This window comes from Aquibacillus albus (genome assembly GCF_016908325.1).
Lineage (GTDB): Bacteria > Bacillota > Bacilli > Bacillales > Amphibacillaceae > Aquibacillus_A > Aquibacillus_A albus.
In genome coordinates this window covers 1-48,103 of sequence record NZ_JAFBDR010000031.1, presented here as the reverse complement: position 1 = coordinate 48,103, position 48,103 = coordinate 1, and the positions used below count along the sequence as shown (strand labels likewise).

Genomic DNA, 48,103 nt, shown 5'->3' with positions numbered 1-48,103 from the left:
AAAAGGCTTAGGATCATCAGCTCCAGTTCAATATAAAAGTAAATTGGCAGCATGACCCCAAACCTTATGTGTCTACTTGACAGGGGTAAGCTTACAGACCCCTTTGATTTCTTGGAAAAAATTAGTCAATATTAAACCATAAGGGATCGTTGTTGTCAACCTCGCCATTGTAGTTTATAAAGATCTCTTCTCCTACTTTTATATCTTTGTACGCCGAAAAAGTAAACGTGTGATTGCTAAAATTAATATCATATTCAGCATTTGGTTGATAGGAATGGTTAAATAATGCACCGTAACCCAAAACAACACAACTATGATTTTGGCCATATTCAAACACATAATCATCGAGGATTGTTTTTTCTATGAAATCGTGATCCCTATTCGGATAAGGGATAACTGGTGCTTCGTGAATCAGTTCTCCTTTTTTTATATCACGCGTAGCAAACACTCCTCTATTAAATGCTCCATCACTTATTTTCGATGTTTTAATTTCTATCATCATTATCACCTACTATTTCTCTGAAATTTGTGTCCTTTTACCTTAAGCACTTATAGTTTATAGAAATTCCTATTATTTATAAATACATGTACAATATAGTGTCCGCACTGTGTGGACAAATGTCTTTTTGAGGGGTCAGACCCCCCACAGGTTTTGATTGGTCTTAAAATATGCGTTGATAATCATTTGGATTGTGTCATTGGACATATTTAGGTGCGTGACTTGTGTGTTGTGAATGAGTTTTTGTGTATTGTGATCTTCAAATTCAATATTTGTAGCAAGGTAGACTTTAAACACATCAACCATTCGGTTAAGTTTTTCTTCTTCAGCACTTAATTTATAGTTCTCGAAGTTTTCTACAATAGAAAGGCGATCAAAACTTAACGCTTGTTTAAACATATTGATTAGCTCCCAGTTACTAGGAGGCTTAGGATTGGTAATATGATAAATTTTATTCTTCTCTGCATTTAGCAGTGCTAAACTTAATACTTCCGCTACATAATCGACTGGCACAAAATTCGAAGTACCTGCACGATTAGCAATAATACGATAAGTAGTATTTAAAGTCGTTTCTTTGCGCAAAATCTTTCGTTTAAAAACATCTAATGCCCTCATAAATCCATACAGTGTGAATTGGGAGTCCGCTTCTCCTGTATTAGAATCTCCAACAATGATGGAAGGTCTGAAAATAGACACTTCCATTTCATTTTTGTAAGAAAATACAAGGTGTTCAGATTTTACTTTGCTTTCTTCATAAGGATTGTTATAGGAAACAGCAGGTGAATAGAGTTGTTCCACACCTTTTGATCTTTGCCCCACCGTATAAGCTGTGCTGACATAATAAAATTTTTGTACGTCCATTACTCTTGCTAACTCTAGCGCATTTTTTGTTCCGTCGTAATTTATTGCAAATAACTCGTCCCTTAAGTGTTGGTCAAATTTTACTAAAGCTGCAGAATGGTAAAAGCAATCTACGTTCCCCTCAAGGTCTTTTATTTGCTCCGCCTGCAAGCCGCAGTTTGGACGTGTAATATCACCAATCAGCAAGTGAATTCTATTTTGTTCGGTGCTAGTAAAAGTGCTTTTTAATTCACTTGCTTTTTGTCTATTTCTCGCAAGAACAAATAAATGGTGGTTGGTATCCTTTAAAAGATTTTTCATTAGTTTTCCACCTAGAAACCCTGTGGATCCTGTTAAAAATATGTTCAATTTGCTCACCCCAAGCAATGTAGTGTAGTCATGATTGTAGAAGGAGTTTAAGAAATTTTCCTTACCGCCTTCTCTTGAAGTTTTAAAAATTCCAAGCTTATTTTATTAAATTGTTGAAACCCATCTAGGTTGCAAACGTGTCCACAATTTTCGATGATTCTCATATGAGCATCTTCATCCTGTTTAATATCTTTTTTTAGAGAATCTATAAATAGATGATCTTGATTGCCTGATACATAAAGCTTCGGGATACCTTTTGCTCTTGTTTGTACTTGTAAATAGCTTTCTTTTAGATCATTTATTGCATCAAACCAACCAATGAAATCTTCTCTTCGCATTTTCTTTGCTTCTTTAATAAAAATGCTCCTGGATTTCTTGTGGTTTGATTTTGGCATAATCATATATGCAAACAGATTGTAAATCCAAACATGTGGTGTAATAGATTTAATGAGCTTCCCAAGCGTGTACAATACGTTAGAGAAAAGGTTAAATCTAGTCATTGCTCCTGCTAGTGTTGCACTTTTAACTATTTTTGGTCTTTCTTTTAAGATGTAATGGATAATGACAGAGCCTAAAGAAATGCCAACAAAATGAGCATGCTTTATTTTTAAGTAATCCAATGTTTTGATAACTTCACCGGCAACAATGGAAAAAGAAAAACCAGTGTAATTACTAACACTCGGGGAATTACCGTGTCCAGGTAAGTGAAGCGTAATCACATTAAAATGTTGTTGATACTGTTTCATTTGTTTATAAAATATCGCCGAGCTCCCGCCTAAACCGTGGAGAAGGACTACATATCCTTTGGCGGCATCTTTACTGTGAATCTTGTATTCTAACACCTATTTCCCCCCCTAGTATATAAGCATCCTAAGAAGAGAAATTCCATTCTTTTCATGCAAATGCTTTGATTGCTAGATACGTATAAATGTTTATCTATTAATCATAACGTATTATGCAATGCATCAAACAGTGGAAAAAGTGACCATTTTGTGAATCTTATTGTGAAAGAGATAGCAGGAGATGATTGGTTAGTGAAAAAGGGAATTAATATTGAAAAAAATATTTTGTATAAATCCAAAAAGGAAACAACAGTAGAAATCTAGAAGTTTATATCTATTACATAAAATAGGAGGAATAAATGTTATGGAATATCGCACAATCGGAAAAACAGGTATTAACGTATCGAGCCTTTGTTTTGGAACGATGTCGTTCGGGGGAATAGCTGATGAAGCAACCTCAAAGGCAATGTTTGATCGTTGTAGAGAGGTTGGTATTAACTTCTTTGATTGCGCTAATGTTTATAATGGCGGACGGGCAGAAGAAATTCTAGGAAAATGTATGGCAGATAATCGAGATGAAATTGTATTAACGACGAAAGTTTTTGGTGCAATGGGTGATGACATTAATAACAGAGGATTATCTAGACGCCATATTATGATGGAAGTAGAGAACAGCCTGCGCAGATTGAATACCGATCGAATTGAATTTTATTTTGTTCATTCATTTGATCCAAATACCCCAATCGAGGAGACATTACGTGCTATGGATGATCTTCAACGTCAAGGGAAAATTTTATATCCAGCAGTTAGTAATTGGGCAGCCTGGCAAATTGCAAAAGCATTAGGAATATCAGCGAAAGAAAGCCTGGCTCGTTTTGAGTGTATTCAACCAATGTATAATCTTGTGAAGCGCCAGGCAGAGGTAGAGATCTTACCATTTGCATCCTCGGAAGATATCGGTGTTATCTCTTATAGTCCACTTGGTGGTGGTTTGCTCACTGGAAAATATAGAGGTGGCCAAAAGCCGCAGCAAGGTCGATTATTGGAACAGGATAACTATCGTAAACGTTATGGCCAAGATCAGTACTATGAAACTGCTGATCGCTTTACACAATATGCGGCTGATCATGGTGTACATCCAGCATCTCTTGCTGTTGCATGGGTGATGGAAAATCCAAGTGTCACTGCTCCGATTATCGGTGCACGTAACCTGGAGCAGCTAGAGCCTTCATTAGAAGCGCTGAATATTGAAATGACTCCAGAATGGCGCAATCAAATTTCCGAGTTATCTGTTGCGCCACCTCCAGCTACCGACCGTTCGGAAGAGGTGTAAGTTGATAGCGTGATGAAATAGAAGGAAAGAAAAAGGGGAATAGTCCTTTTTCTTTCCTTCTTTTGTTTAAAAAAAATCAATATAGCACATACAGATTGCGAAACTAAGCTCTACAATTATTTATGTAAGAAGACATTCCCCAATTTCAAAGTGTCCACCCAGCGAGGACAAATGTCCACAGAGGGGGTCAGACCCCTCTTCGAATTCACTTTATTGGATTTTTATGGCGTGTACTGTCTATGATAATGGGGTAGGGTTAATTAAATTGACGAAAGGAAGATGAAAGAAGTGACAACAATCGCTGGGCAACTTAGTGTAGAATATAATCTAACCAAGTCAGAAAAAAAGAAGATCATCTTCCTGATGTGTTCTGTTTTACTATTTTCTGTCATGAATGGGACGATGTTCATGATTGCAGTACCTGATATTGCAAAATCATTTTACCTGTTGCCGTCACAGGTAAGTTGGGTCGTAACAGGCTACATTATTCTTTATGCCATCGGTGCATTGATGTATGGGAAGCTAGCTGATATCTACCCTTTAAAAACACTATTGACGATTGGACTTAGCTTATTTGCAGCAGGTTCTATTTTGGGATTTTTATCACCAAACTTTTTGCTGGTGGTTTTTTCACGTATGATTCAAGCGACAGGGGCATCTTCTATTGTTGCATTGGCTTTTATTGTGCCATCCAGGTATTTTCCGAAAGAAAGAGGTAGGGTATTAGGAATTGTATCAAGTACGATGGCTTTTGCCTCTGGGGTTGGGCCAGTAATCGGTGGTTTTGTCGCTGGTGCACTGAATTGGCAATATTTATTTTTAATTTCCGCCTTCGTGTTAGTGACCATACCTTTTTTTCGAATCTGGATGCCTGAAGAGGAGAAAAAAGCAGGAAAAGTAGATGTTCTTGGTGCTGTGTTTATTGCGCTAGCGGTAGCTTGTCTAATTCTGTTTATTACCATCTTTAATTGGGGGTTCATCGTCATAAGCCTTGTGTTTTTTGGGTTGTTTGGATGGAGAATATTTAATAGTGACTATCCGTTTATAAATCCTGACTTGTTTCGCAATGCCCCATACCGAACAACGATTATTAGCGGTTTTTTGGCAATCATGGTGATGTTTGGCATGATGTTTATGATGCCTCTTTTGTTAGATGAGGTTAATGGGTTAAATACGCTATTTATCGGGCTTACGTTATTTCCAGGTGCGATGGCTGCTGCTTTAACTGGTAGATGGGCAGGGATTCTTACCGATAAGCGGGGTAGTCAGCAAGTTGTCTATCTTGCTTTTGCGCTTATGATGACTGGTTTCTTTTTGTTATCCACCTTTATTGGAAGTGCTGCATGGGTAATAAGCATTGTGATTATAGTAAGCTTTATTGCTTTTCCCTTTATCCAAACGGCCACTGCTAATTTGATCTCAACGGTTCTCCCTAAACATGAAATTGGGGTTGGAATGGGTATCTATAACTTATGTAATTTTATGGCTGGTGCCTTCGGTGGCGCCATAATAGGAAAAATATTAGATTATGAAAGTGATGTGAAACTGAATCCATTTGCGATTGGCCAAGATCAAGAGATTATTTATAGCAATGTATTCATCGGTTTTATCGCATTGACGTTTTTAAATGGTTGCTTTTTTTACTTTGCTTTTAAAAAAAGGAATGAAAATATCGATGAAAGATGAATGATAGGGACAAGGGGTGCCTTGTCCTTGTTTAGCCTTCAGTCAACATTATGTTTGCCTTTACTTATGAAAAGGGGGAGATTTTCCGAACCTTTTTTAGACCTTCATAGACCTTCAAACTGTTCGTTTTTGTGAATTTCCAGCTTTCTTCAAAATTACTCATTATTTCATTTTTTCTATATTTGTATAGCATCGTCGTTATTAGAAACATTTCGCTGATTAAGAATAGCCAAAACCCAAGCTTAATCCCGTTAAAAATCACTGCTTCATTCATTTGTAAAGCATGTAACACCCAACCAAAGGCTGCTAGAGAATAAACTAATAAATTAATCATACTAGCAACAATCATATTAACGGTAAGCTTGACATCTGTATTCTTCATCATATATGTTACATATTTATAGCTTGCAAAAAAAGCAGCTCCAAAAAACAAAATATAAGTTATGTATGATAACACCATATGCTTCGTTCCTCCTTGTTAATAATATAGTGTAGTTCAATCTTGCCCACTATTTTCCAATTCCAAAACACTTATTAACATTTTATGTTGGTTACTAGTAAAAAATTCCTTATAAGGGAAAGAGAACTATTCACACGAGCTGAAAATGGTTAGTTAATAAGGTTAGAAGTATTGCAAGAAATGAGGCATGAAGCTCCCGGGACATGGGGACAAATCCCACACCCAGGAGCTTACCCTTACCATATGAACGGGTTTGTATAGGTAATTTGATTGTATACGTTATTTAAATAGATAAGATATTGTCCACACGAAATCGAGCTTTCATTATGGTGTATGGCGATAAGTGGTATTTTATATGCAGGATAATTTCGGGACAGCATCGAAATTTTTGCCAAATGGCTAAAGGAAGGCCTTGTAACTAAATTCGTCAGATAAGCTGATTGATCACTTTCTGGCTTTCTCCTTTTGTTCAGTGCCTGAATGATTTGATCAGCGGTTCTTATTCCTAATCCATGTCCAAAATATGTTCCATCTCCGAGAACAACAGCATTTTCTCCTCTCCACCACGACCTTTCCGGATCAACGTCCGGATTGTTAAAATAGACAACATCTCCAGGAATAAAGTGATTCGTATTTAAGGTTTGTATTTTAAGGTCAGGGTCAAAATGCCAGCTGTATAAGTAAAGGTTTGCAAATAATTGGTTAAATAACTGTTCACCAATGCTATTTAAAACGGCATGGTAATAAATAATTACTTTTGCCGTGGCACATTCAAACCCATATAGTGAGCTATTCTTGTAAATATCTTGAATTGCTTCAGACGGTAACATACCAGGTTTCAGTTGGAATCCGCCATTTTTTGTTAATTCCCAGTATTCAGGATTACAATAAGATTTTGCAAATGGTGCAAACTGTGCGTGACCTTGATTCATTGCTCTTGCACTTACTAGGATGTTTTTACGCAACTTGAGTTCAAACAATAGTTCATCGATGGATTGATACGAATATACGATTGGATCGGCTTGTATCTGTTGTATGATTAATTTTTCTGTGCTATTAGACGGCCACTGGTCACTCAGTTGAAATGGCATTCCCGTAATTTGTATCATACTATCCCTCATTCTAATTTAGGTATTATGACTCAGTGTATTCGAGTGTAAGTTTTAATGTGTCTCAGAAGTGAATAAACTGAACAAGGAAAACATCCGTTATCGTACTCGTTTGTGAAATGCGATAACGGATATTTTTAGGGTGAAGAATAGAAAAACGAAGTGCTGAAAAATTTTCCCATTAACTTTCCCCGTTACACTGACAGGATGGTTTACCTGGAACTTCTCCACTTGTTGGGTATAGCCTTTTTTGGTTGCATTGGTTTTCAAGTGTTGTAGTTAAAAGTTGCTGTATAATTTTTGATTTTGGTGTTGCATTAGAGGGATTAGCTAGGTTAATTTCTTCTAATGGGTCTGTTGTTAAATTGTATAATTCATACTGATTTGGTACAGGGGTTGTTTTTGTTGTGGTTATACAAAGCGAGCATTGGTCATTATGTTTGTTATCAATTGGTTCGCCTTCTGTTTGTACCGTATCACTACTCCCAGGGTCGCTCCAAAACTGAGGGTTATCAAAGTAACGTGCAAATTTCCAAATTTCCTTCTCATTATTATTTCCTGTCTTTACTGTGGTAATTACTGCTTCGATGTGATTGGGCTGGGTTACCGATTCGTAAGGTTCGCCCGTTGCACTGGTTTGGTTTAATCCTCTTGTAATGTCGTCATCGGTCATAAAATAAAGGGGTTCATCAGCTCTGAAAAATTGATTGCTCCCTGTGATGAGTGGGCTCAAATTCCTTCCTACTAATGGATGAACTTCCGTATGGTCTTTTGAAAGCTTCTTTTGGATTATTTCTTCATTGATACCAGCTAATCCTAGTAGAGTTGGTAGGATATCAACATGACTTGTCAACATGTCGGTAGTTTCATATTGAGTGAAGAGCTTCGGACTATGGATGATCAATGGTACGTGAATAGATTCTTCATACATGTTATACCATTTTTGATAGAGACCACCATGTGCTCCGAGAAGTTCGCCATGGTCAGATGTAAATAATACGATTGTATTTTCATAGAAGCTTGAATGTTTAAGAGCATGAAAGACTTTGTTCATTTCGTCATCCACCTGTTTTTGCAAACTGTAATATAGTTGTCGATAATAATTGTTGTCAATGATTGGTTGGAGTGCTTTCGGATAAGTAATACGATAGCTTTCCTGAGCTAGTGGTTTAGTCGAGAGGGATTCTCGAACAGTCGGAGCTGGTGAAATAGGAGGAAGAGTAGAATCGACTTTAAAATTAAATGCTGGAGACAGAGCGGTTAGCACACCGTATAATGCAATATCATGTGGATTGACAAAAGAACACATAATAAACCAGGGGGATTCGTCTTGGTTTGATTGTTCATCTAAGGACTCAATTAGCTTTACGGTATCTTCTGCATACACCTCATCTCGGCCACTTGTACCAATTGCGGCTGATGACCCTGAATTCCGAGGGTTTGTTCCATGGGGTTCTGGTCCAATCCAGTCAGAGAAGCCAAAGGAGTTCAAGAGGTTTGCTTTTTGATAGATTGCTTCTTTTTCTTTACTAGGAACACCTGTAGCCGAATTATAACTAGGATAAGCATTGTGTGTACCCGGAACTAGAATATCTTCATCTGAAGCGTGCCACTTCCCTTTCCAAAAGGTTCGATATCCTGCTGTTCGAAAATAATCTCCCATCGTGGGAACTGAATTAGGATCAAGCCAAAAAACATCTGGATCAAAGGCTTCTTTGGCTACCCCAGTCGTTTGAGTAACTCCATGAAGGGAAGGATACTGCCCTGTATATAAAGTTGCTCGACTTGGAGAACAAGCCGTACTTCCTGCATAATGGTTTAAAAACTCCATGCCATTTTTACGTAATAGATTTTGTGTAATTAAATTTTCTTTTCGCCACTGCTTTAATTCTTTGGATTCATAGACGGACGGAAAACGTTCTTGATCAACCATTAAAATAAGAATATTTGGTTGTTCCTTATTATGTTGGTTAGTTCTTATATGTTTATTACTCACTATAGACATCCTTTCAAATAATCTAGCTGAATTAATACTATTATTATTCGTGAATTTTTGAAGTGTGTCATTTTTACTGAGTGAGTCGATTCTAATATAACAAGTATTACCTATAGTCTATGTTGATTCAAGAAAACAAAAACCCCCTTGACGTTCAAGGAGGTGTTAATGTTTGAATATTTGAATAAATCGTTTAAGTAAGATTTTATATTTTATTTTCACTGTTTCTTCATTCATTTAGCCTAGGTTAGATTCTTGTAAAGCCACTTCGTCCTATCTTCCAACAAACATTTTTACAGCAAGTGCTAAAAATGTAAATGAAAATAGACGGATATTTTTTGTTTTTCTAATGATTGTTCCCTCCTAATTGTTTTAATATTCTGATATAAGAATATCAGCTTATTCATAACATTTACACCTTTATGTAAGAAAACCTAACGTTGTTTTTCTATGCTTAATTATGAGTCGAAAATATACTAATATATTATCCTTTAACAGAGCCTGTGAATTAAATCTTTACTATTTTTGGGACAAGGAACCTGTCCCTCTGTCCCTTTATACACATTAGTGAATAATCATTCATTTTCTTAAATGAAAGCGATTGCTTGTTTGTGAGGTTGTTTTTCAAGATAGTTGGGATGAGTCGAACAAGTATGAAATTGTGAAAACGTTATGATTGTTGCCATGTTTGAAATCTTCTATTTGTCATCCATCCAAAAATATTTATTCCACTTTTGTAGAAAAAGAGTCAATTTTTTATTCATCTTCGCATACATTTAAGAGTCAATAATTTTTCGGGAAAGGAAAGTGGTTCATGTCGCCTTTTGTAATTAGTGATTACGAATATGATATTTATCGATTTCTTCAAGAAAACCATCTACTTAACTATCATAAGCTTAGTACTCATATTTATCCTGTAGCGAGTTGGTAAATCAAATTTGTATACCTAAACAGACAGACTACATGGAAGTTTTTAAAAGTGATGATGAAAGGTTTGGAGGATCGGATGTTGTAAATGCTTCTACTTTTGCGACAGAACGAACACCTTTCCATAACCAACACTATTCATTGGAAATGAATGTTCCGCTACTTGAAGTGGCGGTCTTAGAAGAAAAAATAGTCGAAAGAGGGGAAGAGGATGAGTCGTAAAGAGGTAGTAGCTATGCTTTTAGCTGGTGGGGAAGGAAAACGCTTGTCGAACCTAACAAAAAGCGTTGCTAAGCCTGCTGTTCCATTCGGGGGGAAATATCGAATTATAGATTTTACATTAAGTAATTGCGCGAATTCCGGAATAGATACGGTTGGAGTTTTGACGCAATATGAACCACTTCTTTTAAACAGTTATCTTGGGGTAGGGGCTCCGTGGGATTTAGACCGAAAGTGTGGCGGACTAAAAATATTACCTCCATATGTTCAGAAACAGCAAGGAGGACGCTGGTATAAAGGAACAGCCAATGCTATTTATGAAAATATATGCTTTATTGAACAGTATGAGCCTGACTATGTACTCGTTATTTCAGGAGATCACATATATAACATGGATTATAGCAAGATGCTGGAAGAACATGAGAAAAACAAAGCAGATGGAACGATATCAGTCATCCAGGTACCTTGTCAAGAAGCGAGCCGATTTGGAATTATGAATACAGATGATCATAACCGTATTATAGATTTTCAAGAAAAGCCAGAGCAACCAAAAAACAACCTTGCGTCAATGGGCGTATATGTTTTTAACTGGTCACTATTGAAGAGGTATTTAAAAGAAGATGAGAAAACAGCAACATCTAGTAATGATTTTGGTAAAGATATTATTCCAATGATGTTAAGAGAGAATTGTTCTCTATATGCCTATCAATTTGAAGGGTATTGGAAAGATGTTGGTACTGTCGAGAGTCTTTGGGAGGCAAACTTAGATTTATTAGACGATGATTCCGCTTTAAATCTGAAAAATTCAAATTGGCGACTCAAATCTGTTAACCCTAATATGCCACCTCAATATGTTGGAAAAGAGGCGAAGGTTAGTCGTTCCATGGTGAATGATGGTTGTATCATCAATGGAAGCATTGACCATTCCGTTTTATTTTACGGAGTAGAAGTTGATGTTGGAGCTTCTATAAAGGATTCCGTTATTATGCCACATGCAAAAATCGGTCGAAATGTTAAAATTGAGCGCTCCATAATCGGAGAAGGAGCGATCATTCCAGATGGTGTAACAATTGGTCAACATGATGGACCTATTGAATTAATTGATCAAACCTCCACATATAAAAACGATATCCCACTGTTTGTGAATGAAAGGAGATAGAGTAATTGAAAAATAATGTACTAGGTATTATTAATGTAACGCAAGAAAATCATGAATTACATGCATTAACCGCTCGCCGCTGTCATGCATCTCTCCCGTATGGAGGAAGATACCGGATTATCGATTTTATATTGTCTAGCATGGTTCATTCCAAAATAAGAAATATTGCTATTTTCACGCCTCCTAATTATCGTTCTCTCTTTGATCACCTTGGCTCGGGCAAGGATTGGGATCTAGAGTATAAACAGGAAGGGTTATTTATTTTTCCGAAAAATTCAACTTTTGACAATCGTGATGATTTTTCTGTCTTAAATCAACATATCGATTATTTAGAGAAAAGCAGACAAGAGTATGTCTTAATATCTTTTGGTAGTTTAGTAATGAACATTGATTTTCAACCGGTAATTAAACAACATATACAGTCTGGTGCCGATGTTACGGTTGTCTATAAAGAAAAGGAAGTCCATGATGTTTCCTTTACTGATATAACAATGGACGATTTTCAAAACATTACCAGCTTTAATGAAACAGACAGTCCTTATGGCTCTCTTGATATTTTTGTGATGAAAAAAGATAAATTTATTGAGTCCATTAAAACCAATGCGAATAAATATCGAAGTTTATTAGATGTGTTAAAAAATTGCGATTTAACATGTAATATTAAAGGTTATGAATATGATGGATACGTACAGAAGATTAATAGTATTCAAGATTACTACCGATATAATATGGAATTATTAGATCCTTATTTTCTAAATGAATGGCTACTTAAGCCAAATGAGATTTATACGAAATTGAAAGATGAGCCACCAGCCAAGTATTCCGCTTCCTCTGAAGTAAAAAATGCTATTATCGCTAATGGTTGTGTGGTCGAAGGGAACGTAGAAAATAGTATTCTTTTTCGCGGGGTCCACGTAAAAAAAGGTGCAACGGTAAAAAATAGTATCGTTATGCAAAAGTCCCAAATTGGTGAAAATGCAGAGTTAGATGGTGCCATCATTGATAAAGAGGTAGTGATTTTTCCTTATGAGCACATAGAAGGAACGCCAAATAATCCTAAAGTAGTAACGAAGCAAAAAATAGTTGGAGAGCAGATAATATGAACATTGTTTTTGTTGCGTCTGAAAGTACTCCATTTGTGAAGACAGGTGGTTTAGCAGATGTTATTGGCTCCTTACCACAAGCATTAAGGAAAGAGGGAAACGTGATTGACGTTTTCCTTCCAAAATATAAAGCGATACCCGAGGAATACAAACAGCGGATGGAGTCGGTGTACCGTGGTGAAATTTCATTAGGCTGGCGGAAGCAGTATTGTGGAGTCGATACCCTTCATCTGGATGGGATTAATTATTATTTTATCGATAATGAGTATTACTTTGGCCGGGATAACATTTATGGATATTCGGATGATCTTGATGAAGCAGAACGATTCACCTTTTTTTCAAAAGCTGTCCTAGAAATGATACCGAAAGTAATCGAAAAAGTCGACATAATACATGTACATGACTGGCAAACGGCAATGGTTCCTGTGTATATGGAGGCGCAGTATAAAAAGGAAGCTTTTTATGAAAATGTAAAAACAATGTTTACAATCCATAACTTAAAATACCAAGGGATTTTTTCCAGTCATTTGTTAGGGGATGTTGTTGAGCTCGGTCCTGAATATTTCCATCCAGAAGCCTTAGAATTTCATGGCTGCATCAATTTTATGAAAGGGGCCCTCGTGTACGCAGATATTATTACAACAGTTAGTGATGCGTATGCGAAAGAAATTCAATATCCGTTTTTTGGAGAAGGGTTGGATGGCTTGCTACGGAAAAGACATAACGATTTATATGGAGTGATTAATGGAATCGATACGGTAAGCTATGACCCTGCATCCGATGTCTCTCTTATCGAGCAATATCGTGATTGGAGCGGGAAATACGTAAATAAAAAAGTATTACAACAATTGGTAGGGTTACCAGAACGTCAGGTTCCAATGGTTGCAATGATCACAAGGTTAGTTGAACAGAAAGGATTAGACCTTGTCGTACGCGTACTTGATGAGTTACTTCAGGATGATATACAAGTTGTTATTTTAGGAACGGGTGAACCTAAATATGAACAACTTCTTTCTGAAATAGCTTCCAGATATTCTGAAAAGTTTTCTTTACAGTTGAAGTTTGATGAAGCAATGTCGAGACAAATATATGCCGGTGCTGATTTATTTTTAATGCCTTCGTTGTTTGAACCATGCGGCCTAAGTCAACTCATTTCGTTTAGGTATCAAACTGTTCCTATTGTTCGTGAAACAGGTGGTTTAAAGGATACCGTTCAACCGTTTAATGAGTATACAGGAGAAGGTAACGGCTTTAGCTTTATGAATTACAATGCACATGACATGCTGCATACGATTCGGAGAGCGATATCTTTTTACCAAGATCCACAGCAATGGGAGAAAATTGTTCGAAATGGAACTGTTCATGATTTTAGTTGGAAGCAGTCAGCCAAAAAATATCGTACACTTTATCATCAATTGTGTCTACGTGAAGAGGCGGTGACAACTTAGATGTTTGAAAATAAAGACACGTTTAAGGCAACCTTTTTAGATCGGTTAGTTTCCATGCACGGGAAAGAAGTTCAGGAGACGACCCCTTCTGATCAATATCAGACGCTTGGTTGTATGGTGAGGGAGTTTATCAGTTCATCTTGGGTTAACACGACAGATTTTTATGAAGAAAATGAAAGCAAACAGGTTTACTATTTATCCATGGAATTTTTACTTGGGAAACAATTGAAAAATAATTTATTAAGCCTTGGTGTTTATTCTATTTGTAAGGAAGGGCTTATGGAATTAGGGATTGATATGGAACAATTGGAAGGGAAAGAGCCTGATGCAGGGCTGGGAAACGGAGGGCTCGGCAGGCTCGCTGCTGATTTTATGGATTCGTTAGCTTCGTTAAATATGCCTGGGCATGGGTGTGGTATTCGCTACAAGTACGGGTTGTTTGAGCAAAAAATAATGGATGGGTACCAAATTGAAGTTCCTGATTACTGGCTAAAAGAAGGTAATGTTTGGGAAATTAGAAAATCCGACCAAGCCTTCGAAGTCCGTTTTGGGGGCGAAGTTCATATGCGTGAAGCTAATGGTGACTTGTTTTTCGAGCACATAAACTATGAGCCGGTTATAGCTGTCCCTTATGATATGCCAATGGTTGGATATCATAATGAGACCGTTAATACACTCCGATTATGGAGTGCAGAATCAATCATGAAAGATTTTGAATTGTCGGAGCTATCAAACCATAATTACCATAAGATTGTAGAATACAAACGGAGGACAGAAGAGATTTCAGAGTTTTTATATCCAGACGATTCTACCGAAGAAGGTAGAGTGCTACGGCTTAAACAGCAATATTTTCTAGTATCTGCAAGCTTACAAAGTATTGTTAGTCGGTATAAAAAAGTTCATCAAGATCTTAAGGAATTTTCAAATAAAATTGCCATTCATACGAATGATACACATCCTGTTCTTGCCATACCTGAGTTAATGCGAATATTGATGGATGAGGAAGGGTTTTCTTGGAAAGATGCTTGGGAGATTACATCGAATACGATTTCTTATACAAATCACACGATTCTTTCAGAGGCATTAGAGACTTGGCCAATTGAACTTTTTCGAACACTATTGCCGCGGATTTATATGATTGTTGAAGAGATAAACGAACGGTTTTGTCGAGATCTATGGAAAAAGTTTCCTAGTAACTGGGATAAAATTAGCGATTTAGCCATCATCGCGGACAATCAAATACGAATGGCACATCTTGCTGTCGTTGGAAGTCACTATGTCAATGGCGTATCCAAGTTGCATAGTAACATATTAAAAAATCAATTGATGAAAGACTTTGCATCGATTATGCCCAACAAATTTACCAATAAAACCAATGGTATATCTCATCGACGTTGGCTTCTTGTCGCGAATTCATGTTTAGCAGGGACAATAACAGAGGCAATTGGTTCTTCATGGATCAATAATCCGACTGCATTACAAAATCTGACTAACTTTAGTAATGATCGAGGATTTCAAGAAGATATCGCAAAGGTGAAAGCTTATAACAAACAAAATTTAGCAAATTGGATTTATAAGGATAGTGGCGTTGTTGTTGACCCATCTTCTATTTTTGATGTTCATATTAAACGAATGCATGCGTATAAAAGACAATTATTGAATGTTTTTCATATTATAGATCTATATCGACGGATAAAAGCAGATCCGAATCTTGTGATAACACCTAGGACATTCATTTTTGGAGGGAAGGCTGCTCCAAGTTATCATCTGGCAAAAGACATCGTCAAGTTAATTAATACCGTAGCTGATATCGTCAATCAAGATAAAACGATTCGAGATCAAATAAAAGTTGTTTTTATAAAGAATTATGGTGTTTCTGATGCTGAACGTATCATCCCTGCTACAGATGTTAGTGAGCAAATCTCAACTGCAAGCAAAGAAGCATCAGGTACAGGAAACATGAAATTTATGATGAATGGTGCCCTTACGATTGGAACTCATGATGGTGCAAATATAGAAATTGCAGAAGCGGCTGGTTTCGAAAATTTATTTCTGTTCGGATTAAAACCGGAAGAAGTATTGCGCTATTACGCGGAAGGGAATTATATCGTAAGAGAAGTATACAATCAAGATCCACGGTTGATATACATACTAGATCAATTTATTAATGGACCTCTTTCTAAAGAAAAAGCCGATTTCAAATCCATTTATTACAGCTTATTAAATCATGATGAATACTTTGTCCTTAAAGACTTCTCTTCTTATGTAGAAACTCAGAACAAAGTAGCGCATGCCTATGTTAACCAAGAGGAATGGCTAAAAAAATCAATCATAAACATAGCAAATTCAGGATATTTTTCCAGTGATCGAACCATTAAAGAATATGGAGAAGAAATTTGGAAAATCAAACCTATGCGGTGACTGTCACCGCCCGAATAATATTGTTTCACAGTAATGTTACACAGTGTTTGTTAATTTGTTATGGTCAACAATTATATGCTAGTGCTTATGGAAGTGACTTCATAAGTACTAGCATTTTTTTCGTTGTAGAAAAAGGTCGTGAAAAGAAGGAGTACAGAACATAATGTCGAATTAATCATAAAGTATGCTATTCTTATTACTGTATTTTTTCGTTACTTGGTTGGAGGGATAGGTTTTGCAGAAGTTTTCCTACTGGATAGGTCCTTTTATCGCAACAATGGTTCCGCTTTCTTTATTTATCTACTTGAAATTGGAACCTTCTATAGATTTGATTATTTCAGTCCCAAAGGAACATTTTATTATTGTTAGTATGGTGGCACTCCTGTCAACCGTCATATCTTTGGCGGTAGGAGTGTCTGGTACAAAACTACGTAATATTCATGTTACTTTTTTATCGTTAGCTTTTATATCGTTAACTGAAATATTTGCTTTGCATGGATTAGCAACACCTGGATTTATTATTGATGCTTCTAGTTTGCCTGGTGTTGCAGCACAGCTGAGTATTTTGTTTGCCGTTTTTTGGTTATGGCTATCGTCGTTGTCTTCCGATCATCCTGTCGTGTTATATATATCTTCCTTTCAGAAATGGTTAGTTCCGGTCTGGACTATTATTCTAGGGGTGTGTTGTGTACTGGCCATGCTATTTCCGCAGCTCGCAAATGTAATTCCTGTTAATCAAAATCCATTAAATTGGTTAATCACTGCCATGATTATTACTCTTAGTCTTCATGCTATTATTCGCTATATGTATTCCTACCGTTTCTCACGACTGCCGCTTCAATTGACGATTGTTTATAGCACGTGTTGGCTGATGGTTTCTCAAGTTATTATGATATTAGGAGAGATGTGGAGAATAAGCTGGTGGCTCTATCATTTCTTGTTGCTGTTCTCGGTGATTATGATGCTAATAGGATTGGTTCGACAGTATGCTTCCAAGTCTTCGGTTACGATGGCGGTAAAATCTCTTTTTCATTCGAATCCAGTTGAACGGATAGAAGCATGCATATCTCCAAGTATTAAAGCATTAGTAGTTGCTACAGAAGCTAGTGATGAATATACAGCTGGTCATAATTTCCGAGTGGCCTTGTTTGCGTTACAAATTGCAGAAGAAATGGGTGTAACACCTGATCAACTTCGCGCATTGGCTCAGGGAGGAGTAGTTCATGATGTTGGAAAATTACAGGTTCCTGATCATATTCTTAACAAGCCCGGCCAACTGACTGAAGAGGAAAGAGCGATGATTGAACTACATCCAGTAACGGGATATGAAATGTGCAAGAGGTTAGGTTTTATGAAAGAAGAACTGGATATCATCCGCTATCACCATGAGAGATGGGATGGCAGTGGATATCCAGATCGTTTAAAAGGAAAAGAAATCCCTTTTCTGGCAAGAATACTGGCTGTTGCAGATGTTTATGATGCGCTTACTTCAAACCGATCTTATCGAAAGGCATGGACTAATGAAGCAGCAATGAAGGTAATCCTAGAAGAAAAAGGCAGCCATTTTGACGCTGACTGTGTAGATGCATGGGTCCGAGTATGTCAACGTAATCCTGATACATATCAACATCTAGTGAAAAATTTTAATGAGGAAGAGAGCCATTCCGTGTCATAGTAAGTATTTAACATAACAACCTTGTCCCAAAATATTCGATGGTGGAGTTAAAATCTAAATGGGCTCAAATCATCATTTTGATTAAATGCAAGTGGTTTTAACTCCTCGATAACAGTTATGTGCTCCATATCCTTCACTTCATTAAAAATAGTTTCGGAAACAATGATTTCTTCTAAATTTAACGTATTTGGTATTCGCATAAACCGTACTTGGTTCGTTGATACGCCCCATGTACCTCTTAGTGCAGTTTTTAGCGCTTTTTTATCATTATCTAGCACAATTGGGATTTTAGCACGATCAAGAAAACTACTTGTAATAACATTTTCATTCATGGTAATGAAATCTATCTTTTGGAATAAGCGCTTTGTCGTTACGTCTGCTAATCCAATTCCCAGAGCGTTTCCGTGTGAAGCGTCACTTAAGTCTCCAGCAATGACATACTTTATTGTCGGTTTAAGGTTGGAATCATCTTCGCCAAGGATTCTAAGGCGACCGATAATATTTGTATCCATCCCTGTACCACTGTAGTCTTTACCAATTTCATCGACAAACAAAATATCTAACTCATCGACTGGTAATTTTGGCATCAGAGAACTAGACAATTTTAAAAGTTCTTTTTCTCGTTCCACAATGTTTTGTTTCGGAATCGTTTCAATAACAGCTGTTTGGTCATAAGCATTTTCTACAATTCCTACACCAAATAGTACATTGGCTTTTTCTAGTACAACCTTCCCCACCTCTGGCATCATATCACGGAGTCCATATACACCATGCGTGTGAATGGTTTGAGCCTGTTTATGGTTTCCGTGTCCAATTGCGGCCATTTTGACAATTCCACTTTCATGCGCACCGTGAAAATCTGTATGTAATTTAATTCTTCCTGCTATAATAACTCCATCAGCGGTTGTATGTGTTAGTTTATCTTGATAAACAGGAACTCCATCCTTTGTAGTACCGAGTTGAATAACGTCCATGGAAGAACGAATTTTCATCTCGCAAAATTCTTCGGTAATACCTAGAGAATGTAAAACATCAACTTGACCTTCCGCAGTCGCTCCGCCGTGACTTCCCATTGCTGGTACAATAAAAGGTTCAGCTCCTAGCTTTTTTACCTGAATCCCAATTTCCTTAAGAATCAGTGCGATGTTTGTAATACCTCGACTACCAGCGGTTATCGCTATTTTCATACTAGGCTTTATCGTTTTTCTTATTTCATCTTTTAAAAATTCCTTAGAAATCACACCTGAAATATCATCGATCTTTTCGGACGAAAACTTCTGATGAATCTTCGCTACTTTTATCGTTTCCACTTTTATAGCCCTCTTTTCCAATTAAGGTTAAATGAACAGAGTTTTGCGAATTTTCGTTCACCTTATATATAAGTATAACGCTTACGTATTCATTTTCCTAGGGTGCTCGTCACCACTCGAATAATATTGTTTCACGGTTGCGAATGTTAGGGTGTATGTATATTTTAATAGGATCCCTACTGAACAAGGCGTAGTAATGATGCTATAATAGGGGAAAAAGTTTTTAGGATGTGGTGATAATCGATAAAAAGACAAAGTATGTATGGTATGCAAGTTATGGTTCTAATTTAAATAGAGATCGTTTTTTATGTTACATAAGGGGTGGAAAACCTAAAGGGTCTGAAAAAGAGGAGATTGGGTGTAGCGATCAATCTCTTCCTGTAAACGAAGCAACTCATATTATGCATTACCCATTGTATTTTGCAAAGAATTCTGTTCGTTGGCAAAAACAAGGAGTAGCTTTTATAGGATTGAGTGAAGATGAAAAACATCATACTTATAGCAGAAAATATTTAATTACAGCAGAGCAATTTATGGATGTTGTAAAACAAGAAAATAACGGTGTTACATTAGATATAGATTTAGACGAAATCATGAAGCAAGGATTCAAAACCTTACGTGATTCATGGTACGGAACTATTTTATATTTGGGTAAAGAAGATGGATACCCTATTTTCACTTTTACTGCTGATTGGGATTTGGATGTTCCTTTCGTCAAACCTTCTAACGAATATTTAAGTATGATTATTAGCGGTTTGAAAACGACTTTAGGATTGGAGGATACAGCTATTGTAGATTATTTGAGTTTAAAACCAGGTGTTGCTGGTAATTACAGTAAAAATGATATTGATGAGTTAATTAATAGGTTATAGTTTTTCTGCGGTGCCTAGTTATCACAGAATATTGTCAGAATATGTCGAGTGTTGTGTAAGCTGGAAATTTTAAATCACTATTATATAATCATTAGCATCATTATCGAAAGGACTTGTTTTCATAGAAGATGAGCATTTTCAGCACAAAATCTATTATTAAAATTTCTTTTTCCTTCGTGGGAGTGAGGGTAGACTCGTGCTATAATAATGATGAACAAAGGGAGGTGTTTTTGATGAGCGAATCACGTTTGGATCGAATAGAAGCGCATATGGAGCAACTTATCTATATGGTGGCTGAGAATAATAAAATGATTCTTCAAAACAATAGTATTGTACAAAACATCAGCGACCGGATGGACTGCTTGGAACAAGCTGCTAAACAAGATAGACAGATAAATGAGGCCAGGCATAAGGAATTGTTAAAAGAAATAAGAAATAATAGTTATGAAACAGATTATCTTCGCAATGAGGTGTCAAAGCATGGCATGGAAATCCACAAATTGAAAGCTTCTCAATAATTCTTCTTAGGTAAAATAAAAAACCCTCAAATAAGGGTTTTTTAACAACAAATTTCTTCTTTTTTCATATCAACTAATTCAGCTTGATAGATTCCTGATTGAATCTTTGGCTGTAGTTCGCTTATATATTCTTGGATGTCTTGGCGTTGTTTGTCTTTTTCGCTTAGATTAAAATAAACAAATCCTTCTTCGTTATGAAGCACAGAAATATGTGTTTCCTCTCCAACTTTTGTTGTTGCTACTAGTCTACACGTTTTTCCTTTTGGCGGCATTTTAAATGCGATCTTAATCTCCTCCTGATGATTATTACTATGCACATCATGCAATGTACTGTAATAAATTCTAACAAAAGTGTTGACTTAAATAAAATGACATAATGCCTGTACAGTAGACGTATAGAGCGATTATTATTTAATGAAAGGAATTAATGCTACTGTTCTTATAAAAGGTTAAAAATGCTCCCTATTATTCGCTAGTACTAGAAAAATGGGATTAAGCAAGGGGGCTGGCACCTTCATTTAACTAAATTGCTTCTGAATGTTTCGAAGTGGCTAATACTTGACAAAGTATGAGCAATAACTTAATCTTTTCATTCACCTTATTTTAATATAAATGAACAAAAATATTTACAGTTAAAGGTGGGATATAATGAAAGTTCTCTCTCTGAATCTTAGATCACATGATAGGACTGAAGAATTGGTAGAATTAGATGGCTATGGTGTTACAGTTAATAAGCTGCAAGGTGAGACCATTTATGCTCCTGATCAAGTGGAGAGTGCAGCTTTCTATCTGGCGGATGGGTATGTGAAACTATTCAATCAAGACAAAGGAACAAAAAAAGTAATTGGTCCTGGGGCGTTTTTTGGAGATCGCTCTATCTTTTATTCAGAAGATATTTGTGCCACAGCCCTCACACCTATTCAGTATATTCGTATAGAGGAATCTAGTTTTAAAAAATTAATGTATCATAATACTAAACTAGCAATGAATATTATTACTAGTTTGTCAACGCATGTAATATATTTAAGTGAAAAACAAACTATACTTTCTAGAATTAAACAATTTTTCTATGGTGCCTATCACTGCCCAAAATGTGTCGTTTTGTGTCGAAATAAATAACGCCACCCCAGATGGGGGTGGCGTTATTTATTTTTCTTTTGAGTTAGATAAGAAGGCTTTCAACTCAAAAAGTCTATTATTCTATACTTCTGCATCCGGAACTACAAAGCCATTCCCTTTAGATTTTGAATTTTTAGCTTTTGAAGAGCTTGAAGAGCGAGTCTTGTTACATGAACGATTAAAACTTACATGTTCCTTATTCAAAGTAATCAATCCATTTCCTTCTACTTTTTTACTATTTTTTAGTGGAGTCGTGGCCTTTATCAGTTGGGCATAAATTTCGGGTTCTGTTAACGTTCTGTCAAATTCCTTTTCCATCTGCTCAATAATAATTGCGGCAGCTCCTGAAACATGTGGTGTTGCCATCGATGTTCCGGAAAGCTTTGCATACTTTCTGTTCAAATAAGTGGATACAACATCGACACCTGGTGCGACAAGGTCAATTTCATCATTTGTATTTGTAAATGCAGCCATATTCCCTTCATGGTCGACAGCGCCCACTTGGACTACTTCTTTATAATACCCCGGATACATGCGTTCGGATGTTCGTGCATTTCCATCTCCTTCATTTCCGGCAGCACAAACAACTAAGATATCGTTAGCAACTGCTTCTTGAATCGATTGATGAAGCTCTGGTAAATCAGTTGAAGTACCAAAAGACATCGACATGACCCGAACTCTTTCATTATTTCGTCCGCGCCATTGTGTAGCATATTCAATTGCATGAATAATACTATCAAAACTTCCCCCACCATTATTATCTAAAGCTTTTAAGATTAATAGCTTTGCTTTAGGGGCTACACCAGCAACGCCACGATTATTAAGTGTAGCTGCAATGGTCCCGGCAACATGTGTACCATGACCGTTACCATCATTGAAGTTTCGAATATTTCCTCGATTATCTGATGTGAAATTTCTTCCTCCAATTATTCGATTCCTTAAATCAGGATGATTCTTATCACAGCCTGTATCAATTACTGCAATAACGATATCTTGACCTTCAAACCCTTTTTCCCATAGTTTTGGTGCTTGAATCATTTCAACCCCAGCAGGAATTTCATCTGTTTTGTCAAACTCCTGTTGAATCTTATATGGGATTAAACGTGCTTGTTCCATCATTTTCCTCCTTTATTTCCATTTACTATAGTAGATGCAAAAAGGAGAAAAAGTGCACGGCAGAGGGATTAAAAGAAAAAGAGAGCGTACCTGGGGACTTCACTAATATAAAATTCAATTGTTTATAGGTCATTGAAATAAAAAAAACGCAAAGATTGTCGTCATCTTTGCGTTTTACGTCCGTAATTATTTTGTTGGCTTATTCTTAATTTAATACACCTTATCTCCATTAAAAATGGAATTTTTAACGATAACATAATCGACTGTTCGGATGGCGTCTAATTTATTTCCACCTGCATATGAAATGGAGGATTGAAGATCTTGCTCCATTTCTGTCAACGTGTCTTGTAGAGAACCTTTGTGCTCGACAATCATTTTTTTACCTTCTACATTTTTCTTTTCGCCTTTTTGAAATTCCGAAGCAGAACCAAAATATTCCTTATAAAGTTTTCCTTCTTCTTCAATGGTTTCTCCTGGAGATTCTTCATGTCCCGCAAAAAGGGAACCAATCATCACCATCGAAGCACCAAACCGAACTGATTTTGCAATGTCTCCATGGGTACGGATTCCTCCATCAGCAATAATAGGCTTACTTGCTGCCTTTGCGCACCAACGTAGTGCAGCTAACTGCCATCCACCCGTTCCAAATCCTGTTTTAACTTTTGTAATGCATACTTTTCCTGGACCAATCCCTACTTTTGTCGCATCTGCACCAGCGTGTTCTAATTCTCTTACTGCTTCTGGTGTTCCAACATTACCGGCAATCACAAAGCTTTCAGGTAAGTGTTTTTTGATATGTTTAATCATTTCGATTACCGCATTGGAATGTCCATGAGCAATATCAATCGTAATATATTCCGGTGTAAGCTGTTCATCTGCTAGTTGTTGAATAAAGCTGTATTCTTCCTCTTTAACGCCAACACTAATTGATGCGAATAACTCACGTGCTTGCATATCCTTAACAAAAGATAGTCGACTTTCTGGCTCAAAACGATGCATTATATAAAAGTAATCATTCTCTGCTAAATAAAGGGCAATCTTTTCATCTATGATTGTTTGCATGTTTGCAGGCACCACAGGTAACTTAAATTTACGTCCGCCAAATGTTACTGTTGTATCACATTCAGATCTGCTATTCACTACACATTTTGCAGGAATTAATTGAATATCTTCGTAATCAAACACATTTTCCATGTTGCACACTCCTAAACACGAATAATTTAGTTTAGTTAAATACAATTGTTCGTTCCTTTGGTAATGTACATTATTTTTACCTTCATGTCAAAGCTTTTGACAGTGATGTGAGATTTGTTGTTTATTTATGATGGTAATCTATTTTTATAAATCAAACCATATTCGATTTAATTTCCTTTGATCTATTTCCAATGGGGTTATCATTAACTTATCGTGAAATTCTTTCTATCAAGTTTTGCGATAAGAGGTCTATATAATGTACGAGGAGTGATTCATTTGAAACAGCATTTGGTATTTGTCTATGGAACATTGCGTCTTAACGAAAACAATCATCATTTTTTGAAACAAGCTGAACTAGTTGCTAAAAAGTGCTGGATTTATGGAAAGTTATACGATGTCGGGTGTGGTTATCCTGCTGTTACTACAGGTGATAATCAAACACGTGTTTATGGAGAATTGTACAAAGTGACTGATCAGGAGCTTGCTCAGCTCGATATTTTGGAGGACTATGAGGAAAATGGCAATAACAATGAATATGAGCGGATTGAGCAAACAGTGTTCACAGAAACAGGTACATTCTCTGCTTATGTTTATATTTATAGTAAAGAGCAAGTAAGCGGTTTGAGAGAAATTTCTAGTGGTGATTGGACATCGAATTAACTAGAACAAAATGGTAAAATATAGTTAAGTATATTACTAGTGCTGATTTTGGTAGGGGGAAATTTAGTGATTGAACAAAAAACGTATGAGGATAACCAACATAATATAGCAACAGAATTAAAGTGTCATAATATTAATGAATATATTTTTGCTCCGTTTGATACGTTTGTTTTTTTGGATAGTGATGAAATATTTTCTAATAAATATGAGAATCTCAGAGATCAACTCATTGAATATTTAACGAGTATTACCCCGAAATTCTTGCAATCAAAAGTGCAATGGATGATAGAAAAATCGGATCCATTGAAGGCGTCAAAGGGTGTTTTTAGTTTACCGGGTTCTGAGAATTCTTTTATTTCAGCAAAAATAACTGACTTTGAAGATTTTTATACTTTGCTGGAGTTGAACGAGATAGAGCATGTTTATTCAACGATAGTAAAACCGATAAACATTCAGATATATTTTAATGAATCAGGAGTAGGATCTTGTAGTTTAGATTTGTCCCTTACTAGTGAATCAGGGTTGTCGGTAAATATGTTAGACAAGATATCTGAGAGTTTAAATAATCTATACAAAGAATACTTAGAGGATATATGTTATGAGCTTACCATGCTTTATGTAGATGCAATAAAAAAAGTGAATGTTCCTCACTTTACCTTTAGTTTTATTCCAGATATTAAACAGGTGGAAAAAGCGAAGGCTTTTTTACCTTGGACGCATCGAATATACCACGTTGATGATGCCTCGCTTTTTGAATTAGAAAATCCAGGTGAACCCTTTAAAAGCCTTTTAACGCCAATCGCGAGTACAGATGTTAAGAATTTTGCCGTTTATCCAAATAGATACATTTACTTTGGTTGGGGGCACTCATTAATTCTATCAATGAATCAGGGAAATAAATCTCAGCCGGAGTTTGATGTGTACAATTACATAAGACTTGTACAAATTGCGCAAACGAACTGGCATTGCCTAGACAACATTTCTAAATTAATAGATTTGGCTCGTATTTCTTTTTATGCGGATACAAATAAGAAGAAAAGTAAAATTAAAATACTCACAAAAAACATCATTAAAGTAAGAAATTTTACGAAATGTATGGAAACGATATTAGATAGTTTTGATGGGATTAATATTACGTTCGATACAGAAAAAAGGAGATTATTAGATCAATTACATAAAAGATGGCTGCAGCAAGACCTGATTCAAAAGGTAAGAAACAAATTAACAGTAATTGAAGAATTTTTGGACTTTCTTTATGTAAGAAAGAAAGAACAACGGGATGGGTCATTAAATACCATATTGTCTGTAATCACTATTATTAGTATTGTGGAAGTGATTAAAGCTTTTATTGAGTTTTCAAATCCAGTATTTAATTTCGCTCCAGAATTTAATTTGCTTTCTTTTGTAATCGGATCGATGCTTTCTGTTGTTTGTATCCTATTCATTGCGTTTAGAGAATAAAAACGAACTAAAATAAAAGCACCAAAGAGGAGGAAAACGATGTATTCGGATGTGGACGTTATTGTATTAGAAGCAGATGGAGCAGTGGACGATAGTAATCATGGCTATGGGCATCATATAATGAACAATTTGCAAAAATTTGGATATAATACAGCACTGATTTCTTTAGCCGAAAATGTTGATCATCTCCATGAACTTCCAGAAAAACCTATCATTATATCAGGAGGAATGACTGAAGTAACTGCTGATATTGACTGGATTGTAAAAGCAAAGAATTTTATGAAAACAAAAATGAATGAAAACCGAAAGAAAAGGGATAAAACGAAAATTTTAGGTATATGCTTTGGTGCCCAGCTGATTGCAGAAAGCAATAAGGAAGGAAGCGTTACTTTCTTGAAGCCTCCTCAGATGGGGATAAGTGAGATTAATCTAGAGCAACCTGATCATTCTCTTTTTAAAGGGTTTGACTCAACGCTTCATGCTTTTTCCTTTCATTATAATCAGATTAAAACAGATAATGTAAATATTATATCTTCCCATCAAAAGGGCGATCGAGATTTTGTACAGGCTTTTGAAATTCCCGACGTTGGTTGTTATGGTGTTCAGTTTCATCCAGAAATTCAATTGTCAGCTTTTAATCATTTAATAGGTAAATACAAAAGTTTATTAGAGGAGGATTTAGGAGTAGAAATTAAGGAGATAATTGAAGGGTTACCCACTCCGGAGGTTGATAATACCAAGTTATTAAAAAATTTCATGGAGATGGTGGGATGAACCTCTTTTTACTAAGTTGTATATAAATTTATCAAGCAGTGATACTTACAATTAGGCTGCAGCTATAAGCTGCAGCCTAATTGTTTTAATCATTCTTAACCTCGAGACCCGTTAGATTGGACAAACTATCAACATCGGAAATCCTTAAATGGGATTTGGTACTTTGTTTAAACAAGTGGTACCAGTAGAGGGAGATTATTGTTGAATTTGAAAGAAGTACCGGACTATCCTGCCCGGTACTTCTAAGTACTTATTTAGTTAGAATAAATTTTTACCAAATCCGTCTGTGTCGGTAAGCTTTCACAAACAGTTCCATCACCATCACCATCTAATTCATGTGGATCTAGTTCCGGTCCACCTGCAGCCTCAAAGAATGCTTGAGCTTCTTGGTGTGTATCAAAATCGCTACAGTTTCGATCCTGACCGTTGGGATCATAAGGACCATCGTATTCTAAATCTGATACCTGTTGATTCGTATCCTCATTCGGGTCCTCAACGTCATCATTAAAGCCTTCTTCTGTAACATAATCGTCCAGGCTCCAAATGCCAATTTCTTCATTTTTTGCTTTTTCTTCAGCGGCTTCTAATTCATCTTGATACGTATATGGTGGCTCAAGAACATAAGCGTACCTTGCTAGTCCTTTTTCTAGTAAGAGTTTATTAAACATTTCTCCATCTACCCAGACGTATCCAAGCAGGCGATCGTAATTATCTGTTTCAGGGCCGTCATATTCGATTCTTACTTCTTTTCCCTCAGGTAGGGTGGATTTTGCATACTCGGAAGCTTTTGGGCCGTATGGTTGTTCAGGTAACGTTGGATGAACGGTTTCCGGTGTATCTACTAGTAATAACCGAACGGTTTCTATTTCCCCGTTTAGATCCACTTCGATTGTATCGCCATCAACAACCCGGTTAACTGTAGCGGCTACTTTTTCTGAATCTACCTCTATAAAACCAGCTGGGTTAATTGTTTTCGCTAAAAAAACGGAAAAGTGCTGTCTAGACAGTGTCTGATTCGGTTTAAAGGTATTATCTGGATAACCTTTTGTGATGTTGTTTGCTGCTAAGTCATAAATGGCTTCCTTTGCAAAATAGTCATCAGACACATCTGAAAAGGTGACATCTGGTTCACCAGATAGGTCATACGCCTGATCAATCGCATAAGCTATTTCTCCACGAGTCATCGGTTTGAATGCTGCGAAGTTGTTCTCGCCGCGTGGTTTAATTAGTTTAAGCTCAGCTGCTTTAGCAATGTAATCATAGCCATATGTATCAGGATCTACATCGTCATATCCTGGGTCTGGTGCGTCCAATGATTCAATCCCCAAGTCATTTATAATCATTTGGACGGCTTGAAGTCTTGCTACATCTTCTGTTGGTGCAAATGTTCCATCTGGTTTGCCTTTAATAATTCCTTTTTCCGTTAAATATGTAATGTGTTCGGCATATTGTGTGACATCCGGAAACGGTGATACTGCTACACTATTTGTTGGGACTACTGACAATGCTAGTATCAAAGAAATGAGTCCGGATACAAAATTTTTCCTCATAATTCCTCTCCCTTCCATATTATATTTTGGAAATACAACACTATCTTACAAAAAAATGGGAGAGGATGACCACACTTTCGACTTAAAAAGACATTTTTAAAGCATTATTTGGCGAAAAAAATAATTTTGTCTACGAAACATTAATTTTTTTTACCATCACACATCCGAATTCTCTGTTTCTTTCACAGTCATTCGGCTATACACGATACGAAGGCGAATCAGAAAACCAATCGCTGCACAGGTTAGACCTAGAGTTATACCGATCCAAAATCCAAAGGGTCCAAGCTCGGTAAATGCAGCTAACGAATAACCAGAAGGCATACCAACAATCCAGTATGAGATGAAAGCAATAATAAAAGGGAGCTTTACATCTTTATAACCTCGAAGCACCCCTTGTAAACTGGCTTGTGCCGCATCCGATAACTGATAAAAGATAGCGATTATAAAAAATTGACTAGCTAATAATACGACTTCCCGGTCTTGTGTATAGAGATAGGCAATGGATTCTCGGAAAAAATAGAGAAAAACTGCACCTACAGCTAAAAAGACAATCGCCCCTAATACACCAATATAACTATATTGTTTGGCAGCTTCTAATCTTTTCCCGCCAACCGAGTAGCCAACGACAATCGTCAAAGCCATAGAAATACTAAGTGGAATCATAAAAATAAGGGAAGTAAAGCTTAGCACAATTTGGTTGGCAGCAATTGTGACTGTTGTAAACATGATCCCAATTAATAAAGATACAATGGAAAAAATACTAGCCTCAAAGAAGATAGAAAGTCCGATTGGAATACCAATAGACAGCTGTTCTTTCCACGTCTTCCAGGATGGCTTCATCCATTGAACGAAAATACGATAACGTTTAACCACCTCTAAACGAAAAGTCATCCAGATGCTAATAAACAGAATAATCCAGAATGTGATGGCTGTGGCATACCCGGCACCTATTCCACCGAGGGCAGGTAATCCAAAATGGCCAAAAATAAAGCCATAATTTAATACGACATTAAAAGGCACAGCTGAAATCGTAATAAACATTGTTATTCGTGTATAGCCTTGTCCGTCAAAAAAGTTACGAAGAACATTCGATAAAAACAATGGAATAATTCCAATCGACAATCCTACTAAATAGTGAAAGGCTACATGATGTACAGCTGGATCTAACTCCATCAAGGTTAAAATTGGATCAAGTAAAAAAGCTCCACCGAGTATAATTAGAATTGCTAGTATTATGGATAAATAAATCGATTGGGTAATGGCATGGGGGATTTTATCCCGCTGCTCACTGCCAACTAGCTGCGCCACAATCGGTGTGACGGCTAATAAAACACCATTAATCCCAGTAAAAATCGGCATCCATAAATTTGCGCCAATCGCTACTCCTGCCAAGTCATTTGTACCAACCCGACCTGACATCATCGTGTCAACGAGGTTCATGGCGAATAAACCGATTTGAGTTACCATGATTGGCCATAGAATAGCGAGAAATAATGTTAGTTTCTTTTTGGGTGTGTCTGCATGATACATAGCTGTTCCTCCGTGTTTTTGCACTTTAAGAATTTAACTTTCATTACGAGCGTATAAACAAAGAATATTTTTACATGCGTTTTCGGTTTTTCTAAATGATTCATTTGATTATATAATTTTTTCTAAAAAATTGGCTTTCTTGTAACGATGAACGAAAAAACATATATAATAGACTTTGCAGCCTTATTGTAGGTATGGAGTAGATGACATGATCCATAGCTATTATTAGGAAAAACTGTCAGTTACGCAACATTGTTATTACATAGGAATTTTAATGGGGGAAAATACCAATTTGCATTTCTCTATTATACCATGTCTCTACATTAGTAGTGCATGCTAACATTTCGTGTCGGAAAAGAAAGTGAGGAAAACAACATGATGGTAAAAAGAATGCTAATGATGGTCGTAGGGAATTTTTTTATAGGGGTTGCCGTATCTCTATTTCGTTTGAGTAGTTTTGGAACCGATCCATATACGACTATGAATCTAGGAATCAGCGGTTTTATTAATATGCAATTTGGTATTTATCAATTAATTATAAACATCTTCCTGTTGGGATTTGTCTGGTTGTTTGGCAGGTCACATATTGGTTCAGGTACGGTAGTCAATATGGTTTGTATTGGATTTATCGCCGATTTTTTTGTCTATTTATATGGAAACATGATTGATGGTACGTTAACTTATTCTATGAGGATTTCTATTATGTTAATTGCGGTATTAATTGCTGGTATTGCAGTTGCTCTATACATTACTGCAGACTTAGGGGTGGCGCCGTATGACGCGATGGCATTAATTATTGCGAAGGTAACGAATGATAAAGTTCCGTTTGCATGGGCAAGAATCATGACAGATGTTACGTGCGTAGTAATTGGGTTTTCGTTTGGAGCTACTGTTGGTATTGGCACTGTGATTACGGCTTTTTTCACTGGACCTATCGTACAATTTTTTAAAGTACATGTAGCTGAACCTATGTTAAGGAGTAGGAGTATCACAGATCAGAAGGCTGCTATAAATGTTTCTAAAGGATAAATCACTGGAGAGGCAAGAAAAACATCTGCAAGGGTTGTCCCGAATTTTTGGACAACCCTATTTCATAACGTAAAAAAAGATACATTTAGTAAGAATCTCAACTGTAAGACGATTGACGTCATGAGTAAATTATGATTTGATCATAGTGCTCATTTTAGCTGGGCGAGAGGTATGCCTTTTTTTCTAATTTATTCAAAGCTGACGAACACCAATTCAAATGTTGTTCGTCACATGTATGTCACAAAAATACAACAGATTTTCAATAGTCCTGATATTCTTTTATCGATAACGGGTATGATTATACTGTAATCAATTATGGTTCTTTCTGTTTCTAAATGTAGCGGATAGGGAATAAGAAACGTAGAGAAGAATAATTTTATAAAAAGGTGCCTGTCATTTTTATACTTTTGTTGAAAGTATAAAAACTTCGACATTTGTTATAAGACGTAACGGATTTGGGGCTTATCTAATGTAAAGGAGGTTACCTATTGTATAAAAAACATGAGAAAATGTTGATTTGGATAACCTTTATTGTCGCATTTATCATGGGTTTATCTTTATTCGGACGCATCTTTTCAGGGTGAAAAGGAGTTTTATCAAATGGGAAATGAAGAAGCTGTCTTTTTTAGTCGTTTACTAACAGAATTGACGTTATCGTTTCATATTATCTATGCAACGATTGGCGTGGGAATTCCATTGATGATTTTTATTGCACAGTGGGTTGGAATAAAAAAACAGGATGAACACTACATATTATTAGCAAGACGCTGGACGAGGGGGTTCGTTATCACCGTTGCAGTAGGTGTTGTAACAGGAACAGCTATTGGTTTACAGCTGTCACTTCTATGGCCGAATTTTATGCAACTAGCTGGTAACGTGATTGCCTTGCCATTATTTATGGAAACATTTGCTTTTTTCTTTGAAGCGATCTTTTTAGGTATTTATTTATATACGTGGGATCGTTTTAAAGATCAGAGAAAACATATGCTGCTACTCATTCCAGTTGCGATTGGAGCCTCATTTTCTGCAGTATTTATAACAATGGTCAATGCATTCATGAATACACCACAGGGCTTTGATTTGGAAAATGGAGTACTAGTCAATGTAAAACCGTTAGTGGCTATGTTTAATCCAGCTATGCCAACAAAGGTTGCGCATGTGTTATCTACCGCCTACATGACTTCGGCTTTTATTCTGGCATCAGTTGGTGCCTTTCGTCTCTTGAAAGGGTCAAACCATGTTTACCATAAAAAGGCGTTATTTTTGACGATGAAAATCGGATTAATCTTTTCGATTGCTTCAGCGGTAATAGGTGATTTTTCAGGAAAATATTTAGCGGAATACCAACCAGAGAAATTAGCAGCCTATGAGTGGCATTTTGAAACCGAAGAAGGGGCTCCACTCATTTTATTTGGGGTATTAAAGGATAATCATGAAGTGAAATATGCGCTTGAAATTCCTTATGCTTTAAGTATCTTGGCGCATGGTGATCCCTATGCAGAGGTGATTGGGTTAGATCAATTTTCTGAAGATGTTATCCCGCCACTGTATATTCATTATTTGTTTGATTTAATGGTTACGATCGGGATGGTAGTGGCGATGGTTTCATTAGTCTATGTGGTAGGTACGTGGCTGAGACGTCGTTTTGTTAACGCAAATTGGTTCCTATGGATTGTGTTTACGACTGGACCACTTGCGATGCTTGCAATTGAAGCTGGTTGGTGGCTAACAGAAGTTGGACGTCAGCCGTGGGTGTTACGGGGAATGATGAGAACAGCTGATGCAGCAACGACAAGTAACCATGTTGACTCGATGCTACTATTGTTTACAGGACTATACCTTGTATTAGGGGTTGGTAGTGTGATTGTGCTGACTCGTATGTTCCGAAAAAATCCGGTCGAACAGGAGTTGGCTGATCGACATGGAGAAGGTAGGTGATTATTTATGACATATGAGGTTATTGGGATATCTGTATTATGGTTGTTTTTATTTGGCTATGTCATCGTAGCTTCGATTGATTTTGGTGCAGGATTTTTCAATGCATATAGTTTGTTGATAAACAAGCATCATATTATTAGCGGTATTATCCAAAGGTATTTGTCGCCTGTATGGGAGGTAACAAATGTCTTCTTAGTATTTTTCTTTGTAGGGGTTGTTGGATTTTTTCCAAGAACAGCCTTTTACTACGGTACGTCTTTATTAGTGCCGGCTAGTATTGCAATTGTGCTTCTGGCTATTCGAGGATCCTATTATGCCTTTACAACATATGGTGAGTTAAGACATAAGGGATGGACCTATTTATATGGTTTTTCGGGTTTGTTTATTCCTGCTTCGTTATCGATTGTCCTAACGATCTCGGAAGGTGGGTTTATTACGGAGGATGAAGCTGGGTTAGCATTAGATTATTGGGCATTGTTTACAAGTCCATTAACATGGAGTATCGTCGTTCTTAGCTTGACATCTGTACTCTATATTTCGGCAGCGTTTTTAACCTGGTATGCAAATAAGGCGAAAGACCATCAAGCAACAGAGTTATTGCGAAAGTATGCACTCGTTTGGGCCTTTCCGGCAATCATCACGGCAACAGGAATCATTGTCGAGTTACGTACCCATAACCCAGTTCATTTTAATCGCTTAGTTGACTTATGGTTCTTGTTCGGCATATCTTTTGTCTTATTTCTTGGTTCTGTTTACTTGATTTGGAAGCGAAAAAATTATGGCATTGCGTTTACATTGCTAACCGGGCAATTTTTAGTCGCCTTTTTTGCCTATGGTATTTCGCATTATCCATATTTGTTGTATCCGTATTTGACGATTTATGATAGCTTTACAAGCGAGGAAATGGCTGTTGCCTTAATCGTTGCTTTTATCGCGGGCCTAGGGCTATTACTACCATCGTTGTTTCTATTGCTCAAGCTGTTTTTGTTTAACAAGGACTATGTACAAGGAAACCGATAATTATGTGTAAAAAGGAGGAAAATATATGCATGTTTTTTTACACTTTTACGCACCATTTATTGTCCTGATTGGATCGATTATTTTAGCTTTCTGGCTAGCTCCAAAGGATGAAGTATTTCGGAAATAGAAAGTAAAGTCGCCAAACCATTGAAAAAGCTGGATTTGAGATTTTTAATTATGATGAATATCGGTAAGGGATTCTCCTTAATTTTTTACAAGGTAAAAATCATCCATTTTGGGTGATTTTTTTTTTTTTGAAAAAAATACAGTACGAAGCGTTTGATTAAATCTTCATAATAATCATAATTTTTTACACTTTGCAAAAAAAGTATGTTAGATTTCCTTACATTAATCGTGACGGAGATTTTCTGACATGTTTTAATAAGAAGCAAGGTTACAAAACGAATGGTAAATAAACTTTTTATCTATTTATGTTAATTAAAAAAATAAAAAAACGTAATAAAGGAAATAAAATGTTTATTCGCTATTTCGTTTCAAAAAATACATCTATGAAAAGGGGTTCTTTCATTATGAAAAAAGCAATGTTAGGTTTGTTAATGCTTGTCATGTTAGCTGCACTTGCAGCGTGTGGTTCATCTAATAATGCAACTGCAGAAACAGGTGACAATGGTGAGACAACAAGTTTTCCAGAAAAATCAATTAAACTAGTTATTCCATACCCACCTGGAGGCGGTACAGACGTATTATTCAGACTTGTTGCACAGTATGCAGAGGAAGAATTAGGACAAACCATTGTTCCAACGAATATGGCTGGTGCGACTGCAACAGTTGGATCAAGATCGGTAAAGGATGCAGATCCTGATGGTTACACAATATTAGGAACTCACCAAGTAGTAGCAACCGCTGAACATACAGGAGTAGTTGATTATGGTTTTTCTGCATTTGACCCGGTCAATTTAATTACTTCAACACCACATATTCCATCAGTAAGTAAAGCGTTTAGTGAAGAAAATGGTATCGAAAATATTAATGATTTAATTGAATATGTTGAGGAAGGAAATAAAGTAACATGGGCATACACGGTTGGATCAGAAGATCATTATACAATTGCTGCGTTGCTAGATGCTGCAGGCGTTGATCCAAGATCTCTAAATTATGTTAGTTACGATGGTACAGGTCCTCAATATGCTGCTATTTTAGCGAATCAAGTTGACGGTATGACAGGGGACTATGCTTCCGGTAAAGGTTACTTTGATGAAGGTACATTGGTTCCTTTAGGGATGGTTGACGAAGAAAGAAATCCATTTCTACCAGATGTTCCAACGATTATCGAACAAGGAACTGATTTTGCAGTAACAGTTGATCGGGGCATATTAGCACCAAAAGGAACACCAGAAGAAGTGAAAGAAATTATTAGTGATGCTTTTGAAAAAGCATTAGAAAATCCAGAGTTACAAGAAAAAATTGAAGAATTAGGAAGCTTTCCGCACTATATGGATACAGAAGATTACAAGACACATTTGGAAGAATTAGATTCCAAAATGAGTGAGCTAGCTCCTAAAATGGAATTTTAAACTGGAGGTTTCTTTCCATGGCAAATCGTGTTTTTTCAATAATTGTTTTAGCAATTTGTAGTTTATTCTTTATTGAATCTATGAAGTTCTCAGAAAAATCAGGGGTGCAAACTTTCGCCCCTTCTTTTTTTCCTAGGGTTATTTTAGTATTTATTGCGATTCTATCAGTCTTTATTGTTATCAAAAGTTTTAAACAAGTAGATAAGGAAAAATTAGGCCTATTGATAAAACACTATGTGAAAGAACATTATCAAGTGCTAGCGGTAATTGGAATCTTTTTTGTTTATATAGGCTTAATTTCTATCATCGGCTTTTTATGGAGCTCCATCCTATTTTTGTTTATCACGTTTAGCTTGCTTCGACCAATTAAACGAAAAGCATTGATAACAAATTTGACCGTAGCAATCGTTTTACCAATTGGAATTCAATTTGTCTTTCAGCAATTATTAAATATTTACTTACCATAATGGAGGTGAACGAATGGATATCTCAGTGATTCTTCAAGCTTTCCAAGGGGCATTACAGCCGTTAATGCTCTTGTTTATTTTTACAGGTGTATTTTTTGGTATTATTGCCGGATGTATTCCTGGATTTACATTTACAATGGCTATTATTCTTGCTTTTCCATTTACTTTTGGGATGGAGCCGGTTCAAGGCCTTGCTTTGATGATTGGTATTTATATTGGAGGGTTATCTGGTGGTCTAATTTCAGGTACACTTCTTGGAATTCCTGGTACACCATCTTCCGTCGTTACAACCTTTGATGGATATCCAATGACAAAAAAAGGTGAGTCAGCAAGAGCGCTTGGTATCGGTATTTTATCCTCTGTTTTTGGGACCTTTATAGGGGCAATTATCTTGTTTTTATTAGGACCTTTAGTTGCTAAGGTTAGTCTATTATTTGGTCCATGGGAGATCTTTTCATTAATTGTTTTTGCATTAACACTTGTTGCTGGATTAAGTGGAGCTTCACTCTCTAAGGGGTTATTAGCTGGTAGTCTAGGGTTATTGATTGGGACAATTGGTATTTCACCCTCCGGTCAAGTTCGCTTTGATTTCGGAATCGATCAATTAGCTTCAGGGTTTTCTCCAATTCCTGTATTAATCGGATTGTTTGCCTTATCAACTCTTTTTATTAATATTGAGGAAATCAAACAAAACATGACAAAGGATGGTCAAGACATTTCCATATTGAAACAAAAAGTAAAAATTCCTTATTTCCAAGTGATTAAAGATGTATACAAGGAAAAATGGAATGTGATTCGATCGTCTGTGATTGGTTGTTTTGTTGGGTGTCTTCCTGCCGCTGGAGCTGAATCAGCTAACTTTATTAGTTACGATCAAGCCAAAAAGTTTAGTAAAGAAAAGAATAAATATGGAGAGGGGCATCCTGGGGGGATTGTAGCTTCTGAAAGTAGTAACAATGCCGTTGCCGGTGGTGCATTTATTCCTACAATTACACTTGGTATTCCAGGAGATGTAGCACAGGCAGTCATGATCGGTGCATTAATCCTGCATGGGATAACTCCAGGCCCTGGCTTGTTTAATACACAACCCATTTTAGTAAATTCTATTTATGTTGCTATCTTTATTAGTGGTATTGCTGTATTAGTTTTACAAACACTACTCCTGCCTCTATTAACAAGAATCACCTTAATTCCAAAAACATTTTTAGTTCCTTCGATTCTGTTTCTTAGTACAGTAGGTGCTTTTGCATTAAATAATAGATTGTTTGATATTTGGATTGTTTTCTTCTTCGGTATCGTTGGATTTTTACTATATAAAATCAATGTACCGTTAAGTCCTGTTATTCTTGGATTAATCTTAGGACCAACGCTAGAGGCTGAAATGACAAGAGCATTTCAAATGAATTCTGAAATTAGTGTATTTTTCACGAGACCTATTTCCTTGTTGTTTTTAATTTTAGCTGTTATATCTTTCGTTGTAACGATTATTCAGGTTCGTAAGCAAAATAAGGATAAGGAACAATTGAATGTATAATATGGTAAAAATAATTAAAGAAATTCCTTTATTAAAGAAGAAGGAGTTCCGATTAGCGGAATGAGAATCCATCTTATTGATTTGGCGGATTCTCATTCCGCTATTTGCTCTAAAACTATCGTTTTGAGCATCGTTTAAAAACGATTAGAGGATGTTCGAAAAGTAACTAAATGAAAAGCGGCGAATCTCATCGTTGGTTTGTTTTTCCGCTCTTCATGTAATAAATACTTGATTTCACACGATGAGTCAAAAGATCGACACCGAACTTTAACACAGTTTTTAAGACTAGTAATGAAATGGATATCAAGTTCTACCCATTCTTTAAATAAATCATAATATTCGCATTAATTAGTGCACATTAATTGTTAAATGTGATACACTATATAACAAAATAAAAAAGTGAGGGGATTTAAAAAGGGAAGCAGGCTATATTAATTCTTATCAAATTTAGTGGAAGCTTATACCTTGTCTTCCTTGTTTTGTAATATGCTAAAGCCTATAATGACCACAAAAGGGCGAAGTAGACAGGGGGAAGTCATGATTGAATTTACAAATCGACAACTAGAAATTGTTGAGATTCTAAAAAAACATGAGCCAATTACAGCCGAACAAATTGCAGAATTGTTAGGTGTTAGCAAAGCAACGATACGTTCTGATTTAGCTGTGTTAGTGATGACGGGCTATCTGGATGCGAAACCAAAGGTCGGATATTTTTTAGGAGAATCAGCTAAAAAGAATACTGGCTTTGCCCACCGTTTGAGTCAATACACCGTGAAAGACATCCAAGGATTACCTGTCGTTGTGCAAAAAACGACAACCGTCCACGATGCTGTAGTAACTTTATTTCTTGAAAATGTTGGATCACTAATTGTTGTGGATGAAGATGGATATATGGAAGGCATTGTGTCAAGGAAGGATTTGCTCAAGGTTACTTTGGGAAATCCAAATGTATCGACAATCCCTGTTAATATGGTTATGTCTCGTCACCCCAATGTTGTAACAGTTAGCCCAGATGATTTAGTGATTGAGGCAGCAAGAAGAATCCTTCATTATGAAGTAGATGGATTACCAGTAGTTCAATCGAGTCAGAATGATGATCAAAAGCCATTAGTTGTTGGAAGAATTACAAAAACGAATCTAACAAAGCTTCTACTTGAGATTGGAACAGAAGTATAAAGGTTGTTCAAGAAGTCTCACAAATAATAAGCAAGCACCGTCTCGACTTTTTGAACTCTCAGTAAATGGAACAAGGGGGAGCAATGGAAATGCAAAAGCAGCCAATAATTTATGCATGTTCCGATGCAGTAGGGGAAACAGCAGAGGCAGTTGCAAAAGCAACAATCCGTCAATTTTCTACCAATGAAACGAGGATTAAACGGTTTGGCCATATTCAAACAGGTCAGGAAATTATCCATGTTTTACGACAAGCAGTGGAGACTGGTGGAATTGTAGCTTATACACTCGTCCAACCAGAGCTAAGAGAAATGATGAAGGAAGAAGCGATTCACATGGGTGTTCGAGCTGTTGATGTAATGGGACCGTTAATGCAGGCGTATATTGATACATTTAATGATTCACCTAAACAAGAACCAGGGTTACAACATGAACTCGATGATGAGTATTTTCGTCGGATAGAAGCGATTGAATTTGCGGTTAAATATGATGATGGTAAGGATGTTCGTGGATTATTACTTGCAGATGTTGTGTTGATTGGAGTATCACGAACCTCAAAGACACCACTTAGCATTTTTTTAGCGCACAAAGGTATAAAAGTGGCTAATTTTCCAATAGTACCTGAGGTAAAGCTACCATTGGAATTGTATTCTGCAACGAATAAGCTTGTTGTTGGCCTGACGATTGAACCAGATCATTTATTAAAAATAAGAACAGAGCGACTCAAAGTATTAGGATTACCGAATAAATCTGCTTATGCATCTATTGACAAAATTAATGAGGAAATTAAACGTGCGGATGCTATTATGAAACAGTTGAAATGTCCAGTTATTAATGTTTCAGACAAGTCAATAGAAGAAACAGCAGGTATTATTATCGAATATTTATCGTAGTTTTCTTGTACAGCACATCCTAGAAAGAATTTGCACTCGAAAATATCTGAATTTTCAATAATTTTTTAGGGGGAAATAATGTGGAGAGAAGTTTATCGATGGAAATTGTTCGAGTAACTGAGGCTGCTGCTTTAGCCTCTGCTCGTTGGATAGGAAGAGGCAAAAAGGAAGAAGCTGATGATGCTGCGACTACGGCAATGCGAGATGTTTTTGATACAGTACCAATGAATGGAACAGTTGTGATTGGAGAAGGGGAAATGGATGAAGCGCCGATGCTATATATAGGTGAACAGCTAGGAACTGGAAATGGTCCTAATGTAGATATTGCTGTCGATCCTTTAGAAGGGACATCTATTGTTGCGTCAGGCGGTTCGAATGCTTTAGCTGTTGTTGCAATTGCAGATAAAGGGAACTTGCTTCATGCTCCTGATATGTACATGAACAAAATTGCGGTTGGTCCAGAAGCGGTTGGATGTATTGATATTGATGCACCTATTATGGATAATTTACAGGCTGTAGCACGTGCGAAAAATAAAGATGTAAAGGATCTTGTTGTCACGATATTAAATCGGAAAAAACACATTCCAATTATTCAAAAGCTGAGAGATGCTGGTGTACGAATTAAGTTACTTGATAACGGTGATGTTGCAGGTGCCATTAACACAGCGTTTCGTCAAACGGGTGTTGATTTATTATTAGGTGAAGGAGGCGCACCTGAGGGTGTACTCGCAGCTGTAGCGTTGAAGTGTTTGGGTGGTGAAATTCAAGGTAAGCTCGTACCGAAGAATCAAGAAGAGCGCCAACGTTGTCTTCAAATGGGAATTGATGTAAACAAGGTGTTACGGATGGAAAATCTTGTGTCTGGGGATGATGCTATTTTTGCGGCGACAGGAGTAACAGATGGAGAATTGTTAAAAGGCGTTCATTTTGATGGAGAAATAGGGAAAACCCAGACAGTTGTTATGCGTGCGAAGTCAGGTACATTACGATTTATAGATGGAAATCATCGTTTGAATAAAAAGCCAAATTTAGGGATTGTCTTGAACATTAGATAATAGGCTACAGTGAATCTGTAGCCTATTATCTTTTGGACTATTGCTTTTTAGATTTTTCCTAGTAATTTCTTCACTGTTGGAATGTCTGCTGGTGCCCATTCGAGCTTTTCCAGGGCTGCTTTCGGGACCCATCTTAGCTCAGCATGTTCGCTTTTCATTGGTGTTCCGTTTGCGATTGTTGCCCAATAGGTGATTAAGTGAACACTTACTTTTTCATAGTCATAATCAACGGCCTTAATTTTTTCTCCAACTTGAATTTCGCACTGAAGCTCTTCTTTTATCTCACGGGCTAAAGCTTCTTCAGGCTGTTCGTTTGCTTCTATTTTTCCACCTGGAAATTCCCAATAGTTAGACATGGACATTTGCGGTCCGCGAAGTGCACAGAGGATTTCTTTCTTATTGTTAGTTAAGACTGCACCCACGACATTAATTTTCTTCTTCATTATGACTACTCCTCTACCGTTTTACTATAGTTTAGCAGATTCTATAATAAAGCTGTAATATGCTTTCATTTAAAAAGTCTAATGCGTATTATAAATGCAAATCAAAAAGAGAGTCTCTTCATTTAAACAAATCCTCAGCATGGGCAAAAGAAATCCACTTCGACGCCCGGCTAAACTTGTGTCGGGGGTGACCAAGTTTTAATCCCATTAGGATTAAAAATGCTGGACGATGTATAAGCTATTATTAAGAAGATATTCAAAAATAGAAGTTAAAAGGATAAAATAACATGATAAAAAACTATCCTAATTATGATGAAATACGTAATTTCCACCAACAACTTTATGAAATGAGATTGGAATATTGGATTGGTCATGATTTGTTTACTTTCCAATGGTGGTTGCTCTTATTCGTGTTTATTGTACCTTGGATTATATGGTGGAGGCTTGTTGATAAAAAGAGAATTAGACAAATCCTGTTATTCGGGACGTTGTTGATGATACTAGTCATGTTTATGGATGATTTTGGGGTAGAAACACACCTTTGGTCATATCCTTATCAATTGGTGAATGTAATGCCGAGATTAATTCCAATTGATCAAGGTATCCTTGCAGTAGCTCATATGCTTGTCTATCAGTATTTTTCTAAATGGAAGCAGTTTATTATCGCAAATATAGTTATGGCTGCAATCTTTACATTTGTATTTGAACCACTAACTGTTTGGTTAGGTATATATAAACTGGAAAATTGGCGCTATATTTATTCACTGCCTATCTATTTTTTAAAGTCTGTTTTAATAAAGGGCTTAGTGGACGAATTCATTATGAAAAAGGAAATAGGTTGATCACGGTAAATGGAAAGAGTTTTAGTAAGAGAGTTCGATGTAATGTTTCGCACGTTAAGAAATAATGAGTTTTAACTCTACGACGTTATTGGACTAAAAATATCTGTGGTACTACCTCTATTCCAAACTATTGACCGAATTTTTGGTGGAACAATTACAAGTATAAAAAAGAATCGTTATGATAGGAATGTAGATACACCGAATGGAAAGCGATTTCATTTAACTATTTTTTGTGAACAAAGGTCATATAAAGCGTTTGCATTTTGTGGTAATAGTATATTATTATTTTATAATAACTAAAAAATAACAAAAATAACAAAATAATCGCAGTTTTTTAGTTTGTTTGAGCGCTTAATAAAAAATGTGGGGGTGAAGAGTCTTCATAGAGAATTGCGTAATTGTGGTAGATTTAGATTATTCGCAATTATTTTAATAGGAAAAATAAACGTTCGTACATTTAAAAATACTTAACAAAACGACCATCCCAGGTTTAGACATAAGATGTTGCATGTATATGTTAAATGCGAGGGGGAGAATACATGAATGAACAATTAGGGAGAGCAAGCGAGCAGACAGAGCTGTTGACATTATCAAGGGATTGGAAATTTAGACAAAAGGGCGACCGTGAGTGGTTGCCAGCCAAAGTTCCTGGTTGTGTACATACGGATTTGTTAGCTAATCATAAAATAGATGATCCATTTGATGGGATTAATGAGCTGGAACTACAATGGATTGATAAACAAGATTGGGAGTATGAGATAACATTTGATTTACCAAAAAAAATGTTGGATTATTCCCATTTAGAGTTAGTGTTTGATGGCCTTGATACGTATGCATCGGTTTTCTTGAATGATGTACCAATCATTGAAGCGAATAATATGTTTCGGGTATGGAAGAAAGATGTGAATTCCCTGTTAAAACATGAAGAAAATAGGTTAAAGGTATATTTTCATTCTCCGGTAAATGAGGACATTGGTAAGTTGGAGGAGCATGGTTTTGGATTACCAGCTACGAATGACCATTCAGAGGATGGGGGTATAGGTGATAAAAAAATTAGTGTCTTTGCGAGAAAAGCCCCCTACCATTACGGATGGGACTGGGGACCGAGGTTTGTCACAAGTGGTATTTGGAAGGATGTAAAAATCAAAGGTTGGTCTGAGTGTCAAATCACAGACTTATATATTCAACACAAAAATATAACACAATCTTTAGCCGAACTAACGGCAAAGCTTGAGGTGGAATCTGATAATTCTTGGGAAGGGCAGCTGGTAATTTCGACAGACGGTATGCAACTAGAAAAAAATGTGCAATTGGTTCCAGGCAAGAATGAAGTTGAAGTTGATTTCGAAATGGAAAATCCGAAATTATGGTGGAGTCGTGGATTGGGTGACCAACATTTTTATGAATTTACCGCTACCGTAGTGAAACAAGGAATTGTAGTTGGGGAACGGATTACCAGAACCGGTTTAAGGTCTATAGAATTAGTAAGAAAAAATGACAGTTATGGATCAACTTTTTACTTGGAATTAAATGGAGTACCTGTTTTTGCTAAGGGTGCTAATCATATACCAAATGATAGCTTTGTAACAGAAGTAAGTTATGATCGGTATAATCATGAAATTCTTAGCGCGGTCGAGTCAAATATGAATATGCTCCGTGTTTGGGGTGGAGGTATTTACGAATATGATACATTTTATGATCTGTGCGATGAATACGGTATCATGGTATGGCAGGATTTTATGTTTGCTTGCAGCATGTACCCTGGAGATGCTTCCTTTTTACAAAATGTCAAAATAGAAGCCGAAGAAAATATTAAACGATTACGAAACCATCCTTCCGTTGTCTTGTGGTGTGGGAACAATGAAATTGATGGAGCTTGGTCTAATTACGTTGAAAGTGCTGGCTGGGGCTGGAAGCAGCACTATTCTAAAGAGCAGCGAGAACAGATTTGGCAAGCGTATGAAGCTGTTTTTCATCAAATCTTACCTGACGCTGTGGAAAAACTCGCACCGATGGAACCGTATTGGCCTTCATCTCCTATGAGCGATTGGACGAGAGATGAGGAACAACATGCAAGCTTAAAAACAGGCAAAGGAGACATACACTACTGGGAAGTCTGGCACGGAAAGGAGCCATTTGAGGCGTATCAATCCAATGTTGGGCGGTTTATGAGTGAGTACGGATTCCAATCTTTTCCGGAATTGAAAACGGTAAAAACTTATGCGAAAAAAGAAGATTTGGAGCTAGAGTCAGAAGTGATGCTTCATCATCAAAAGCATGATGAAGGGAATCAATTGATTAAAGTGTACATGGACAAATATTGTCCGACTCCAAAGGATTTTCCTTCCTTTTTATATATGAGTCAAGTATTACAGGGAGAAGGAATCAAGACAGCAATAGAAGCACATCGTCGACATATGCCCTATTGTATGGGGTCCTTGTATTGGCAAATGAATGATTGTTGGCCTGTCGCTTCATGGTCGAGTATGGACTACTACGGTAGGTGGAAAGCTTTACATTATTATGTTAAAAGAAGTTTTAAAGATGTTTTGTTGTCGATCGAAGAAAAGGAAAAGGAATTAAATTTGTATGTTGTATCCGATAAAAGGCAGTTGTTTGATGGAGAGCTGCAGGTTAAATTATTAAATTTTGAAGGACGAACTTTATTGGAACAGACTGTCTCTACAGAAGTGGAGGCAAATTCATCAAAGGTTGTTATGACCGTCAACAAGAAAGAATGGCTTAAAGGATTTGATCCTGATAAGGTTGTTATCGTTTCATTTTTAACAAAAGGAAAAGAAGTAATCGATATAAAAGAACACTATTTTGTACCTTCTAAACACCTGAAACTTACTAAACCAGAAATTAAGATATCAGAGGTCAAAGAAAGTGATGGAAGGTCATTCGTGCTATCTGCTGATGTATTAGCTAAACAAGTTAGACTTTCTTCAGAAACGGAAGGATTTTTTACCGATAACTATTTTGATCTTATACCAGGAATACCGAAACCGGTTCGATTTATCACAAGGGAAAGCAGTGAACATTCAATAACGAAATCGGAAAACGTAGACGTCTGTTCCATGTTTGATTTCATAGAAGAGAGTTAGCTTTATAGAAGTGCTTAACGAAATGTAGTATGAAAACGCATGGATTGCATTATTATCCATGCGTTTTTGTATGCCTATTTCTAGTTATCTTATTATTTTAATTCACATTAGAATCATTATTCGAATGATACGATGTATGGAATAAAGTCAGGTTGGCAAATTAAGAATAGACCGTCGAATGAAAACGGAAAATATAAATGTTGAAGGTGATATACATGGAAATCCTATTCAACCAAGTAGAAAATAATGTAGAAAAAGAATTTGAAAATGTGCAATCGTCCATCCTTATTCTTACCACCCAGCTTCAAATGGAAGATGTGAATTACCTCTCATTGATGACAGAGGGTAAGGATTTGTCGATGAAAATGGTGGTGCGTATTCCTAGTTCTAAAAATATCAATAGTGTTCCTGAAGTTGATGCGATTACCCAATTAGAGCAAACTGGGGTGGAAATTCGATTTCTTGAAGCTCTTCAAACCAATGCCTGTCTATTCGATGATGAAAAATTATATCTAGATTCTGGATATGAAGCTGAAGATCAAGAGCCTAAGAATATCGTTGTAAAGAAAGAGCTCTCTAGTGATGAGGTGAAGCAAATATACAAAAAATTCTGGGAGCCAGCAAACAATCTATCTGACTTTAAAAACTTAGAGGAAGATTTAAAAAAACTTAGAGAAAAATACAATAAATTAAAAGCGGAATGGAAGGAATCAAAGCTTGAGTTAACTTCTTCGTCTAAAAAGGATAAAAAAGACAAAGAATCGGAACAAAAAGAATTAGATAAAAATGAAGAAAGTGAAGAGGATGGATCCACTGAAGATGAGGATAAATCAATGAATGAAGATCGTGATAAGAAAGAAGAAAAACAACCTTCTGATCAAGCAAATAAACAGGAAGATAAAGAAGCAGAAGAGAAAAGTTCTGCTAAAAAGGAAGAAAAGAATTCGGATGAGAAGCAACTGACTATGGAAGAAGCAAAGCTCATTTTTGCTGACTTGAAACAAAAGGGTACGATTGAAGCCTATGAGAAGGTTGGTGAATCAGCGTTTAACATAGATGGTAAATATATCGTTGCTATTTTATCATCAAAAGTGGATAAAGACGTTGACGGTTTTAGATTTCAAATTACGAAAGATATCGCTGAACAATTAAGGTCGCGGGAAATAGATGGACTTGTGCTTGTGCTAGGTACCTCCACTAAATTCGTTTGCCTGCCAACTCCATTTGTATTAGATAAAATGATTAAAAAGTCTTATCGAAACGATGATGGGAACTGGTCATGTCTCATTCGAGAGGTTGTTGAAGAGCTTATGTTAAGTATGGATAGTAATCAACATAAACGAGATGTTCCGGTTGGACAATACAAGGACGAATTACACTTTCGGATTAAAGGGATAAAAATTTAATAGTGTTTACTTTCTTGCGTAAATTCTTGGGGACGATGGATTACTTCATAGCTAATGAAACAAAGGTAAATCCGATGTATTCACAACAATGATTTAGCGTGCATACAGTAATTGTGTAACCGGCAAGGAGGGATAGTGAAGTCGTAAACACGGTGGACTGAAATCCCGTTCCTTTTATAAGTTTGAATCCTTTTCCCTCCAATTTATTGTTATTGTAATTCAACACTGCGTGGAAGTAATAGTTGAACCATTTGTTTTTGTCGACAGGTGGTTCGTTCTTTTTCTTCTTTCTAAACAAGCCCAAGAATGATGGAGGAGTTGACTTTTTCATTAATAAGCAACATATTTTTTTAGCTTTGGTTCATCATAATTGGTGTAACTAAATGGGATTTTAACGTCAAAGGAGATATCACCATGAGTAAACATACTTGCACGAAGCAAGAAGAGGTTGTTAATGCAATCACGCATGGGATAGGAGCCATACTGAGTATTGTAGCCATTGCAGTCTTAATAAAAGAAGCGAATACTAACGCGAATTTTTGGCAGTTTCTTTCTGTTACTGTTTATGGTATTACGATGTTTATGATGTTTATGTCGTCTACGATTATGCATAGTTTACCAGAAGGAAAAACAAGAGATTTTTTTCATATGCTTGATCATAGCTCCATTTTTTTGTTTATTGCCGGAACTTATACACCGATTGCCTTATTTCTCATCGAAGGTTCATTTGGATGGATGATACTTACTTTTGTTTGGACCGTTGCGTGCTTAGGAATTATTTTTAAAATAATTTTTTTGAAAAGATACATGGTTCTAACTACACTTATTTATATATCCTTTGGTTGGTTTATTGTCTTCGCGTGGGAACCAATTACATCAGAAATGGCTTCACAAGGAATTTTACTTCTTGTATATGGAGGTCTTAGTTATTCAATTGGGACCGTATTCTTCTTGTGGAAATCGTTACCTTATAGTCATGCAATCTGGCATTTATTCGTACTTGTAGGGAGCGCATTGCATTTTTTGACTGTTTTAAATTATGTTATTCAAGTATAACTTGGAATTTATATTCAGACTTGGCCGTGACGCCAGGTTTTTCTTTTTGTTAGAATAAAACCGGCCCTATTTTTACTTCTGCGAAAACATTATTACGAAAGTTAATGATAAAAGAATATTATTTTTTGAAGAGAGGTGTTGACCAGGATGTATTTTGTATGTTAACATTTATTTGGTCGCGCCAAAAGCAGACGGCGATGAAGTCAAAGCAAATCAAAAAAGATTTAAAAATACCATTGACTTCTGCGAAGTTAAATGATATGATTGTTTATGTCGCTAACAAAAGAAAAACCGTGCAACAAAATAAATAGCAATAAGTTACTGACTTCCGCGAAAACGGATGAAGTAATATTAGTTGTCGCGTTAAAGAGCGACCTAATCATTTGATCTTTGAAAACTGAACAAAACAACCAGTATGTTAAATAGAAAGCGTAGGCGACTGGTCAATGGCGTACGGATAGATAAGCTTGCGTAA

The 48,103-nt window shown here is 36.4% G+C and carries 43 protein-coding genes and 1 tRNA gene; 31 read left to right on the top strand and 13 right to left on the bottom strand.

Features of this window, described 5'->3' with window-relative positions; all coding sequences use genetic code 11:
- Positions 1-121 precede the first annotated feature (121 nt).
- The 3 genes from JOC48_RS19220 to JOC48_RS19210 form a co-directional block, all read right to left on the bottom strand.
- Entirely contained in the window at positions 122-499 is a 378-nt protein-coding gene (locus JOC48_RS19220) for an SET domain-containing protein (RefSeq protein WP_204502028.1), read from the bottom strand.
- 135 nt (positions 500-634) lie between these two features.
- On the bottom strand, positions 635-1,717 hold the full coding sequence (locus tag JOC48_RS19215) for an SDR family oxidoreductase (RefSeq protein WP_338024353.1): 1,083 nt from the start codon (positions 1,715-1,717) through the stop codon (positions 635-637).
- 38 nt (positions 1,718-1,755) lie between these two features.
- Positions 1,756-2,550 carry an alpha/beta fold hydrolase gene (locus JOC48_RS19210; protein WP_204502026.1) on the bottom strand — a complete coding sequence of 265 codons (795 nt, stop codon included), beginning with the start codon at positions 2,548-2,550 and terminating at the stop codon, positions 1,756-1,758.
- Between the two features lie 69 nt (positions 2,551-2,619).
- On the opposite strand from JOC48_RS19210, the gene JOC48_RS19205 reads away from it, so the two are divergent.
- From JOC48_RS19205 to JOC48_RS19195, 3 genes are all read left to right on the top strand, one after another.
- Positions 2,620-2,814 (top strand): hypothetical protein, encoded by a 195-nt coding sequence (locus JOC48_RS19205; protein WP_204502025.1) that lies wholly within the window; start codon positions 2,620-2,622, stop codon positions 2,812-2,814.
- Positions 2,815-2,854: 40 nt separating this feature from the next.
- Positions 2,855-3,823 carry an aldo/keto reductase gene (locus tag JOC48_RS19200; RefSeq protein WP_204502024.1) on the top strand — a complete coding sequence of 323 codons (969 nt, stop codon included), beginning with the start codon at positions 2,855-2,857 and terminating at the stop codon, positions 3,821-3,823.
- Positions 3,824-4,102: 279 nt separating this feature from the next.
- Positions 4,103-5,509, top strand: coding sequence for an MFS transporter (locus JOC48_RS19195; RefSeq protein WP_204502023.1), 1,407 nt, complete (start codon positions 4,103-4,105; stop codon positions 5,507-5,509).
- Between the two features lie 64 nt (positions 5,510-5,573).
- Here the strand turns inward: JOC48_RS19195 and JOC48_RS19190 are convergent, their stop codons facing one another.
- The 3 genes from JOC48_RS19190 to JOC48_RS19180 all read right to left on the bottom strand — a co-directional run bounded on the left by JOC48_RS19190 (position 5,574) and on the right by JOC48_RS19180 (position 9,074).
- Positions 5,574-5,969 (bottom strand): hypothetical protein, encoded by a 396-nt coding sequence (locus tag JOC48_RS19190; RefSeq protein ID WP_204502022.1) that lies wholly within the window; start codon positions 5,967-5,969, stop codon positions 5,574-5,576.
- 236 nt (positions 5,970-6,205) lie between these two features.
- On the bottom strand, positions 6,206-7,078 hold the full coding sequence (locus JOC48_RS19185; RefSeq protein ID WP_204502021.1) for a protein-glutamine gamma-glutamyltransferase: 873 nt from the start codon (positions 7,076-7,078) through the stop codon (positions 6,206-6,208).
- A gap of 181 nt (positions 7,079-7,259) precedes the next feature.
- Positions 7,260-9,074 carry a sulfatase family protein gene (locus JOC48_RS19180; RefSeq protein ID WP_338024352.1) on the bottom strand — a complete coding sequence of 605 codons (1,815 nt, stop codon included), beginning with the start codon at positions 9,072-9,074 and terminating at the stop codon, positions 7,260-7,262.
- A gap of 924 nt (positions 9,075-9,998) precedes the next feature.
- Between JOC48_RS19180 and JOC48_RS19175 the strand changes: the two genes are divergently transcribed.
- The 6 genes from JOC48_RS19175 (at position 9,999) to JOC48_RS19150 (ending at position 18,026) form a co-directional block, all read left to right on the top strand.
- The gene (locus JOC48_RS19175; protein ID WP_275580780.1) at positions 9,999-10,223 is read left to right on the top strand and encodes an alpha amylase C-terminal domain-containing protein; all 225 of its coding nucleotides are present in this window, start codon (positions 9,999-10,001) and stop codon (positions 10,221-10,223) included.
- Positions 10,213-11,379 carry a glucose-1-phosphate adenylyltransferase gene (locus JOC48_RS19170; protein WP_204502018.1) on the top strand — a complete coding sequence of 389 codons (1,167 nt, stop codon included), beginning with the start codon at positions 10,213-10,215 and terminating at the stop codon, positions 11,377-11,379. The genes JOC48_RS19175 and JOC48_RS19170 overlap by 11 nt, the downstream gene beginning before the upstream one ends.
- Positions 11,380-11,384: 5 nt before the next feature.
- Positions 11,385-12,482, top strand: a complete 1,098-nt coding sequence (gene glgD, locus JOC48_RS19165; protein WP_204502017.1) for a glucose-1-phosphate adenylyltransferase subunit GlgD — start codon at positions 11,385-11,387, stop codon at positions 12,480-12,482.
- The gene (gene glgA / locus JOC48_RS19160) at positions 12,479-13,930 is read left to right on the top strand and encodes a glycogen synthase GlgA (RefSeq protein ID WP_204502016.1); all 1,452 of its coding nucleotides are present in this window, start codon (positions 12,479-12,481) and stop codon (positions 13,928-13,930) included. The genes glgD and glgA overlap by 4 nt, the downstream gene beginning before the upstream one ends.
- Positions 13,931-16,351 carry a glycogen/starch/alpha-glucan phosphorylase gene (locus tag JOC48_RS19155; protein ID WP_204502015.1) on the top strand — a complete coding sequence of 807 codons (2,421 nt, stop codon included), beginning with the start codon at positions 13,931-13,933 and terminating at the stop codon, positions 16,349-16,351.
- Between the two features lie 235 nt (positions 16,352-16,586).
- Positions 16,587-18,026 (top strand): HD-GYP domain-containing protein, encoded by a 1,440-nt coding sequence (locus JOC48_RS19150; RefSeq protein WP_204502014.1) that lies wholly within the window; start codon positions 16,587-16,589, stop codon positions 18,024-18,026.
- Positions 18,027-18,073: 47 nt separating this feature from the next.
- Here the strand turns inward: JOC48_RS19150 and JOC48_RS19145 are convergent, their stop codons facing one another.
- Complete coding sequence (locus JOC48_RS19145; protein ID WP_204502013.1) at positions 18,074-19,336, bottom strand: nickel pincer cofactor-dependent isomerase, group 22; 1,263 nt, start codon at positions 19,334-19,336, stop codon at positions 18,074-18,076.
- 233 nt (positions 19,337-19,569) lie between these two features.
- Here JOC48_RS19145 and JOC48_RS19140 point away from each other — a divergent pair, with 233 nt between their 5' ends.
- Positions 19,570-20,208, top strand: coding sequence for a hypothetical protein (locus JOC48_RS19140; RefSeq protein ID WP_239584482.1), 639 nt, complete (start codon positions 19,570-19,572; stop codon positions 20,206-20,208).
- Positions 20,209-20,441: 233 nt separating this feature from the next.
- Positions 20,442-20,726: a hypothetical protein gene (locus JOC48_RS19135; protein WP_204502012.1), complete on the top strand. Its 285-nt coding sequence runs from the start codon at positions 20,442-20,444 to the stop codon at positions 20,724-20,726.
- 41 nt (positions 20,727-20,767) lie between these two features.
- Here the strand turns inward: JOC48_RS19135 and JOC48_RS19130 are convergent, their stop codons facing one another.
- Positions 20,768-21,052, bottom strand: coding sequence for a hypothetical protein (locus JOC48_RS19130; RefSeq protein ID WP_204502011.1), 285 nt, complete (start codon positions 21,050-21,052; stop codon positions 20,768-20,770).
- 322 nt (positions 21,053-21,374) lie between these two features.
- Between JOC48_RS19130 and JOC48_RS19125 the strand changes: the two genes are divergently transcribed.
- On the top strand, positions 21,375-21,845 hold the full coding sequence (locus JOC48_RS19125; RefSeq protein WP_204502010.1) for a Crp/Fnr family transcriptional regulator: 471 nt from the start codon (positions 21,375-21,377) through the stop codon (positions 21,843-21,845).
- 81 nt (positions 21,846-21,926) lie between these two features.
- On the opposite strand, the gene JOC48_RS19120 is transcribed toward JOC48_RS19125, so the two are convergent.
- Positions 21,927-22,961 carry a S8 family peptidase gene (locus tag JOC48_RS19120; protein ID WP_204502009.1) on the bottom strand — a complete coding sequence of 345 codons (1,035 nt, stop codon included), beginning with the start codon at positions 22,959-22,961 and terminating at the stop codon, positions 21,927-21,929.
- A 210-nt stretch (positions 22,962-23,171) separates the two neighbouring features.
- Entirely contained in the window at positions 23,172-24,155 is a 984-nt protein-coding gene (gene guaC / locus JOC48_RS19115) for a GMP reductase (protein ID WP_204502008.1), read from the bottom strand.
- A gap of 276 nt (positions 24,156-24,431) precedes the next feature.
- Here guaC and JOC48_RS19110 point away from each other — a divergent pair, with 276 nt between their 5' ends.
- The 3 genes from JOC48_RS19110 to JOC48_RS19100 all read left to right on the top strand — a co-directional run bounded on the left by JOC48_RS19110 (position 24,432) and on the right by JOC48_RS19100 (position 27,050).
- Positions 24,432-24,815: a gamma-glutamylcyclotransferase family protein gene (locus JOC48_RS19110; protein ID WP_204502007.1), complete on the top strand. Its 384-nt coding sequence runs from the start codon at positions 24,432-24,434 to the stop codon at positions 24,813-24,815.
- A gap of 66 nt (positions 24,816-24,881) precedes the next feature.
- Complete coding sequence (locus JOC48_RS19105; protein WP_204502006.1) at positions 24,882-26,276, top strand: hypothetical protein; 1,395 nt, start codon at positions 24,882-24,884, stop codon at positions 26,274-26,276.
- Between the two features lie 39 nt (positions 26,277-26,315).
- The gene (locus tag JOC48_RS19100; RefSeq protein WP_204502005.1) at positions 26,316-27,050 is read left to right on the top strand and encodes a type 1 glutamine amidotransferase; all 735 of its coding nucleotides are present in this window, start codon (positions 26,316-26,318) and stop codon (positions 27,048-27,050) included.
- Between the two features lie 254 nt (positions 27,051-27,304).
- On the opposite strand, the gene JOC48_RS19095 is transcribed toward JOC48_RS19100, so the two are convergent.
- Together JOC48_RS19095 and JOC48_RS19090 are read right to left on the bottom strand one after the other, a co-directional pair.
- Complete coding sequence (locus JOC48_RS19095; protein WP_204502004.1) at positions 27,305-28,600, bottom strand: S-layer homology domain-containing protein; 1,296 nt, start codon at positions 28,598-28,600, stop codon at positions 27,305-27,307.
- Between the two features lie 156 nt (positions 28,601-28,756).
- Positions 28,757-30,130 carry an MATE family efflux transporter gene (locus JOC48_RS19090; protein ID WP_204502030.1) on the bottom strand — a complete coding sequence of 458 codons (1,374 nt, stop codon included), beginning with the start codon at positions 30,128-30,130 and terminating at the stop codon, positions 28,757-28,759.
- A gap of 375 nt (positions 30,131-30,505) precedes the next feature.
- Here JOC48_RS19090 and JOC48_RS19085 point away from each other — a divergent pair, with 375 nt between their 5' ends.
- The 10 genes from JOC48_RS19085 to glpX all read left to right on the top strand — a co-directional run bounded on the left by JOC48_RS19085 (position 30,506) and on the right by glpX (position 40,774).
- Positions 30,506-31,159, top strand: coding sequence for a YczE/YyaS/YitT family protein (locus JOC48_RS19085; protein WP_204502003.1), 654 nt, complete (start codon positions 30,506-30,508; stop codon positions 31,157-31,159).
- Positions 31,160-31,759: 600 nt separating this feature from the next.
- A complete protein-coding gene (locus JOC48_RS19080) occupies positions 31,760-33,097 on the top strand; it encodes a cytochrome ubiquinol oxidase subunit I (RefSeq protein WP_204502002.1) in 1,338 nt (445 codons plus the stop codon).
- Positions 33,098-33,103: 6 nt separating this feature from the next.
- Positions 33,104-34,117, top strand: a complete 1,014-nt coding sequence (locus JOC48_RS19075) for a cytochrome d ubiquinol oxidase subunit II (RefSeq protein ID WP_204502001.1) — start codon at positions 33,104-33,106, stop codon at positions 34,115-34,117.
- Between the two features lie 25 nt (positions 34,118-34,142).
- Positions 34,143-34,244, top strand: a complete 102-nt coding sequence (gene cydS, locus JOC48_RS21810) for a cytochrome bd oxidase small subunit CydS family protein (protein ID WP_420829233.1) — start codon at positions 34,143-34,145, stop codon at positions 34,242-34,244.
- 403 nt (positions 34,245-34,647) lie between these two features.
- On the top strand, positions 34,648-35,652 hold the full coding sequence (locus JOC48_RS19070) for a tripartite tricarboxylate transporter substrate binding protein (protein WP_204502000.1): 1,005 nt from the start codon (positions 34,648-34,650) through the stop codon (positions 35,650-35,652).
- Positions 35,653-35,669: 17 nt separating this feature from the next.
- Positions 35,670-36,119, top strand: a complete 450-nt coding sequence (locus JOC48_RS19065) for a tripartite tricarboxylate transporter TctB family protein (protein WP_204501999.1) — start codon at positions 35,670-35,672, stop codon at positions 36,117-36,119.
- Between the two features lie 13 nt (positions 36,120-36,132).
- Entirely contained in the window at positions 36,133-37,653 is a 1,521-nt protein-coding gene (locus tag JOC48_RS19060) for a tripartite tricarboxylate transporter permease (protein WP_204501998.1), read from the top strand.
- 537 nt (positions 37,654-38,190) lie between these two features.
- Positions 38,191-38,829, top strand: a complete 639-nt coding sequence (gene ccpN / locus JOC48_RS19055; protein ID WP_204501997.1) for a transcriptional regulator CcpN — start codon at positions 38,191-38,193, stop codon at positions 38,827-38,829.
- Between the two features lie 83 nt (positions 38,830-38,912).
- Complete coding sequence (locus JOC48_RS19050) at positions 38,913-39,719, top strand: pyruvate, water dikinase regulatory protein (RefSeq protein ID WP_204502029.1); 807 nt, start codon at positions 38,913-38,915, stop codon at positions 39,717-39,719.
- An 80-nt stretch (positions 39,720-39,799) separates the two neighbouring features.
- Positions 39,800-40,774, top strand: a complete 975-nt coding sequence (glpX, locus tag JOC48_RS19045) for a class II fructose-bisphosphatase (RefSeq protein WP_204501996.1) — start codon at positions 39,800-39,802, stop codon at positions 40,772-40,774.
- Positions 40,775-40,821: 47 nt separating this feature from the next.
- Here glpX and JOC48_RS19040 read toward each other — a convergent pair whose 3' ends face one another.
- On the bottom strand, positions 40,822-41,217 hold the full coding sequence (locus JOC48_RS19040; protein WP_204501995.1) for a (deoxy)nucleoside triphosphate pyrophosphohydrolase: 396 nt from the start codon (positions 41,215-41,217) through the stop codon (positions 40,822-40,824).
- Between the two features lie 287 nt (positions 41,218-41,504).
- On the opposite strand from JOC48_RS19040, the gene JOC48_RS19035 reads away from it, so the two are divergent.
- The 6 genes from JOC48_RS19035 to JOC48_RS19010 all read left to right on the top strand — a co-directional run bounded on the left by JOC48_RS19035 (position 41,505) and on the right by JOC48_RS19010 (position 47,939).
- A complete protein-coding gene (locus JOC48_RS19035; protein ID WP_204501994.1) occupies positions 41,505-42,059 on the top strand; it encodes a CBO0543 family protein in 555 nt (184 codons plus the stop codon).
- A 539-nt stretch (positions 42,060-42,598) separates the two neighbouring features.
- On the top strand, positions 42,599-45,166 hold the full coding sequence (locus JOC48_RS19030) for a beta-mannosidase (RefSeq protein WP_204501993.1): 2,568 nt from the start codon (positions 42,599-42,601) through the stop codon (positions 45,164-45,166).
- A gap of 215 nt (positions 45,167-45,381) precedes the next feature.
- Entirely contained in the window at positions 45,382-46,572 is a 1,191-nt protein-coding gene (locus JOC48_RS19025) for a hypothetical protein (protein ID WP_204501992.1), read from the top strand.
- 126 nt (positions 46,573-46,698) lie between these two features.
- Positions 46,699-46,773, top strand: a tRNA-Phe gene (locus JOC48_RS19020).
- Positions 46,774-46,986: 213 nt separating this feature from the next.
- Positions 46,987-47,628: a PAQR family membrane homeostasis protein TrhA gene (trhA, locus tag JOC48_RS19015; RefSeq protein WP_204501991.1), complete on the top strand. Its 642-nt coding sequence runs from the start codon at positions 46,987-46,989 to the stop codon at positions 47,626-47,628.
- Positions 47,629-47,786: 158 nt separating this feature from the next.
- The gene (locus JOC48_RS19010) at positions 47,787-47,939 is read left to right on the top strand and encodes a hypothetical protein (protein WP_204501990.1); all 153 of its coding nucleotides are present in this window, start codon (positions 47,787-47,789) and stop codon (positions 47,937-47,939) included.
- Positions 47,940-48,103 lie beyond the last annotated feature (164 nt).

What these genes read in the sequence shown, in the direction of transcription:
- JOC48_RS19070 (WP_204502000.1), top strand. Translation starts at nt 34,648, where the DNA reads ATGAAAAAAGCAATGTTAGGTTTGTTAATGCTTGTCATGTTAGCTGCA.
- JOC48_RS19030 (WP_204501993.1), top strand. Translation starts at nt 42,599, where the DNA reads ATGAATGAACAATTAGGGAGAGCAAGCGAGCAGACAGAGCTGTTGACA.
- JOC48_RS19200 (WP_204502024.1), top strand. Translation starts at nt 2,855, where the DNA reads ATGGAATATCGCACAATCGGAAAAACAGGTATTAACGTATCGAGCCTT.
- JOC48_RS19120 (WP_204502009.1), bottom strand. Translation starts at nt 22,961, where the DNA reads ATGGAACAAGCACGTTTAATCCCATATAAGATTCAACAGGAGTTTGAC.
- JOC48_RS19185 (WP_204502021.1), bottom strand. Translation starts at nt 7,078, where the DNA reads ATGATACAAATTACGGGAATGCCATTTCAACTGAGTGACCAGTGGCCG.
- JOC48_RS19060 (WP_204501998.1), top strand. Translation starts at nt 36,133, where the DNA reads ATGGATATCTCAGTGATTCTTCAAGCTTTCCAAGGGGCATTACAGCCG.
- JOC48_RS19040 (WP_204501995.1), bottom strand. Translation starts at nt 41,217, where the DNA reads ATGAAGAAGAAAATTAATGTCGTGGGTGCAGTCTTAACTAACAATAAG.
- JOC48_RS19035 (WP_204501994.1), top strand. Translation starts at nt 41,505, where the DNA reads ATGATAAAAAACTATCCTAATTATGATGAAATACGTAATTTCCACCAA.
- JOC48_RS19190 (WP_204502022.1), bottom strand. Translation starts at nt 5,969, where the DNA reads ATGGTGTTATCATACATAACTTATATTTTGTTTTTTGGAGCTGCTTTT.
- JOC48_RS19135 (WP_204502012.1), top strand. Translation starts at nt 20,442, where the DNA reads ATGAGCGAATCACGTTTGGATCGAATAGAAGCGCATATGGAGCAACTT.
- JOC48_RS19195 (WP_204502023.1), top strand. Translation starts at nt 4,103, where the DNA reads ATGAAAGAAGTGACAACAATCGCTGGGCAACTTAGTGTAGAATATAAT.
- glgA (WP_204502016.1), top strand. Translation starts at nt 12,479, where the DNA reads ATGAACATTGTTTTTGTTGCGTCTGAAAGTACTCCATTTGTGAAGACA.
- JOC48_RS19025 (WP_204501992.1), top strand. Translation starts at nt 45,382, where the DNA reads ATGGAAATCCTATTCAACCAAGTAGAAAATAATGTAGAAAAAGAATTT.
- cydS (WP_420829233.1), top strand. Translation starts at nt 34,143, where the DNA reads ATGCATGTTTTTTTACACTTTTACGCACCATTTATTGTCCTGATTGGA.
- JOC48_RS19090 (WP_204502030.1), bottom strand. Translation starts at nt 30,130, where the DNA reads ATGTATCATGCAGACACACCCAAAAAGAAACTAACATTATTTCTCGCT.
- JOC48_RS19050 (WP_204502029.1), top strand. Translation starts at nt 38,913, where the DNA reads ATGGAAATGCAAAAGCAGCCAATAATTTATGCATGTTCCGATGCAGTA.
- ccpN (WP_204501997.1), top strand. Translation starts at nt 38,191, where the DNA reads ATGATTGAATTTACAAATCGACAACTAGAAATTGTTGAGATTCTAAAA.
- JOC48_RS19080 (WP_204502002.1), top strand. Translation starts at nt 31,760, where the DNA reads ATGGGAAATGAAGAAGCTGTCTTTTTTAGTCGTTTACTAACAGAATTG.
- trhA (WP_204501991.1), top strand. Translation starts at nt 46,987, where the DNA reads ATGAGTAAACATACTTGCACGAAGCAAGAAGAGGTTGTTAATGCAATC.
- JOC48_RS19220 (WP_204502028.1), bottom strand. Translation starts at nt 499, where the DNA reads ATGATAGAAATTAAAACATCGAAAATAAGTGATGGAGCATTTAATAGA.
- JOC48_RS19095 (WP_204502004.1), bottom strand. Translation starts at nt 28,600, where the DNA reads ATGAGGAAAAATTTTGTATCCGGACTCATTTCTTTGATACTAGCATTG.
- JOC48_RS19170 (WP_204502018.1), top strand. Translation starts at nt 10,213, where the DNA reads ATGAGTCGTAAAGAGGTAGTAGCTATGCTTTTAGCTGGTGGGGAAGGA.
- JOC48_RS19100 (WP_204502005.1), top strand. Translation starts at nt 26,316, where the DNA reads ATGTATTCGGATGTGGACGTTATTGTATTAGAAGCAGATGGAGCAGTG.
- JOC48_RS19085 (WP_204502003.1), top strand. Translation starts at nt 30,506, where the DNA reads ATGATGGTAAAAAGAATGCTAATGATGGTCGTAGGGAATTTTTTTATA.
- guaC (WP_204502008.1), bottom strand. Translation starts at nt 24,155, where the DNA reads ATGGAAAATGTGTTTGATTACGAAGATATTCAATTAATTCCTGCAAAA.
- JOC48_RS19010 (WP_204501990.1), top strand. Translation starts at nt 47,787, where the DNA reads ATGTTAACATTTATTTGGTCGCGCCAAAAGCAGACGGCGATGAAGTCA.
- JOC48_RS19125 (WP_204502010.1), top strand. Translation starts at nt 21,375, where the DNA reads ATGAAAGTTCTCTCTCTGAATCTTAGATCACATGATAGGACTGAAGAA.
- JOC48_RS19075 (WP_204502001.1), top strand. Translation starts at nt 33,104, where the DNA reads ATGACATATGAGGTTATTGGGATATCTGTATTATGGTTGTTTTTATTT.
- JOC48_RS19155 (WP_204502015.1), top strand. Translation starts at nt 13,931, where the DNA reads ATGTTTGAAAATAAAGACACGTTTAAGGCAACCTTTTTAGATCGGTTA.
- JOC48_RS19065 (WP_204501999.1), top strand. Translation starts at nt 35,670, where the DNA reads ATGGCAAATCGTGTTTTTTCAATAATTGTTTTAGCAATTTGTAGTTTA.